The sequence below is a fragment of the Vibrio sp. MA40-2 genome, assembly GCF_047302445.1.
Taxonomy (GTDB): domain Bacteria; phylum Pseudomonadota; class Gammaproteobacteria; order Enterobacterales; family Vibrionaceae; genus Vibrio.
Genome location: NZ_CP178628.1, coordinates 2537022 through 2594692 on the forward strand (window position 1 = coordinate 2537022; position 57671 = coordinate 2594692).

Sequence of the window (57671 nt, forward strand, 5' to 3'; positions counted from 1 at the left end):
TGTAAGTCATTAACTAGCTAAACCTATGCTTTTAGCCAACCTTTTTCTACGGAATCATCAATCATTTGTAGTGCTTTTTGCCAAAGTACCGTTGAACCGTTTTCAATTCGACCATTAATATTGATAACTTGTTGCCTTTCAATTCCGTGTTCTAACCAACTTTGTCCTTGGTTGTGATAATTCATTAGCATCGGAATAATTCGGTCTAATGCTTTGGCGAATTTTGCATCGGCAGATTCAGCGCTTTCAAATTCAAGCCAAATACCTTTCAGCTGTTCAGCTTGATCTGCAGGCAGCATAGAAAATAAGCGTTCAGCCGCTTTAAGTTCATTTTCTTGTTGATCTTTAGATGCAACAAGATCGTAGACAAACGTATCGCCCGCATCTATCTCTACCACATCATGTAGAAGCAACATCTTGACCACTTTGCCAATATCCACCGGCTCGTTAGCGTGCTCTTGTAATATAATTGCCATCAATGCAACATGCCAACTGTGCTCTGCACTATTTTCAAATCGTTTATCTGCACTTTTGACTCTAGTTCGCCTTAGCACAGATTTTAATTTATCTAGTTCAATGATCAATTCAAGCTGTTGGCTTAATCTATCGTTTGTCATTTTTATCTCGCCAGTGGGGATTAATTAATGCAGTAAGGTAGTGATCTTGCCATTGTCCGTTAATCAATAAATAGTCCTTGGCGAAGCCCACTTTTTGGAAGCCTTGCGACTTTAAAACCGCGGCACTTTTTATATTGTCGGGCATATAGCTTGCGGAGATTCGATGTATATTTTGTTCCTTAAACATCCATTGACAAGTGACATTGAGTGCTTGTCGCATATAACCATAACCCTGAGCATTTTTATCCAGTGAGTAGCCAACACTACAAGAATGTAACGGGAAACGAGTTAAGCTACTAAATGAAATCGTACCTATCATTTCACCTGTCTGTTGTTTGAGGATGATACAATAAAAGCCAAGCTCTAAAAGATGCAGCTCCGTTAGTTTAATCAGTTTCTTTTCCCACCCTTCTGCAGTGAAAAAGGCCGCTTCTCTGGTCGGTTCCCATGGTTTTAAATGCTGTTTATTTTTATTGAAATAATCACTGATTAATTTGGCATCCTCTTTTGTTGCCAAACGTATTTGTAAATCACCGACTCGTTTGTCAAGGCGTTGAAATTTGAATTGCTTCCACATTATTGTTTCTTAATTCCGTATTCTCGTAATTTATTTGCAATCGAAGTGTGCGAGACTCCTAAGCGTTTGGCAAGTTTGCGACTGGATGGAAATGATTGATATAATCGATCTAAAATTTGCGATTCATAATCTCGCATTATTTCATCTAACGACCCGTCTAAATTAACACCAATATGACCAGATATCGTTGATTCGACTTTAGGCAGTTGGAAATCATCAATACATAATGACGACCCATTCAATTGAGTAATTGCTCGTAAAACCGTATTGTCTAACTCTCTAATGTTACCCGGCCATTGGTAATTAGAAAGAGCTTCGATCACTTCTTCATCAATATCAGGTTTGACAATACCAAGCTCTAGCGAATATCGTGTAATAAACAAATCCAGCAATACGGATACGTCACTTGATCTTTCCCTTAAAGCCGGAATAGAAAGCGTCAAAACGTTTAGACGATAATATAAGTCTTCCCTAAACTTACCCTTTTCAGTTAATTCAGCTAGGTTTTGTTTGGTTGAAGCAATAACTCGAACATCGACATGAATTTCGTGCTCTTCACCAACGCGACGATAGGTGCCATCTTGTAAAAATCGTAATAATTTGATTTGTAAATGCGGGCTCATTTCGCCAATTTCATCAAGAAAAACAATGCCGCCATCTGCTTGCTCAAATATGCCTTTGTGCGCTATCTCGTGATTGAAGGCTCCAGCAGCATGACCAAACAATTCTGTTTCAGCCACATCATCCGGCATAGAAGCACAACTTAAGACCAAAAATGGTTTTGTTGAGCGCTCAGAACGAGCGTGACATGCACGAGCGATCATTTCTTTGCCTGTACCGGTTTCGCCTTCTATTAATAAAGGCTGATCGAGCATTGACAGTTTCTTGGCTTGCGATATTAATATTTTATGACGATTAGAAATACCAACAAAGTGATCAAATCCAATCGAATTTGACTCAGGTAAAAAATGAGGAGGCAATTTCTCTTGTAAGGCCGACTTTAAACTTACTACCGCGCTTGCCAGTACCGAATCATTGCTATCTTCACCACTGATATACACTGGAGTAATATCTAAAATGTAATCTAACCCGGCAATAACAGCTGGCTCTCGAGTACGATTTATTGCCCCTTCGATCCAGTTTAAAAAGCTAAAACTGGGAATATATTCCGTAATTTGTTGGCCTACTAGTTCATCAGCGCTTTTGTTTAACAACTCACACGCAGCGTGGTTTACCATGTCGATACTGCCTTTAAGGCTAATCGATAATACAGGATCAGGCAGGTTGGCAAGCAATGAAACCAATTCGGTGTTATGTCGTTCGCTTGGCATAAAACGTACTTTTCGTACGTCAGTCACGCCATTAATACGTCTGATCTGAGCCATCAATTCACTGAAAGCTTCAAATTCTATCTCTCGGCAACTTAGATAAATAATACCAACGACATCAATTTCTATACCTCGCAAATCGATATTCCGCGAAACTAAAAGCTCAAGTAGTTCTTGAGTTAATCCCAGCCTATCTTCACACAATACTTCAAGGCGCACAGAAAACTCCATCAGGGTGTCAGGAAAAGTTGACACCAGTTTGTATTAACACCTTTACGCAGTCAAGTTGATAAATACAAACTCAGTTTATTATCTGAACGTTTAAAATAGACACTTATAAAGTCTTTTTGAGTTTATTAAGCAACAGCTTTCTGATTTCACCAAGACGTACTTTATTCTCTTGATTCCAAGGGATAGGCCGCAAAAGCGCCATCGCCCGAATACCTAATCGTGCAGTTAAGATCCCAACACCAAACCCTTGAGCGACTCGGGTAGACACTTTTCCAGCTAAATCCATAGACAATAAATCAATACTGGCATCAGTCGCCACTTCACTTGCACCTGCTGCCGCCATGTTGGTTAGCACTAATTTAAACAACTGTATGCGCGACCAATAACCCAGTTCAACACCATAGATTTCGGCGAGTTGATCAATAAGCTTAAAATTACGCCAAGCGACTAACAGTATATCGGCCAGAGCTAATGGACTCACTGCGACTAAAACCGCCGCTTCTGTCGACAATTTAGCGACGATTTTTTTAGCTTGTTCATCTTGCTGGGCAACCACCATTCCTTCATACATATGCAAAACTTCCGCATCATTGTGTGTCTCATTGATCGCTTTTTCCCAACGAACAAAGTTTGGGTTTTCATCACTGACACCGGCTTGTTCGGCTAATTTTTGACAAAACGATTTTCCTTGGCCAAAACCTGAACTATGTAATAAAGATTCACTCTGTTCATGAATGGAAAAATGTTGTCGTAAACGGCGTAATTTTAATAACTCTCGGCCTATTGCGGTAATACCTAACCCAGCTAAACCAGCAACAAATACCGTCCACCCTATCACTAGCCAATCTGATGACTGTATTGCAGAGTAAACAGAATCTATGGTTTGCCACGCTATTAATCCCGAAAACGCAATAACTGTTGTTGATATTAACCAGCGTTTTTTAGCTTTAGGACGAATAACATCCTCCAACTGACTTTCAACTGAATCGGAAAGTTGGTCTTGCTCAGCAGTGGTTGGAATAAATGCGACTTGTTGCTCAAATGTTGCTTTGGCTGTTAGCTCAATCTCTTCTGTCTCAGTTTGGTCTAGAGTGTTTTTCTCTCTATTTTGTTTATCTAAGGCGTCGTCTCTCAAATCATGGCTAAATACTTGTTTAGTTTTATATTCTGTCATTTGAGTTTATCTCCAATTAGATATTGCAACGCTTTATCTATTCTTACATGTTTTAAAGCCGTTTCGGGACCAGATTCCATCGGCCTAAAACTGGTAAATTCAAAGTTATTTTTTTGCCAATAATCAGCTTTAGGCAGTTTTTTCGGCACCTCTCCCGGATAGAGTGTTATTAGCTCGCCACTGAGTGTTGTGCCTTGTAATGCGGGAATACTGTCGTCTCCACTAGCAATAAAGCCGGCGGTAGTCGCTTTAATAGAAGAGAGCGTCATACATTCCATTGTTATGTTTTCAAAAGCAGCATGCTGCCATGAAGGATGGATCATTTGTTGCAGAAGAGAAAGCAAGGAAGCATGCTGATCGGGCGTGACATGATCAGCTTTGGTGCTTGCAAATAACACTTTATCGATGCGTGGAGAAAACATTCTTTTCAATAAAGAGCTACGGCCATAACGGAAACTTTTCATAATTTGTTCTAAAGCGCTTTTCATATCGTTGAACGATTCATAGCCAGCATTCAATGGTTGTAAACAGTCTACTAGCACTATTTGTCTATCGAATGTTGAGAAATAATCACGATAAAAACGCTTAACAACTTTGCTTTGGTATTCTTTATATCGCGCTCTGAGCATGCCATACAACGAATTACTTGCTACTTGTTTTAGCTCTTGTTCACTTGCTTTAAAAAGCAAAGGAAAAAATTGTAGAACCGGTGCATCTTTTAGTTCTCCCGGTAACACAAAACGTCCCGGTTGCACCCAATGCAATCCATTGGCTTTGCAGTCGTATAAATATTGGGTATAGGCTGCTGAAATTCGTTCTATTTGCTTTTCATTTGCATCCGAAAGTGGATCAAGATCTTGCAATGTTGAAAGCCATTCTTGAGCCAATGAAGCTCTTATACCGGTCAACGAGTCAAATTGCGTCTGGCACCATTGTTCAAATGTCATATTTAGCAACGGGAGGTCTAACAACCATTCTCCCGGATAATCAATAATATCTAAATAGAGCGTAGAGGAATCTGTCAGTAACCGTTTTGCGCCTTTGCTAGGCTTATATCTCAATGCTAATCTAATTTCGCTGACATCGGTGGTAGGTTCTGGCCATTCAGGCAGATCAGATTGTAATGACTCAATAGCATTATCGTAAGCGAAACGTGGCACCAGCATATTATTTTGTGGCACCCTTTTGGCACCGATAAGCTTTTTGTCTCGTGCTGCGGTGAACAATGGCAAATTATCGTCGGTAGAAATATGCAGCAATTGGTTAGTCAATGAAGTGATAAAAGCCGTTTTACCTGCCCTCGAAAGCCCTGTCACTGCTAAACGTAAATGGCTATCCATGCCACGACGAACAAGATCATTCACTTCTTGACGAATTTTCTTCATTGATTCAATTACCTCTTATAATAAAAACAGAAAAGTAAAAAATAGATAAGTAACGACAGTATACAAAACTAATTGATGTTTTAACGATATTGACGTTTAACAATAAAGATTTTGCGATAGGCCTGTACGATAGAGCTTTTAAAATAAAGCTTTACGCCAGAATAATAGACAGAGTATAGGAAGGAAGAGAAAACCAAAATAGCCATTCAATCTTAAGTGGCGATTTTGGTTTTCGTAACAAAAACTAATCGTCTTCTATCAGTTTGTAAATCACAAACAACGACAATTCAAGTAGCAATGTTGTTACGACACTTATCATCACCCATTGCTGACTAAACACACCAATGCCATGTAAAATTAAATCTCTTGCAACAAAGAAGCCAACAATAATGGCAATAACTATCTGTAAAAATTGGACAAAACGAGGCATTTATATTCCTTCCTTGCTATTTATTTTCGGCTACTATTGTCTGTAAGCCACGATGAATAAGCTGTTATTGTTAAACGGGTATATCTAAAATTGAGTTTAGATATAAAAATTAAAAACAACTCTATTTATTAAATACCATACCTTTGATAAATCAAGAAAAAACGTAAGTTTCCTCACGTTTTTTCAGATATAAGAACGTTATTTAGACGCTTCCGCGATTTTTACCTTCCATGTATCTGGGCCAATTTGATGAGCATTGGCGCCACGAGAATCAACAGCAACAGTTACTGGCATATCTTCTACATCAAACTCATAAATAGCTTCCATACCTAGCTCTTCAAAAGCCACCACTCTTGCTTTCTTAATTGCTTTCGCCACCAAATAAGCCGCGCCTCCCACAGCCATTAAATAAACAGCTTCATGTTGTTTAATCGATTCAATGGTTGCGGGCCCACGTTCTGCTTTACCGATCATGCCCATTAAACCCGTTTCTTCCAACATCATGTCGGTAAACTTGTCCATTCGTGTCGATGTTGTTGGACCAGCAGGGCCGACCGCTTCATCACCAACAGCATCAACTGGGCCTACGTAGTAAATAAACTTGCCTTTAAAATCGACACCATCAGGTAAACCTTCACCACTTTCTAGCAGACTTTGAATGCGCTTATGCGCCGCATCACGTCCGGTTAGAATTTTTCCGGTTAATAATACTGTCTCTCCGGTTTTCCATTGTTTAACTTGTTCTTTGGTCACTTCATTTAGGTTTACACGACGAGTGTTTTCACCAGCTTCCCACGTAATTTGAGGCCAATCTTCCAATTTAGGTGGTGTCAATTCCGCAGGACCGGTTCCATCAAGTGTAAAGTGTGTGTGGCGAGTTGCCGCACAATTTGGGATCAAACAAACAGGTTTAGACGCCGCGTGAGTAGGCGCTGTTTTAATTTTCACGTCGACAACGGTAGTTAAACCACCAAGACCTTGCGCGCCAATTCCCAGTTTGTTTACGCGGTCGAAGATATCTAATCTTAGTTCTTCTTCTGCATTAGATGGACCACGTTCTATCAATTCTTGAATGTCGATATGTTCCATTAATGACTCTTTCGCCAATACTGCTGCTTTTTCAGCCGTACCACCAATGCCTATTCCTAACATACCTGGAGGACACCAACCTGCCCCCATTGTCGGTAAGGTTTTTTCTACCCATTCGGCAATATCGTCGGATGGATTTAACATCACCATTTTAGTTTTGTTTTCAGAACCGCCGCCTTTGGCCGCTATTTGTACATCAACTTTATCGCCTGGAACCATATTAATGTGCACCACAGCAGGTGTGTTGTCTTGGGTATTGATCCGCTTGCCTGCTGGGTCAGAAAGAATAGAGGCTCGCAGTGGATTATCTGGATTGGTATAAGCTTGACGAACGCCTTCATCCACCATTTCTTGTACCGTCATATCGCTGTCCCACTGAACCTTCATTCCAATGTTAACAAAACATGTGACGATACCTGTATCTTGACAAATTGGACGTCGCCCTTCAGCAGACATTCGTGAATTAATAAGGATCTGTGCCATCGCATCTTTGGCTGCTTGGCTCTCTTCTTTCTCGTAGGCTTTTTCAAGGGCTTGTACGAAATCCAGTGGATGATAATAAGAGATATATTGAAGTGCATCAGCAACACTGCTGATTAAATCTTGTTTACGAATGACTGTCATTGCTTGCCTCTTTTATTTCGTTATGTATTCAGAAGATGAGTCACCATCAAGTGAATATTATTTAATTTTTAAATTATGATACTCTTGCTAACAAGTTAGCGCCATTCAGTGATTAAAGCCTTTGTCACAAATTAAACAAATGAACAACGATAAAAAACACGATATCAAAACAATGCCACTCGACTATCATCGTCAACTGGCCAACGCATTTTTTGCTCCCATTGCTAATAAGCCATGGTCAATGCTACTTCGATCAGCTTCCGCTGCTCATCCAGATAGCCGCTACGATATTCTAGTCGCTCAGCCAATCGCGACTTTAGTGACCATTGATAACCAGACTACCATTAAAGTTGGTCAATCTGTAAAACGTTCGGCTGACGATCCGTTTACGCTTATTCAGCAGCAAGTCAACTCGTTATTACCTACTGTTTCCAATAATAACTTAAATTTACCCTTTATTGGCGGGGCGCTTGGTTACTTTGGTTACGATTTAGGGCGACGAGTGGAGTCACTGCCTAACCTAGCAGAAAAAGATATTGACGCTCCAGATATGGCGGTGGGTATCTACGATTGGGCTATTATCGTTGACCACCAAGAACAAACAGCTTGTATGGTCGGTGACAACCTAGATTGCCATTTACGCTGGCTTCAAAGTCAGCAACAGACGCAAGAGACTTTTGAGCTTACATCAAGTTGGCACTCCAACATGTCAAAACAAAGCTATACAGCCAAGTTCGATAAAGTAATGGGCTATTTACTGTCTGGTGACTGCTACCAAATTAACTTAGCCCAACGTTATCATGCAAAATACAAAGGCTCACTTTGGCAAGCCTATCAGCAGTTAGAACATCATAATCAAGCGCCTTTTTCTGCATTTATCCAATTGGAAAATGCCACCGTGCTAAGTGTTTCTCCTGAACGATTTTTACAAATACAAGATAAAAATATAGAAACTAAACCGATTAAAGGCACCAGACCAAGATCAAACAATAAAATTCAAGATATGGCCAATGCCTCTAGTCTTGCGACAGCGGAAAAAGATCAAGCGGAAAATTTGATGATTGTTGACCTACTACGCAATGATATTGGGAGAGTAGCTGAACCCGGGTCGGTTGATGTACCAGCACTGTTTCAAATAGAAAGTTTTCCCGCTGTTCATCACCTAGTCAGTACCGTTACGGCAAAACTAGACTGTAACTATAATGCCATGGATTGTCTGCGCGCATGTTTTCCTGGTGGTTCAATTACAGGCGCTCCCAAGGTTAGAGCGATGGAAATCATCGAAGAGCTAGAACCACATCGACGTAGTATTTATTGCGGTAGCATCGGTTATATCAGTCGTTGTGGAAAAATGGATACCAGTATTACTATTCGAACCTTGATTGCACAAAACGATTCGATTTATGCATGGGCTGGAGGTGGACTGGTGGCGGACAGTAATGCTGAAAGTGAATATCAAGAAACCATAGATAAGCTTAGCAAAATACTCCCTGTACTGGAGAACCTCTAACCGGTCGGTTTATAGGACAGATCGCGGTATCAAACATAATAGGCTGATCAAACCAATAGTGTATAGAAATAGCTATTAAGCTAATGGAAAAGGAAATATAGGCATGGATCGTTCAACACTCTTAACCCACTTTAATTTGTATCTGCCAGTCGATTACCATGCCGAATCACTACAACGACTGAAAAACATGCAGACAGAGGCATTACGGCCTGCGGCGGTGTTAATCGGTTGTGTTGAACGAGCCAACGGTTTAAATATTATTTTAACTAAGCGAGCCCGTCATTTACGCCATCATCCGGGACAGATTAGCTTTCCAGGCGGTAAACTTGAGAAAACCGATACGTCACTGGTGCATACTGCTATTCGAGAGTCGGAAGAAGAAATTGGTCTACAATCCGATTGGATCGATATTATTGGTTCATTACCCCCCCTTATGACCTTTAGCAAGTTTATGGTAACGCCAATTATCGCTTTGATAGATCATCGTTACCAAACCAAAATCGATCAAAATGAAGTGGAAATTGTTTTTGAAGTGCCTGCTAGCCATCTATTCGATATTGGACAATTGTATAGCCAGATTTTTCAATTCAAATCTTATTCGCATCGTGTATTTGCCATTCCTTACAAGCAACATTTTATATGGGGTGTCACCGCACAAATTATTCAAGCGCTTCAATTGCAGTTAGCAAGCTCCTCAATTGAGCTTAAAAGCAACATTTAGCGCATAGCAGACCTATTTACACAGCAGCTTTTTACCTTTACTCGCGTATTTTGTACTCAGTTGTTGTTTATTTTCATTTTTTCTTGGTTTATTTGTCATTTATGCTTGAAGCTATTCATGTGACAGGTAATATCTCACCTTGAATAAAAATATGACACTTATTAGCTGCGATGCTGATTTAGATATTATCCATCCTATTATTCGCATCTAATTCTTTATGGAGAATAAAATAAAAATGACTTACGCGCCTGTAAAAGACGTCTTAGGCGGAAAATTGACTGTTGACAGTGAAGTGACTGTTCGTGGTTGGATCCGTACACGTCGAGATTCAAAAGCTGGTATCTCTTTTCTTGCCATCTATGACGGCTCTTGTTTCGACCCGATTCAGGCCGTGGTCCCTAATAATTTAGATAATTATTCTAATGAAGTGTTAAAACTGACCGCTGGCTGTTCTGTTGAAGTAACAGGTACTATCGTAGAATCCCCTGCAAAAGGACAAGATTTCGAGCTAGCGGCAACAGCTGTCAAGGTTGTTGGTTGGGTTGAAGATGCCGACACTTACCCAATGGCTAAAACTCGCCATTCCATTGAATATTTACGTGAAGTTGCTCACTTGAGACCACGTACTAATGTGATCGGCGCGGTTGCTCGTGTTCGTAACTGTCTATCACAAGCTATCCACCGTTTTTACCATGAAAATGGTTATTACTGGATGTCTGCCCCACTGATTACGTCATCAGACGCAGAAGGCGCAGGTGAAATGTTCCGTGTATCCACTCTTGATATGACCAACCTACCTCGCACCGACAAAGGCGATATTGACTATAACGAAGACTTTTTTGGTAAAGAGACCTTCTTAACCGTATCTGGTCAACTCAATGCCGAAGCGTATGCCTGTGCCTTGAGTAAAGTGTACACATTTGGTCCAACTTTCCGTGCAGAAAACTCGAATACTAGCCGACACTTAGCAGAATTCTGGATGGTAGAACCTGAAGTTGCTTTCGCCGATTTAGATGATGTAGCAAAACTGGCTGAAGATATGCTTAAGTATGTGTTTAACGCCGTACTTAATGAACGCAGAGATGATCTTGAGTTTTTTGCTCAGCGTATTAATAAGCAAGCTATTTCACGCCTAGAACAGTTTGTTGATACCGATTTTGCGCAAGTTGATTATACTGATGCAATTCAAATATTGTTAGATTCAGGTAAGACCTTCGAATTCCCTGTTGAATGGGGTATCGATATGTCTTCTGAGCATGAGCGATTCCTAGCAGAAGAGCACTTTAAAGCACCAGTCATTGTGAAAAACTACCCTAAAGACATCAAAGCATTTTATATGCGTATGAATGACGACGGCAAAACCGTTGCCGCAATGGATGTTCTTGCACCAGGCATTGGTGAAATTATTGGTGGTTCTCAACGTGAAGAGCGTCTAGACGTTCTCGATGATCGAATGAGAGAAATGAATATCGACCCTGAACACATGAGTTGGTATCGCGACCTTAGACGTTATGGCACTGTGCCACACGCTGGATTCGGTTTAGGATTTGAGCGTCTTGTTAGTTATGTAACAGGCATGTCTAACGTCAGAGATGTTATCCCATTCCCACGTACTCCAAGAAGTGCAAGCTTCTAATTCGACGTAATTTAACGCTATCCATACGTTAGTTAACAAAATAAGCTACTCATTTTATGAGTGGCTTTTTTATCACTAAATTCCTCGTCATTATTGAGAATGACATCCGGTAAGAAAAACAATACATCCTATTTCATTTAGCCTAAAAATGACTAGAATTCTGACTTACATCATTAATTCTCAGCAAATTAACTTTATTTGTGTTTTTCTGCTTTTTTACGGTTGTCAGTTTTCTTACATACAGGTATAAAGAAACCAGTCCACTACACATTCACACGGAAGAAGAAGATTATGTTTGAGAAAGTAAATGCCGCACCTGCTGACCCGATTCTTGGTCTCACTGAACTATTTAAAAAAGATACTAATCCAGAGAAAATAAACTTGGGCGCTGGTATTTATAAAGATGAACAAGGCACTACCCCTGTTCTTGCTACCGTAAAAAAAGCAGAAGCAGCATTACTAGAATCTGAAAAAACAAAATCTTATCTTACCATTGAAGGCACCGCCGAATACGGATTAGCAGTTCAAAAACTGCTGTTTGGTGCCGATGCTGAAATTGTTAGCTCACAAAGAGCTAAAACAGCACAAGCACCTGGAGGAACAGGTGCGTTGCGTGTTGCTGGTGAATTTATTAAACGCCAACTCGGTTCACCAAAAATTTGGATAAGCAACCCAACATGGGCTAACCATAATGGTGTATTTACTGGTGCAGGTTTAGAAACTGTACAGTACAGCTATTACAATGCCGAATTAAAAGAGAAAGATTTCGCGGGAATGGTTGCCGATCTATCAAAAGCCTCAGAAGGCGATATTGTGTTATTGCACGGTTGTTGTCATAACCCAACAGGAATCGATCCTACACTTGAAGAGTGGCAAGAATTAGCGAAACTTTGTGCAGATAAAAAACTTATCCCATTATTCGATTTCGCATACCAAGGTTTTGCCAAAGGTGTGGAAGAAGATGCGGCAGGTCTACGAGCATTTACTCAATACAATAAAGAAATGTTGGTTGCGAGTTCATTCTCTAAAAACTTTGGTCTGTATAATGAACGTGTTGGTGCATTTACTCTTGTGGCAGAATCTAATGAAATCGCAACGACGGCATTCTCACAAGTAAAAGCCATTATTCGCTCAATCTACTCTAACCCACCAGCACATGGTGCGGCAGTGGTTACGACTATCTTGAACAATGCTGAACTTAGAGCAGAATGGGAACAAGAAGTAGCGGAAATGCGAGACCGTATTCAAGAAATGAGAACATTATTTGTTGATACATTAAAAGCAGAAGGCGTAACTAAAGACTTTAGTTTCATTGCACGTCAAAACGGCATGTTTTCATTTTCTGGTCTGAATAAAGATCAAGTAGAACGCCTTAAAGAAGAGTTCTCTATTTATATAGTTGGTTCAGGTCGCGTAAGTGTCGCGGGCATGACTAAAGCGAATATGGGACCACTTTGTAAAGGTATTGCCGCGGTTTTATAGCCAACGCGCTTAAATCAAATTTGAACAACCCAAAGGTCGGCATTCGCCGACCTTTTTAGTGAACTATATATTTTAATAACCTATCTTTTTTATAACTTATCTATTTTTAGAAGCCATCCATTTTATAATTAAGCTATGTTAATTAACCAATCCATTCTCGACTGCATATTTGGCCATTTCGGCGGTAGAATGAATATTCAGCTTATGCTTGATATTTTGTCGGTGAGTTTCTACTGTGCGATAACTTATGCTCAATAACGTAGCAATTTTTTTACTGCTACTGCCCTGCGCAACTAACTTTAAAACCGCTTCTTCGCGTCGACTTAACGGATTTGCTTTTGGCGCTGATGGAATAACTTGTTCCGCAAACAAGGTTTGAGTCGTCGATTCACAAAAATAGGTTGAACCTAAATTCACAGTTTTAATCGCTTGAACCATTTTAATCGCTGAAATTTCTTTTAGCATGTAACCCACCGCACCCGCTTGCATTACATTCATAATGTATTCGCGGTTATCATGCATCGTCAGCATCAATACTTTCACTTTTGGGTGTTCTTCTTTTATCAACTGAGTTGCTTCTATACCATTCATTACTGGCATACTGACATCCATCAAAACCACATCAGGCTCAAATTGTTTGACTAACTCTATCGCTTTCAAACCATTGGATGCCGTAGCCACGACTTTAATTTCTGGTTCAAGTTCTAGTCTAGCCATAAATCCTTCAAGCACGACTTGATGGTCATCTACAATTATTATTCTTATCGCTGTTTCCATACCATTAACCCATCCAAATTAAGCAATACTGTAATTTCCGTACCAAACTGCGGCTCACTCGATAACTCAAATTCACCACCAATAAACTCAACTCTTTCACGCATATTGCGTAAACCAATGCCATTTTTTACCGAAACATCTGATTCATTAAACCCTTTACCATCATCACGGATAATCAGCTGCAGCATGTCGCCTAACTGGCTCAGAATAACGGTGATTTTAGACGCTTGTGCATGTTTTTCTATATTGGTTAACGATTCTTGCGTCACTCGGTACAAGGTAGTGGCAATTTCTGAATGCAATTTGCCTTGTTGAGTGTCAAATAAGGTTTCTATTTCAATTTCTGTATGTAATTTAAAATCTTTCAATAACGTCGTTAATGCCGCTTCCAAGCCAATATCATCCAATGCACTCGGCCTCAAGTTATGAGAAATTCTTCTCACCTCATTGATAGCCATTGATAAGGAACGTTGAGACTTTACGATATGCTGATTAAGGTCGTCACTCATTGCAATAGAATCTAGCTTATTATCGAGCAGTTCTAAATGGCACTTACTTGATACTAACAGTTGATTTATTCCATCATGCAACTCTCGTGCTAGATGTTTTTTTTCATCTTCTTGGAACATTACCGTTTTATGCGCCAACTCTTTCAAGTTACGGTCAGCTAATCGATGTTCATGTAAATTAATTGCTAGCGTTAGCACAATAATCACAGCGACCGTAACGGCTAAAATAGATACTACAGAGAAAAACGTGGTTTCAATATTGCTGTTCACCGTCTGCTGCATTTCAATAACTTTAGTACTAATGTCTTCTATATATAGCCCTGTGCCAACTGTCCATTGCCATTTTTCCAACCAAGTGACGTAACTGAGCTTCTGTACCACTTCGTTAGTCGAAGGTTTTTGCCATAAATAGTGATGAAAGCCTCCACCAGATTGCGCCTTAAATAGCAGCGCTTCAATAAGAAAATCACCGTTACTATCTTGCAAATCAATAAGGTTCTGACCAACTAGAGATGGCAAGATAGGATGAACCAGATTTGTCCCATTTTTGTCATAAACAAAGAAGTAACCGTCACTGCCGTAACTTAATTGATTTAATATTTTTTTGACTTGATTTTTAGCTTCATTCTCCGTGACATGGGTACTTTGATAGATAGGGTCAATAGCACTAATCGCCATATCAATGCTATCTTTCAATGCGGATTCACTGGCTCGAATCAAGTTTTCACGAAATATTTCGACTTCTTTATTACCAAGAGCTTTGGCTTGAAAAATAGAGATCCAGCTAATACTCGCCGAAACCATTATCAATGGAATGAGGGTTAATAGGATTAACTTTACTTTGAGATGCATTGTATTCCTTGAATAAAAAAGCCGCTCATCAGTAGGAGCGGCTTTATCATATCAAGTTATGTTAACAAATTGTAATTACATGCTTTTAAGCTCGTATTTGATCACATTCCGTAAAAGCTTGGGAAAATCAAAATACTGATTAAAACGGCCATTTGTATCAAGATAAAAGGTAAAACACCGCGATAAATATCGGACGTTGTGACACCTTTAGGTGCTACCCCTTTCAAATAAAACAAACTAAAGCCGAAAGGAGGCGTTAAGAAGGAGGTTTGAAGGTTCATCGCAATTAAAATGGCAAACCATACCATATTAATACCCATTAACTCGGCTATAGGTGAAATGATCGGTACAATAATGAAGCAAATTTCAACAAAATCAATAAAGAAACCTAAGACTAAAATAACCAACATAACAATGATTAGGAAGCCCCATTTTTCACCTGGTAATTCCAGCATCCACTCTTCAACCAGAAGATCGCCACCAGTATAACTAAATGCCATTGAGAAAGCGGTAGCGCCAAGAAGTATCGCGAATACCATAGCCGTGACTTTAACGGTTTCTTTAGAGGCATCGTAAACCATTCTGAAACTGAATTGTTTATACAATAGTGACAACACGATTGCACCCATACCACCCAACGCAGCAGATTCTGTCGGGGTCGCAATCCCTGCAAAAATCGACCCAAGAACAACCACGATTAATGCCAATGGTGGAATGATTGCTTTCAATGCGGTAAACACTTCTTGCTTACGAGATACATTAGAATCTCGTTCAAGAGGCTGAGCCGCTTCTGGATTCAGTTTAGCGTATATCAAAATATATATTACATACGCGGCAACTAAAACAAAACCAGGACCAATTGCGGCATGGAATAAATCACCAACTGGCACCCCTAAAACATCACCTAATAAAATCAATACAATAGAAGGCGGAATGATCTGCCCTAGCGTACCTGACGCACAGATGGTGCCACAAGCTAGGCCTTTGTCGTAATTATATTTAAGCATGACGGGCAAAGAGATTAGTCCCATTGCGACAACAGATGCTCCAACGACACCTGTTGAAGCCGCAAGCAACGCACCAACTAAAACGGTAGAGATTGCGATGCCACCTTTGACACCACCAAATAACCGTCCCATCGACTCTAAAAGTTGCTCAGCTAATTTGGTTTTTTGCAACACTAAGCCCATAAAGACAAACAGTGGTACAGCCATTAACACCGTATTCTGCATAATCGATTGGATGCGATAGGGCATGAAAGCAAACATGTCGAACCCTTCAGCCCAAACACCAAATAGCAGAGCAATGCCACCAAAGGTGAAAGCAACTGGAAAACCAAGTAATAACGCCAGTAAGGCAACTACAAACATGACGATACCGATCATGACTCACTCCCTTGAGATTGTTGAACCATTCTGTTAGGACGAATTATATTATTGAGAGAGCGTAACAATAACCCGACTCCGCTAACCGCCATAAAGACAAAACACAATGGGATCATGGCTTTTATTATCCAGCGATATGGAAGCCCGCCGGGATCGCCCGAAGTTTCACCTAATGCATAACTCTCTTTCGCAAAATCAATTCCATACCAAGCCACCAATAAACAAAAAGGCAGTAATAAAAAAATTGTACCGAGTAGGTCGATAATTGATTGCGCTCTTACTGATAATCTTTCGTAAATAATATCAACTCGAACATGTCCCGCCGCACGAATAGCATAAGGAACACCAAGTAAAAATACCGCCGAAAATAAGTGCCATTCTAATTCTTGGAAAGCGATAGATACATCATTGAATGCATAGCGCATAACAACGTCATAAACGACATTAATAACAAGTAGAATAAATAATACACTGGCTATGACGCCTAATAGATCACCTATACGATTGAACATCTGTTCCATCTTGATCAGACTTCTCATTCCGTACTCCGTGGAATATATAATTAAAAAATATAACGCTGCCTAGTGGCAGCGCTGGTTATTATTATGGATTTCTACTCTATCTACTAGACCAAGCGGTTAGTTTTCTTGTTCTTTTTTGCCAATTTCTAATTATTTGGTCGCTGCTTGGCTATTTAGATAGGCTCGATGAGAAATATCAGTCCAAGAACGCACTTGTTTTAGGTAACTCGCTTGAGATTCTTGAATCTCTTTTGTTAATGGATCGGTCGCGGCATGCTCAGCTAAAAGTTTATCGTTCGCTGCGCGCATCGCTTTCATTACTTCTGGTGGGAAGTCTTTAACCTGAACATCAGGATATTCTGTTTTAATCGATACCCAGTTTTTTCCACTTTCATGCGTTGCTTGCGTATACATGTCATAAGCCGCGGTACGCATCGAAATTCTAAGAATTTCACGAAGGTCGTCTGGCAATTTCTCCCAAACACGTTTGTTAACTAAAAACTGCAATTCAGAACCTGGCTCATGCCATCCAGTATAATAATAAGGTGCAATTTTATGGAATCCCATACGCAAATCTAACGATGGACCGACCCACTCTAATGCATCAATCGTTTTACGCTCTAAAGAGGTATAAAGTTCTCCCGGTGCAATATTAGTTGGTTTTGCGCCCAATTCAGCCAATACTTCACCAGCAAACCCTGGAATACGCATTTTTAGCCCTTTAAGATCATCTAGGGTGTTAATCTCTTTTTGGAACCAGCCGCCCATTTGAATATCAGTGTTTCCGCCAGGGAAAGACAGTAGATTATGTGGCGAATACACTTTATCCATGAGTTCCATACCACCACCATGATAAAACCATGCGTACTGTTCAGATGGCGTCATACCAAATGGCATAGACGTGAAATAGAGTGTATTCGGTACTTTTCCCTTCCAATAGTATGAGCCTGAATGCCCCATGTCGTATTGGCCAGATTTCACCATATCAAACACACCTAATGGTGCCTTGTGTTTATTGGCGGAATCTATTCGAATAACTAAGCGCCCGTTAGACATTTTCTCTGCCATCTCTGCCATGTTTTTAGTTGCATCACCAAAAACAGGAAAGTTTGGCCCCCATGTTTCAGCAAGTTTTAGTCTATATACTTTATCTGCTGCTGTTGCACTCGTTGCGACCAAAACAGAGCAAGCTGCGGCTACTACCGCTGTGCCCGCGAATACTCGTTTCACTGATTTCAAAATTAGGCTCATATCTACGTCCTTTGTGGTTTTATTCTTGCTCATTTTCAATAAGCAGAGTCGGTAACAATGAACAATTTATGAATGCTATAAAATGAGAAAGAACACGCAGTAGAATAATGTTTTCTGACACCCAAAGACTTTGGTAGTACGTATTTATACGTATTCTATAAGCCATAATTAAAATTAAATATTTGATTATATTGATATTAAATATAAGGGAAAAATAAATACGAATAATTTTACTTACGTAAATACCAATAGATAATTTCATTTATTTGTTACAAATATGTGATATCACGCAGTAATGTATGACAAGAAGTCGAGTCTCAGTGAGGAGTTAAAAAGAATAATGTAAAAGCTTGGTAATAAAACTGATAAAAGCCCTTTTAGGGCTTTTGTCAGTTTTAATTTAGTTGTAGCAAGCTAAAGTCTATAGTTAGATCAGATTGCTTTATATTGCACTTTATTACCAGAAAGTTGAATTTTCTCTACTAAATTTTCTTCTAGTAATTTTTTCAGTGCACCTGCTGCCCAGGAAGCGGCTTTTGCTTCTTCTTGACCCGCTTCTAATCCAATGCTCTTGGAGTTAATTCCTTGTGACTGTTTTACAACAATATCTAAAACTTGTTGTTGCTTGGGCGTTAAGCTTACCGACTTCGCTCTGTCAGAAACGGTAGAATTCACTTCCGCTAGTGTAGGTTCAACCACTACAGTGGCTGAATTTAATGTCCCTTTGATTGTATTAGCCGTAGTAATAACGGTGGTTTTTAGTTGTTTTTGCAGTTTCATCTGCACTTTGCGTTTGTGAGCAAGTCTCATTTATATATTTCCCAAATTCACTACCCAAGCAAGTTTAAGTCGTTAGTATTCAATTTAAATAGGCATATTAACATCAAGCTATCAAAGCGCCGCTCAGCCACTCAAATAAGCAAAATAACAACGCGCTAGCGACCTAAATTTTAGTAGTGGTAAATAAATTATCTTAGCGATAAAAAAATAAAGGCGCATTTATACCAAAAACAGCACGCTATTTATAGTATTAGCCATGAGCTAGGTTATTAAACCAACAAATATGAATAACTTTAGTTATAACGTTGGGCGTTTCCTGAACTTACTTTCATTGAAATAGCACATTTCTATTGTGGGTAAGTATTACTCACGCCCGTGTTATTTAAAGCAGATTAGTAGAGCGGCATTTCGTCAGCAACAAATGGATTGGTTTTACGCTCTTTGCCGAAAGTAGACATAGGCCCGTGTCCTGGTACGAATTCAACATCGTTGCCAAGTGGCCACAGTTTATTTTTAATCGAAGAGATAAGTGTTGCGTGATCGCCTTGAGGAAAATCACTTCTTCCTACGCCTCCTGCGAACAATACATCACCAACAAAGGAAATTTTTGCATTCTTATTGTAAAGAACAACATGGCCAGGTGTATGGCCGGGCGTGTGATATACATCCAACGACAGGTTACCGAAAGAAATGGTATCTCCTTCCTCTAACCACTGCTGTGGTTCAAACGCTTCGGTAAGGGGAAAACCAAACATTTGACTTTGCCCCTCAAGTCCCTGTAACCAAAAATTGTCTGCTTTATGTGGACCAATAATATCAACAGATAGTGCCTCGGCGAGCTCTTGAGCACCACCAACATGGTCAAGATGTCCGTGAGTTAAAACTAAATTGACTACATCAACTTGTAATTCGTTGATCAGCATAATGAGTTGCTTAACATCCCCGCCAGGATCGATAACAATACCTTTCATGGTTTCATCGCACCAAACAATGGAACAGTTCTGTGCGTAAGAAGTGACAGGGACGATTTGATATTTAAGACTCATAATTTTGCTCATATGTAATTAAACCAATAGCAAAACTATGACATTGCAGAGTTGATATTACAAGCGAGTTACCAAGTTCGAACGGGTCCCGTATCGATATGAACAAAATTACTATTTGGATAGTATCCGACTCCACCCATGGCAAGGTCTCGAGCAGCATCACGAACGTCAATCAAAGGCACCCCTTCTAAGCGAAAATCCATTGCTTTACCTAGCATATGGAAACTTTTTTTCGCAACACCACTATTATTTGATTTTGACCTCAATGCTTCATTGGTTGCAGGCGAACGATAACCAGAGATGATTTGAATTTCAGCATCAGTTTTCAACACACTTTGTATATTATGTAATTGAAGTATTAACTGCTCATCCATTTGATAAATTTCATTTTTTCTAAAATCACGGCAAATGTGATTTATCTTACTAAATTCACTTGTCGCTATCGTCTTATTGGCAGAAATGATTGTATTCAACACTTCACCAGTATGAAGGTTTTTAAACTTCATCTTACTGTTATTATGTAAGACTTGATTGAGTTTGGTTTGCTTATCACTGATTTGCTTGTCACTAATAAGACTGGCAAAGGCGCTAGAGGGAATACAAACGGCAAAAGCTGCTGTACCGCTAACACGTTTTAAAAATTCACGGCGATCATTTTTTGTAAAAGACATATAAATACTAGTTACTAAGTTAACGGTTAATAAATTATTTTCGGCAAACTAGCCTATAAATCGAACAGCGTCAAACAAACGGATCACACTTAACACGAAACACACACCAATTAATTTGATTTATGACTAGTTTTATTAACGTTTTTATCAACCTAAGCCAACTGTCAATTTTGTGTTAAAACTAACCGTGACGGCGTTTTATCATAACCGTAAATGTCTTTTCTATACTGAACAACGTCATCTTTTATCCATGCTGTTTGATACACTAAATGGACAGGAATTTGCTGACGTAACGCAACTTTAGCACTAACTGGTGGACCGACAGACTGTTTTGGCGGTTCAATACCTTGAACCTGCATTAAGGTATTAGCAAATTTATCTGCATATTGCACTCGAATACAACCGGCACTGAAGGCTCTATAGGTTTTATTAAATAAATATTTAGCGGGAGTATCATGTAAGTAAATAGCGCGCGCATTAGGCGTATTAAACTTCAATTCACCCAGTGCATTTTGTTTGCCTGGACCTTGCGTCATATTATAGGCAAAATTATCCGCTTCAATAGTTTGCCAGTCTATCGTGCTTGGGTCTATTTCCTCTCGAGTACGCCAGCTCTTAATCACTTTCATATTCATACGTTCAAGATAATTCTCATCCTTTTTTATTTTAGGAATAATATCTTCGCGAACTAATTTTCTAGGAACATTCCAAGATGGATTAAATATTAATGTATCCATTTTTATCGATAATAGTGGCGTTTTTCTTTTCTTGTTGCCCACAATAACTTTTGAAGTAAAACGTGCCTCACCATTATGCCAATAAGACAGTTGAAAATTAGGCAAATTAACAATAATAATGTTTTGCCTATCTTTCGGCATTAAGCGTGATCTTTCGGTATTTAACGCTAATGAATGTAACCGTTGTTGCGGTGAAACGTTTATCCAATACAACGTTTCCTTGCCGATAACACCGTCAGGTTTTAAACCATGCATTGTTTGAAACTGTTTAACCAGTTGATACAGTTCATCATCAAATATCAATGATGCCTCTGTGTTGGAAGTGTGCGTCAACCCAACCACATCTAATCTTGCTAATAATTGCGCTTTATTAAGTAATATATCGCCTTTATGCGCGACAGCATCTTGTTGGTACTTGTCAACACCTGTATCTATGGCATGACTAAGTATGGTTACTGCATGTTTTAGCGAATCTCGATGTTCAGGCGTGGCATGTAATGAAGCAATAAAGTCACGCAGCCTATTTTGATTAATGGTGTTAATGAGTGAGTTGACAAGAGCAGGCTCTAACTGAGTTGTTGGCAATTGAATATTGTTGCCGTAGTACCACTCAGCTCCCTGCGATGAAACTAACGAAACATAGTGCATGTAGTTTAATAAGGTATCTGTCGCCGTTACGTCATATTTGTACCATAAACCAGCACGTCTATACTGTTGTAAAGTAGTCAACCGCGATGAAAACAGCTCACTCAGGCCAGAGTAATGCATGATAATTAGCATAGACTCAAACTGCTGGCTAAGTGTGGGATCGTGCCATATCAATTGAAACTCTTCCGCCGCATAGACTTGATGTACGATTTCTGGATAAGTGATCTCTAAGGAAAATTGACTTCCAAAATCGAGACTTCTAAGATCGGGTAGATCTTCTAGTGCGGTGGCTGATGCTGAAAACCATAAAACCCAAAACGATACGAACAGACGACATTTCATACTACAACCGTTTAATTATCTTTATAATTAAACTCAATATAGCATGTAGAATGCCTAGGCATAATAAACTGTGTAGCAAACTGGATAACAAATTCAATTATTTGCATTTCTGATACTGGTTAATTACCCAACTCTCGCCAAATGGTTATCCCACAAAACTGATGTTTTATGTAGATGACTGTGACCACTGCCGTTTACATCTACTACCCTACCAGAGCCAGAACTAACAAAGAAACCTTGCTTGTATTTGACTACACCTGAAGCCTCGGGAAGTACGTCAATCTCGAGTAATTGATTGTCTGATAACGACCAAATACCATAACAATTCCCCCGTGGAGAAGTGGCTAACAGCAAATCATCAACCACTTCTATACTGGCTATATAGTGATTAAAGCGAGCCCATTGCTCATCTTCAGCTTGTAGATGATAGAATGCTTGCCCTCTTTTGTGCACAGCAATTAATGGCGGAGTATCATCGGTATCTCCTCTGTATTGCTGACCAGAAATCACCATACTCGAACTAGGCGTACATAAATGCCGAATACTAAGCTTTTTATCACTAAGATTTACTTGTTCTGATAACTGGCCTTTTGAATTAAAATAACACAGAGCAGGTAACATCGATTCAAGGTTGAGCGGCGTTCTACCATTGGTATGAACCCCACCAACAGCAACGACGATATCATCATTATCTAAGACTCGAATTTCATGTGGACCAATACCAAACCCAGTTAATTCTTCAACTTTTTTATAAGAATTTGTCGCATCATATACACCAATAATACCGGCACTGGTTTTTGACTCACCTTCGGTAACAAACAACCAATTTCCATCATTGGAATAAGCACCATGTCCGTAAAAATGACGCTTAGGTTGAGCTGAAATAAAGGATAAGCGTTCGCCAGTTACGTAATCTATTACTTGAAAAAACACGCCTGGTCTACGAGCAAATACCACCGCTTCAGTTTTCAATTGATTTGGAGACACAGCTATACCATGTCCCCTTGCAGGAAGAGTGATCGAATGAACAGGAGCGCCGTTTTCAGAAGCAACAACCGCAGTATATTGACCACTGGAATCGACAGCGCAACCGATAAAAGCGCCTGTCCCAGTAACCTTGCGGCTGGTAGTGACAGCACTGCTTATAAGCGGCAATGCTTGTGACATAGGCGAAATACTAGCCAATAATGCCGCTTTGATTAAATTTCGCCTAGTTGAATCAATCGCCATCAGTTGAATTGAACCCCACGACAACACCTAGGTTAACCGCTAGTTCTTCTGAAACTAAGTATTTAAGATATTCAAACTTGTTATAAACACTGAGTATTTCACGGTAGCCATCTTTAGATTGTAACGAACGAAATAAACTAGATTCTTCAGGCCAGTTTTCAGCAAGCAGATTAATTTGATTTTCAATTCGTGCGGCTAAGTCCGCATGTCCTTGATTAATCAATGCTGCGTGCATACCATTGCCATTGGCAAAATAGATCGATTTAAACGATTCTACATTGCTTTGTAAGTTATCCAACGATGAATGAGAACGCCAAGATTCAGAAAAATACGGTCTAGGCTGGCCTATTTTTGCTAGAGGACGACTCAACTTCTTCATACTAAAATCTAGCTGATTTGATAACAAACTAACGTACTCTTGTGTCCACTCTTGCTCATCAAGTTCAACCCATGGGTTCACATTCCATGCTTGAGCGATGAATGTGGCATTGTTATCCAGATTTTCACTAATTACGCTTGCCAAGTGACACGTTGTTACGCTGTCACTTGATAGTGGTGATTTAGGCTCAAAATACAGCCATTCAATTGCACCTAAACCTTGTACGGTAACACTACTATTCGCAATGTCATCGACACTAATTGGTTTATTTTCGTTAACCAAATTTTGCATTTTTCTACCAGTGGTATTCTTTTTGTCTGGCCAAAACTGAATCGACCAATTCTTTTCTAAGGCTTCGATTGGACCTCGATCAAAACCTTGAAGACGATTCCAGTTAAGCATTGCAGAATGCCAGCTATTTCTCACCTCTTGTATTGACTGGTTATTCGGAGTTTCACAATAGTGATCAATGCTACCACTCAATTGCTTAGTCGATTGAGCAAATACTGCGCTTGAATCTTTAAATTCGAGATAAACACTACGGCTATTATTTGTTGTAGAAAGAACATCTGTATCAGAGGTTCCCGCATGAACGCCGCCTATAAAAGTACTTAAAACTACAGGTAGTATAAAACGCATCTTAGCGAGTCCTTATAAAGAGTTTAAAAACGCAAGTAGAGCTTCGCGATCATTTTTGTCCATCGCAATAACTTTATCTCGTGCATTCTGTGCTTCACCGCCATGCCATAAAATGGCTTCCATCACATTTCTCGCTCTGCCATCATGGAGTAAATAAGTATGACCATTCACTTCTTGGGTGTAACCTAAACCCCAAAGCGGCGTGGTTCTCCACTCTCTGCCATTGGCTAAATACTCTGGACGATTATCGGCCAATCCATCACCCATGTCATGTAACAGCATATCAGTATAAGGATGAATTAATTGATTCGACAAGGCTGGTCTATCTTGTACTACCGCAGTAGTTAAGTTGTTTTGATGACAGGTTGAACAATCGCTGCTTTCAAATAGCTTTTGACCTTTTTTAACCTTAGGATCAGAAACGTTTCTGCGAATTGGTACCGCTAAATGTTGTGAATAAAATTCAACAAACTTTAAGATATTATCGCTCACTTCCGGTGAACCACCATTAGCTAACTGCTCACATGCTGGTTGATTTTCTGTGCAGTTGTGATTTGGAAACAGCTTTGAGGTTAAACCTAAATCACCATTAAAAGCTGACGCATTTTGCTGCATTAAGGTTGGTTGTCCTGCTTTCCAACCAAATCGACCCATTGAATAATCTTGCTTAAGTACATCCCAAACTCTATTTGCTTTCCCTGTTATAGAATCGGTGCTAGCGGCTTGTTTCGCAGCTATATCTTGGATAACTTTTTCTGGAATCGCTTCTAATAGCCCTAGTCCTATCATTGGAGGAGCAACACGAGCAGAGAATTGAGTGTCAGGATGCATATCCCCATAATTTAGGTCGGTAATTTTTAGGGTTGGTTTACGCAGCGTTACATGCTCACCATCAGCAAAGTTAACCACAACATCCTGATAAGTAATATTGATTTGACCTTCTGGCTCAGCGCCAGGAATAGATAAGTCTTGAAGTTGGCCACCATAGGTTGGCTCTGGAACCACGCCATCTTTTGCGTACATTTCTTTTTGTGTATCTGTAACAGCAGGTATGCTTAGGCGAACCAACATCGAAACGGCGTTATCATCTTCACTTTCTGGTGCGTGACCTCGGCCATCTTTTATATGACAACTCTGGCAAGCGTTGGTATTAAAGATAGGCCCTAAGCCATCTCGAGCATCAGTTGAGGCTGGCGCAGGGATCCAAGGGTTGCGAAAGAAACTGTTGCCCACGCTAAAATCAAGCTTTTTACTCAATGACAAATTGCTAGCCGGTTGTGAAAAAGCATTCGGACCTAATTTATTGGTACTTGTTTTGCCACCGGAGCGTATTGTATTAGGATCACTTGCCGAGGCGGAACAAATGAAAGACGCTAATAGCATCGCTGCAGATGTAGATAACTTCATTATATTTCCAGAGATAAATGGGCTCTAATGAGCCCTTAATATTAATTATTGTTGTTTTTATGCTTACTTAGAATTCGTGATCAGCAGTATCTGGGCTTAAACTGTCGATACCAACAAGACTTGCTGCTTTTTCGATAGCTTCAGTTTGTACAACCAAGGCTTTAATTGAATCATTCACTAATTCATTACCTTTACTGTTGTTAGCCGCAATAAGTTGATCAAAGTAGACACCATCAACTTCAGCTGAATTCACCAATTCCCCTACTTGTGCACGTGCTTTATCAAAATCAGATTGAATTTGTTTTGCTGATTGCACATCAACTTGCTTAACTAAATCATGAATACTTGGCCCTGCAAGTAACTCACCATTTTGTTGTACATAAGTACCAGTGTAAACGTTGTAGATACCTTGTTCGTTATAATAGTGGGAATTATGAGTATTATCAGAAAAACAATCATGCTCATCTTCAGTTGAGTGCGCTTCTAATGCAACCTTCATTCGTTCACCAGCCAACTCACCTAGAGAAAGAGACCCCATACCGAATAGCATTTTACGTAGGCCATCTTTAGACGAGTTAGATAACAATTCGGCACGGTAGTTGTTAGTTTGGTTTGGTTCCCACTGGTCTACCATCCAAGCTAAATCGGTTTTCAATAATTCAGCCGTCGCTTTAAGGTATTCAGCTCTTCGCTCACAGTTACCATTCGTACACGCTTCACCAATAACATAATCGGTATAAGGTCTAGCACCTGCGCCCGCACCGGTGCCATTTAAATCTTGTCCCCACAATAGAAATTCAATAGCGTGATAACCAGAAGCAACGTTTGCTTCAGAACCACCAATTTCATTTAAGTTAGCAATAAGTTCAGGAGTAATTTTTGCCGTGTCAATTTTTTCAGCACCAACTTGTACAGACGTATTAGCAACAATATTTGCAGTAGCGCCTTGGTTACCTAGTTCATATTGATAGTCAGAAGCAACATAATCGATTAAACCTTCATCTAACGGCCAAGCATTCAATTGACCTTCCCAGTCATCAACAATGGCATTACCAAAACGGAAAACTTCTGTTTGCTGATATGGAACACGAGATTCATACCATGCATTTTTTACTTGTTGGAATGTTTCTTCTGAAGGTGATTTAAGAAAAGCTGAGATTGAAGAATCCAATTGTTCCGCTGTGGTTAATGCATCTGAAAATACAGCGTGAGCTAGATCAGTATAGTGTTCCACTACTTGTTTTTCGGTTACAGTTGCAGCATTACTTACACCACTGATAAGTAACATCGATGTAGCTAGCGCAATTTTCGATTTGTTGAGCATATTCTGTCCTTGTTTAATATTATGAACTTTATATTATTAGTTTTATATTTTTGATTATCTATCGTTACGAATGATAAGGGTTATCATTACCATTCGTGTTCGGTATAATACTAAATTGGAAAGTTATTGCAACAAGCAGAAAAAACTAGGTGTAGAAGAAAAGCAATATGCTGTCAGGTATAGCGGTAAAAACGAAAAAACCACCCGCTTTAACGAGTGGTTCTATAGATGAATGGTGCCGGTGAAATTCTTATAGCTCTAAATTATGTTTACCATGAGAAACTTTAGCTTTAAGGTAATTTTCGTTACCACTCTTTACATGTGCAGAAGTGTTAATGACATCTTCAAGTTCAATACCTAACTCTTTTATTTCCTTTATTTTTTTAGGGTTATTGGTAATGAGCTTAATTTTTTTCAACCCTAAAGCAAATAACATTTCAGCGGCTTCGGTAAAATCTCGCAAGTCATCACCAAAACCTAAATGGTTATTCGCTTCGTAAGTATTCATGCCTTCACTCTGCAATAAATAAGCATCAATTTTATTGTACAAGCCTATCCCTCGACCTTCTTGTCGTAAATAAAGGATAATACCGCCCTGCTCACCCATTTTATTTATAGTTTCTTCTAATTGTTCACCGCAATCACATCGCGATGAATGAAAAACATCACCAGTCAAGCACTCTGAATGCATTCTGACCAGTGGAGTTTCACCCAATTGATCCGCATTCTTAAACACAAGCGCGACGTGTTCTTTATCGCTTTTAAGACCATGAAATGACAGAATTTCTGCATCAATATTACTTTTTAAACCTACTTTTAAGGCAACTCTGGCGCGAACTTCAGCCATATTTATACTCACTTAACACACTCATGCAGCTTGATTAGCACCACGAGCTTGGGATTATTTGGATTAATTACAACATGGGGGTGAATAATTTTATTTCAACGAACCCTTTGTTAGCAACAACTTTACCATCATAGCTTTAGGTCATAGCGCTATATTTTGGTTATCACTCTATATTTTGAGTAATAACTATAGCTTTAGGTCATAACAATAGCTTTAGGTTATCACTATTAGTCTTAAACCAACGATTAACAAAGGTCAGTTTTTAACAGATTGTTATACTATAACAACTATCTAGCTATTCAAGCGATATTCACTCTGGATCGACCAATATAGCTAAACCATCGGGATGTTTGTAAGCACTTGAGATTAATTCGGCAGCACATCATTTTTAGTTCAATCAACGGAAGGACTGGTTTTGACCATTTTAAACGCTAAAAACAAGCCCATTACTATCAATACAATAGGCAACAGCCACAAAACTAATGTTCGGTACGATAACACTGGATCATAAAGAACAAAATCACCAAACCTGTAAGTCATAAACTGGATAATTTCTTCATCGCTCTTACCTTGCTTTACCATCTGATACACTTTTAAACGCAGATCTTTGGCAACCGGTGCATTAGATTCGACCAAGTTTTGGTTCTGACACTGAGGACAACGTAGACTTTTGGCCAGCTGCACTGCATCTTGCCGTTGCTGTTCCGATTCAAATTCGAATAGCTCCGCTTGAATAGCCACTTCTTTATTATCATCATAAAAAATAACCGTGTTGTTACTATCTTGCGCATACGCTGGCAATACAATGGATACTGAAACAATAAAAAAGGTAAATAGAGCGGTTAACTTATTCATATTTCCTACTAAAAATATAAGTGGCCATGCTGAAAAACAAACGTGAATACGCTAAGTTTTACCATTACTTTATTAAGTAAGGATAAAATTGTTGCTGCCATATGGTTGAATCAATAGTGCCGCTGAAACGTGCCTGAATTTTACCTTGCGGATCAATTAAAAACGTTTCAGGGGCGCCTAGTACGCCAAGATCTAATGCAAGTAGACCATTTGGATCAAAAATAATTTCTCGGTACGGGTTCCCTTCTGATTCAATAACCTTGATTGCATCAGCACTATTATCCCTATAATTTAAGCCAATTATATCAATACCTGCTGTGGATAATTCAAGCAGAAAAGGATGTTCTACTTTGCAAGCAGCACACCAAGACGCCCAAACATTTAAAATTTTATAGTGCTCACCAAGCAATATGGTTTCATCTAACCCATTATTATTCAGTAGCGACTGTAAATTAAAATGAGGAACGGGCTTGTTAAGCAGCGGCGTAGTCGATTGCTGATTAGAGTTTACTAAGCCAAAATAAAACAGCATAAATATACCGATCAATAGACCACACAAACTGGCTAGCTTAACAAATTGTATGTTAACTATTTTCATGCTTTTGCTCGTCAAGATTCTTTGTACGTTTAGATAAATAGAATTTAGATTGACCGCTATTTATCAATACAGCCAATGCCCCACCCATGACCATTAGCAACCCTCCAAACCAGATCCATTGTATATAAGCTTTATACTGAATACGTACTGCAAAAGAACCATCGTGAAGCTTTTCTCCCAAGGTAATATACAGATCGCCATGCCAATAAGTGGCAATAGCCGGTTCGGTCATACTCATTACTCGCACCTGGTAATGTCTCCTTTCAGCAGCCACCCTGTCTTGTTCATCTATGACTATATAAACTTGTTCAGCTGTATAGTTCGGGCCAACAAATAACTGTTGTTTTTCAACATTAAGGTGAAAACGTTCAAATACTATCTGGTCACCAACCCCAAGTTTGGCACTGGTTTCAACTGAGTGATAAGCGTTCATACTGGCACCGATACAAAGCAAAATCATACCAGTGTGGGCCAAAATCATTGGCAATAGAGCGAACCGCTGCTTATTCAACTTGGTAACGAATACCCGGTCTAACAAACTAAAACCGACCAATAGGCTCAAAATCCAAGTAGTCAAAACCATTGGTTGTAAGGCCTGATACTGAGCACGATATAAAATAACGCCTAAAAAAATGGCCGCTAACATCAACCGAAAAATAGATTTTAGCTGCAATTTTGCGCGAACTAACATAGCGCTACTCGTCATTAAAACTAACGCTAAAAACGTTAAAGGAGCAAACAGTGTATTAAAATATGGTGCACCTACTGATATTTTACCAAGGCCGAAAATTTGAAAAATCATCGGATAAAAAGTACCAAGTAACACGGTGATCATAGCAATAGTAAATAAACCGTTACCAAGTAAAAATACAAAACTTCGACTTCTGTAACGCGTAATAACCACTGAGCGAATATCATTGCTTCGTATAATTTGGCTACCAAATCCCAACAGCACTAACACGACCAATATACCAATTAAAACTAAGCCCCGAGTAGGATCAACTGCGAAGGCATGCACTGAAGTGATGACACCTGAACGAACGACAAAAGTGCCTAATATACTTAAAGAGAAAGTAATAAATGACAGCCCATAGGTCCATTTAAGTAGCCGTTTTTCCTGTTGACTAATTAATAAACTGTGTATTAATGCTGTTGCTGTCAACCAAGGAAGCAATGATGCGTTTTCAACTGGATCCCAAAACCACCATCCTCCCCAACCTAATTCATAATAAGCCCACCACGCACCGAGTAATATTCCGCCGGTTAAAAAAGTCCAAGCAAAAAGACTAAACTGGCGACTAACCGCTAACCATGCACTTGGGATCTCTTTTTGCCACAATGCCGCCAGCGCAAACGCAAAACTAGAAGCAAAACCAATATAACCAATATACAAAAGTGGAGGATGAAATATGAGTGCAACATCTTGCAACATCGGGTTTAAATCTCTTCCCTCTTGAGGAAAAATACCACTTAATTCGAATGGATTCGAAGCTAGAAGCGTAAAGAAAGCAAAAATAGAAACTAAAGATGATGAAACTAATAGCACTTTGGACAAATAAGCCGCAGGTAAGGTTTTATGCTTAAGTGCTATCGCAGAATTCCAAATTGATAGTGTGAGCACCCAGAATAATAATGAACCTTCATGCCCACCCCATACTGCCGCGCCCTTAAAAAATACCGGCAGTTGAGTATTTGAATGCGCCGCCACATAAACTAACGAGAAATCATCCAAGATAAACGCAGTTGCCAACGCTAGGATAGAGAACAAAGAAAAAAGCAAACACACATGAACCAACGTTATCACGCTGCCAATAGCGGTTTGTTTGTCCCATAACCATGTCGCTAAAACTGAAATTACGCAGAAGAGTGAACTAATAGCAACAATAATAAGAGAGAACTGACCAATATCTGAATACATAAAATTATAATTAGGCTCAACCCTAACGGTTAAAATCTCGTACGATTAACGTTGAGCCTATATTTCCTATACAACGGTCATTTGACCAGCATAAAGAACAAACGTGCGTAACATCAGTACGCCCACCAAGCTAAGTATAGTGACAACAAAAATAAAGCTGTGTTTATGACGTATGGCTGCGGGCATAAAGAAGTTAAGTGCCAAGGGCGTTAACATTCCAAATACAATCACCCCCCACCAGAACCAGCTAGCCCAAAAACCACTACCGATCGCATTATATGCCGCAAGCTCCCCTTGCCCACCACCAAAAATAAGCCCAGTAAAAAAGCACAGCATAACAAACAGCTCGAACATCACGACAGGACGTTCAAAACTGTGTACCCATTTAGCGGTTATACTTGTTGGTGATTGCTTGAAGAACACAATCCCGCCCAGCATACATGCCGCGGCTCCCGACGATAAACTTGAAAACAGGAACAAAATAGGCAATACAGGATTATTAAGCATAGGATAAGTTTTTAGCGCAGAAAGTAAAAAGCCAGTGTACGCGGCGAGCATAATCGCCATAAAACCTAAGAAAAGCTCCCAAAAGTTTTCCAATTTAGCCAATTTCACTATAATACCATCAACAAACGAAAGGGAGTTGGGCGTATATTTTCTAATGGTTTGTCTGAATATAATCGCTATCCAAACGAAAAGAACCATTAGATAAACTTGGAATAGAATAACTCCCATGGACATCACTGAACTGGTATTAAAGTGGATCATTATTTTCCAAAACATTAACGGTTTTGTTAAGTGGAAAATTAAAATAGTCAAACCTGAAATGATACCAAATGGTGCAATCCATGCTGTGGCTTTCAATATACCATCTTGCGCAGGGTCACCCTCTATAACTTTACGCTTTAAGTAAATTGAAATCATTACCGCACCAGCGGACATACCTGCTAAAAATAGATAGATAGCGATAATCCAGTCCCAGACCAAAGTATCGAAATTAAATGCAGTTTCCATTGCTAAATCTCCCCTTTCTGGTGTGGAATTTTATACAACTTAGGTTTAGTACCCAGTTCAAGTTTATCTCTGTAAATAATATTGCTATTCAGCACAGCATTAATATCTGATGTTGGATCGTTTAAGTCACCAAAAATAAGTGCGTTAGTCGGACAAGACTCAACACAGGCAGGAAGTTTACCTCGCGCTAAATTGGTATCACGACAGAAATTACATTTATCAGCCGATTTGTGTACCGGATGGAAAAATCGAACTTGATAAGGGCACGCGGCTAAACAATAACCACAGCCAACACATTTATCATGATGAACGTCAACAATACCCGTCTCTTCATCTTTATAAGCGGCTCCTGTTGGGCAAACCATAACACAAGGTGCATTATCACAATGCTGACAAGATTTACGCGTGAAACGGTAATCAACATCAGGGTATTCGCCTTGTGGTTCACTTCTAATTATTTCTAACCTAGCAACGCCTTCAGGAACACTATTCACTTCTCGACATGCATCCATACATGCTGTACAGCCGATACATGCCGTTTCATCATGAACCATGCCATAACGCTTCTTACCATCTACCATAGTGTTAGCAAGTGTTTTTTTACTCAAAGCACTGGTACTGGCAATACTAGTAGTAAAGATGACGGCACCAGCCCCCGTCAAAAAGTTTCGTCTAGAACAACTCATGTCATCTTCTCCTACTCATTGTCTTTCTGCTTTGGCATCGCTTGTTTAACGTTGTTAAAGTCTGAGTGACAATCAACACACAGCTGAACCTTCTGCTTATGGTCAAAACCAAGCACTTTAGCTTTATTTGCGTGAACATTATGACAATTGGTGCAAGTCAGATTTTTTGCATGCACATCGTGTGTCCAATAGTGCTCTCGTAGCTCATCGGGCTTGTGACAGTCGGTACACTCTTTATTTGCCACCAGTATTTCGGCTTGAGTAAGCACCCGTTTGTTATTACCAACTTGAGATTGCGCTTCAAAATACTTAGTTACTTTAGGGGCACCATTACGGTGTCTCGAACTGATCTTGTTATGACAGTCAGCACATTTAAGTTGTTTGCCTAAGACGTCTACCGCATTGTATCCGTGAGAACCATGTAACGAATCATAAGATTTCTTATGGCATTTAAGACATTGTTTATCTTTACGAGAAATAACCAGTTTTTTCCGTTCTGATTCTACTTTGGTGTTATCACTTACGGTTTCAGCATAGACATTTATAGAAAAACCATAGAGACATAATATAAGAAGTGATTTCAACATTATGGCTATGGTCAATTTAATATTGGCCATTTTATCCTTTCCTCAGTTCAGAGTTTTCCTATATCAATCGGTAAATATATATAAATTAAATTGATATAAAAATCTTCTAAATAAGTAATAAATACATTTGGATATATTTTACAAAAAATCCAAACGATAATAATTCTTATTTTGGAGCAGCCACAACGCTATGAAATATTATAAATAAATTTAGAGAAATTACTGGTTTTTACTACAAAATAGTGACCTATTTCACCTTATATTTAAAACAAAACATTGATTATAGTATTTATAACCTATTGAATAAAAACGACTATTAAATAAATCAACTACCACTTTAGGGGTATAAGAAAGAAATCGTGCTCCCGATCACCTACATAAATTGATCTAAAACAATTAAATAATAACGCTTTATATCTAATTTAAATATAACGTCTAACATAGCTTTGTACCTCCCATTCTTATTTTGGATACCAGTCCACAACGCTAGGTAACAAAAAAGTAATACAACGGACAATATAATTAAATAATCATACAAACATGGAGATAGCACCATGAATAAGCACTGGATATCAAAATCAGTAGCAATATTAGTGGCCAGCTTATTAAGCGTCACTAATGTTGTCGCTGAAGATAAAAAAATAGGCGATCCTCGCAATGAGAGCTTTGAAAGTGCGCATAGTCAACAATACGAAACTTGGAAAAAAACATCCGAGAGCAGTAATATTGAAGATGCGTTAGCGAGTGATCCAAATATGGTAATTATGTGGGCTGGTTACGGTTTTGCAAAAGACTATAACAAAGCACGCGGTCACTTTTATGCCATAGATGACATACGTGAAACTCTTCGTACAGGAGCACCAACAGACGAAAAAACAGGTCCAATGCCAATGGCATGCTGGAGTTGTAAATCGCCTGACGTTGCACGCGTTATCGAAGAAAAGGGAGAAGATGGATACTTCCAAGGTAAGTGGGCTCGTTTAGGCCATGAAATAGTCAATCCTATTGGCTGTTCAGATTGCCACAACACAAAAAGCGAAGCATTCAAAAACGGTGATCCCGATCTAATGATTACTCGCCCTTATGTTGAGCGAGCTTTCGAAACCATTGGTATGCCTTTTTCTGAGCAGTCTGGCCTAGAAAAGCAAGCAACAGTTTGTGCGCAATGTCATGTTGAGTACTACTTTACTGGCCCGAATAAAACCGTCAAATTCCCATGGGACAATGGTACAACTGTTGATGATATGGAACAGTATTACGATTCTATCAACTTCAAAGACTGGACGCATAAAGTCTCTAAAGCGCCTATGTTAAAAGCACAGCACCCAGGTTTTGAAACTTGGAGAATGGGCATTCACGGTAAAAACGGTGTCGTGTGTGCCGATTGTCATATGCCTAAAGTCGAGCAAGATGATGGTACCGTCTATACAGATCATAAAGTTGGCAATCCATTGGATGCTTTCGACAACACATGTGCGCAGTGCCACACCCAAGAGAAAGAGTACTTTGTAGAAGTAGTTTCAACTCGTAAAGCTCAAGTAACTAACATGAAGCTTATCGCTGAGAAACAAATTGTTGCCGCTCATTTCGAAGCCGGTGAAGCATGGAAAGCAGGAGCAACTGAAGAAGAGATGCAATCCATTCTGATGGATATTCGTCATGCTCAGTGGCGTTGGGATTATGCTATTGCTTCTCATGGTGTGCATATGCACGCTCCTGAAGTCGCATTAGAAATTCTTGGAACCGCAGTTGATAGAGCCGCTGATGCACGAACTAAAATCATCCGTCTACTGGCTAAAAAAGGAATTAATGATCCTATCACTATCCCTGATATCTCAACCAAAGCTGCTGCACAAAAAGCACTAGGTATGGATATGGATAAAATGAATGCAGAGAAAGAGGAATTCCTTAAAACGCTTGTTCCTGAATGGGAACAAAGAGCTGCTGAACGCCAAGCTAATTATAATTATTAGTCAATAGGTTATAGTTATTAGCTAATAGATTTGTAGCAATAATCAGACTAGCCAGTGACCCAAGTTAATTATTATTCGGTTAGTCTAGATTCCAAATGCCAGCTTATGCTGGCATTTTTTTATCACTAATAAAGTAAACATTGAACACTTAGGATAGCCTTCACTCGTAACAAGGCTAATTGTCGGCTAATAAAAGCGACACTAGATGTAATCGCAACCTTAACTCAAACTTGAATCAATAACATACATAAAGCGCTAGAAATAGCTGTTCTTACATGATTACAATTACGTAGGATATTATTTTCGGCTAAGTTCTCGGGTTTTATTAATAGAGTTTATAATCGCGACTCTATCGATACCTTGTCGTTCAGAATCTAACACTTTCTGCCATATTTCTATCGCTTTGTCATATCTGAAACTAATAAAATGGTCATTGGCAATTAACATCAAAGCGGTATCATTAAGCTGATCTTTTGTTAAAGCTTGGTCAAGTAAGTATTGTACTTGCTTGGTTATTCTCTGCGAACTTAGATAGTATAATGCCGTTGCTTTCGCTGCATATACAGTAGAAGAAGGTGAATCGGTTAAGCGGATAACGTAATCAAAACAGGTATTAGCATTGTCAAACTCACCATTGGCGAAATAGCCCTGCCCTAATTGAAACCATAAATCTTGGTTATTTCTGTCCTCTCTTAATTTATCTTGTATTTCTACAAGAATGTCATCAATCGTCATTGGCTGTTCGAGCTTGGTCATTTCCGATACTTGTCTATCCGGCGAAACAATGAAAAACCATACAAGCAAACTTGATGCAGATAAACAAATAGAAAGTACAATAGGAGTGATAAAACTAGTTGATTTTTGCCATTTTAAATGACCAATAAAGACCGCTAAAGTCAATGCTACACATAAAATAAAAACAGACATATAAAAACAATTCTAACGCTACCAATAATCCAACGACAGTACCATTCTAAGCAAAAAAAAACCGGGCTGATAGCCCGGTTTTTCTACATTTAGATACAAATTATTATTCTGATGGCTGTTCCGAATCGTCTACTTCTGTATCAGAATCTTGAGCAGATAAATCGCTATCCACTTGATTCGCCTCTGCGACATCTTCGCTTTCGACTTGCTCAATATCAGCTTCTTCAATCTCATCGATTCTTTGCAAACCAACCACATTTTCATCTTCAGCGGTCTTAATTAGCGTAACACCAAGGGTATTACGGCCAACCTGACTGATTTCAGAAACGCGTGTACGTACCAGTGTACCAGCGTCGGTGATCATCATAAACTCATCACGTTCTTCAACTTGTACAGCGCCAACAACTTGACCATTACGCTCAGATACTTTAATCGAAACAACACCCTGAGTTGCCCTACCTTTAGTTGGGTACTCGTCTAGCGGCGTTTGTTTGCCGTATCCATTTTGGGTAACGGTAAGAATGTTACCTTGATTAGCAGGAACAATAAGTGACACAACTTGGTCAGCCTCAGCCAGTTTCATACCTCGTACGCCAGCTGCAGTTCGACCCATCGCTCGAACTAATTCTTCTTTGAAGCGAACAACTTTACCTGACTTAGAAAACAGCATAATGTCACTATTGCCATCGGTAATATCAACACCAATTAAAGAATCATCATCTCTTAAGTTAACTGCGATCAAACCATTAGAACGCACATTAGCAAAACTCGCTAATGATGTTTTCTTAACCGTACCATCACCAGTAGCCATGAAGATAAATTTATCATCGGAATATTCCGTTACTGGAAGAATAGCAGTGATGCGTTCATTCTCTTCAAGTGGAAGAATATTAACAATAGGCTTACCACGAGCATTACGACTCGCTTGAGGAAGTTGGAATACCTTAAGGCGATACGCCTTACCTCTAGTTGAGAAGCAAAGAATATTGTCATGTGTATTAGCGACAAGTAAACGTTCAATGAAATCTTCATCTTTCATTTTGGTCGCGCTCTTACCTTTACCACCACGACGTTGCGCTTCATAATCATTTAAGATTTGATATTTAACGTAACCTTCATGCGATAAAGTGACAACCACATCTTCTTGCGCAATCAGCTCTTCCATATCCATATCATGCACAGCAGCAATGATTTCAGTTCGACGTTCATCACCAAAATTGTCACGGACAATTTCTAGTTCTTCACGAATCACTTCCATCAAACGTTCAGTACTGGACAGAATAAGCATCAGTTCTGCAATTTCTTCTAACAGCGCTTTATATTCATCAAGAATTTTCTCGTGCTCTAACCCAGTCAAACGATGCAGACGAAGTTCTAGAATAGCTTGAGCTTGTTGTTCTGTTAGATAGTATTGGCCATCGCGAATACCATATTGGTCTTCTAACCATTCTGGACGAGCGGCATCAGTGCCGGCACGTTCAAGCATCTCTGCAACGTTACCAAGATCCCAACCGCGAGCAATCAAACCAGCTTTTGCTTCTGCCGGCGTGGCTGCACGACGAATCAATTCAATAATTTCATCTATATTCGCTAACGCTAACGCAAGACTTTCTAGAATATGTGCACGTTCACGAGCTTTACGCAGTTCAAAAATAGTACGACGAGTAACCACTTCACGACGGTGATTAACAAAGCATTTCAACATCTCTTTCAAGTTGAAAAGCTTAGGCTGGCCATTATCAAGCGCAACCATATTAATACCAAAGGTAGTTTGAAGTTGCGTAAGCGAATAAAGGTTGTTTAACACAACTTCACCCACCGCATCACGCTTACATTCAATAACAATACGCATGCCATCTTTATCAGACTCATCACGTAATGCACTAATACCTTCAACTTTTTTATCTTTTACAAGCTCTGCAATTTTTTCAATAACACGAGCTTTGTTCACTTGATAAGGAATTTCAGTAACAATGATAGTTTCTCTACCATTTTTATCTGCTTCTATATGCGCTTTAGAACGCATGTAAACCTTACCACGACCAGTTTTATAAGCATCAACAATCCCTTTACGACCACTGATTAACGCGGCGGTAGGGAAGTCAGGACCTGGAATAAATTCCATCAACTCATCGATAGTGATGTCTTCGTTATCAATAAAGGCAAGGCAGCCTTCTATTACCTCAGTTAAGTTATGAGGTGGGATATTGGTTGCCATACCAACAGCAATACCAGAAGAACCATTAACCAATAAAGCAGGTACTTTGGTTGGCAGCACTGCTGGAATAAATTCCGTGCCATCATAGTTAGGTACGTAATCAACTGTTTCTTTGTCTAGATCAGCAAGTAGTTCGTGTGCAATTTTCGACATACGAACTTCGGTATAACGCATTGCAGCGGCTGAGTCGCCATCTATCGAACCAAAGTTACCTTGGCCATCGACCAACATGTAACGCAAAGAAAACGGTTGTGCCATACGTACAATCGTATCGTAAACAGCACTATCGCCGTGCGGATGGTATTTACCAATAACATCGCCCACTACGCGGGCAGATTTTTTATATGCTTTGTTCCAATCATTACCCAGTACATTCATCGCAAACAAAACGCGACGGTGAACAGGTTTTAGACCATCACGTACATCTGGAAGTGCACGTCCTACGATAACTGACATCGCGTAGTCTAAGTATGAACCTCGTAGTTCATCTTCAATGTTTATGGGCGTGATTTCTTTAGCTAAATCGCTCATAGAGCCATTATCCCTCTGTATTTTGATCGTATATTGAATACGTGCAAGGTCGGAAAATATAACACAAAAAGATGCTATATCGCACCTCTTTCACTCACCTTTTACTTCGTTATTGTATTTATTTGGGATTAATCCAAATAAATATTACAGAATACTGCCTAATCAATTGATAATCGGTGAATTAATCAACTTAGATTGGTTATTATTTACCCTGGTAAGTTCCACTCACAAATTCGTTGTGGATACTAAAGGCTCCAGGATATGGCTCCTAAGTCCCCCTTGCCTTGTGAAAGACGGTGCCTTGTGAAAGACGATGCCTTGTTAAAACTATACCTTACTAAAGTCTGGCAGTACCATTGATATGGCAACGGATAAAATTAGCAAGATCGTCCAGTTTCGATTTCAGAATGAATCATTAGCGTTTATAATCATCGGATCATCTTTTTAAAAGTAAGAACCAAACAATGTCACCTGTAGTAAATGTTGATTTAGCTGAAATTAAAAAATTCGAAGATATGGCTTCAAGATGGTGGGATTTAGATGGAGAATTTAAACCTCTACATCAAATTAACCCACTCAGACTCAATTACGTGCTAGAGAAAGCGAATGGCTTGTTCGATAAAACAGTATTAGATGTGGGTTGCGGCGGCGGTATTCTGTCTGAAAGTATGGCGAAACAAGGTGCTAATGTAACCGGCTTAGATATGGGCAAAGAGCCTCTAGAAGTTGCTAGGCTACATGCACTAGAAACGCAAACAACACTCAATTATATTCAAAGTACGATAGAAGATCATGCGGAACAGAATCCACACAGTTATGACGTCATCACGTGTATGGAAATGCTGGAACACGTGCCAGATCCACTTTCTATAATCAAGTCGTGTGAGAAATTGGTCAAGCCTGGCGGACATGTATTTTTTTCAACCTTGAACCGCAATGTAAAATCATACGTATTTGCTATTGTTGGTGCCGAACATCTGTTGAAGCTCGTGCCTAAAGGTACGCATCATCATGACAAATTTATCAAACCATCAGAACTACTCAATATGCTGGATAAAACAACCTTGGTTGAACTAGGGATCACAGGATTGCATTATAACCTACTGACAGATAGCTACCGTCTAGGTACAAAGGTTGATGTAAACTACATTGTCCACACATGCCGCCAAGCATAAAAACTAACTATCCTATTAAGTACATTATCAAACCGCTTTGAAACCGTTTACCAACTATAGTATTACTGAATATAGTATTACTGAATTGAAACAAGTTATTGAGTTAACTATATTGGTGTAACATAGCATTCAAATGCGGTTTGTTTTTCAATCAAAACGATATCGATAAAAATAAGCTAGAACAAAAATCACTGACTAAGAATAGCGACACAAAATTAAAGTTCGCCAAGCATTCGCTCACTTTTAATACCACTATTTTATAAATTTTGAACAAAGATCCTCATCTTGAAAACTTGACAAAGATCAAGAGAAATATTTTTATTTTCTTTTTAAAATTACATTCATTGGAGCGACTAATTTTGACTACTAATTCTCACCTAAAGTCCTCGGTAAGCAATCACTAACCCTTTTATATTTTCACCAAGTTATCCACAAACTAACCCACATAATCAATCTTGAAATTTTAAGCAAAACGCACTATCTTGTAATCCGTTCTACACTACACCCCTATATGTTGTGTTTATTTTATTTTCATCTAGGGGGTTTTGATCACAGAAGCCCTTAGCGTTTTCAAAAAATCAAAAAAAATCGGGCTTTCGTCAGTCTTATTAGGGATATCAACCAGAATGAACCAACAACTTACCGTTGCTAAGCGTAATGGCCGTAAAGAAAACATTGATCTAGAGAAGATCCATAGAGTGATCACATGGGCTGCTGAAGGGTTGCAAAATGTTTCCGTCTCCCAAGTGGAAATCAAATCTCATATTCAATTTTATGATGGAATCAGTACTAGTGATATTCATGAAACCATTATTAAATCGGCTGCTGATCTTATCTCAGAAGAGACACCAGATTATCAATACTTAGCAGCACGTCTCGCTGTATTCCATTTACGTAAAAAAGCGTATGGTCAATACGAGCCACCTGCACTATACGACCACGTTAAAAAACTGGTTGATGCAGGTAAGTATGATAAACACCTAATAAAAGACTATACGACCGAAGAGTTTGCAAAAATGGATGCGTTTATTGAACATAAACGTGATCTTGATTTTTCCTATGCGGCAGTGAAGCAATTAGAAGGTAAATACTTCGTACAAAATCGCGTCACAAAAGAAATTTACGAAAGTGCTCAGTTCCTCTATATACTGGTTGCTGCCTGTCTGTTTGCAAAGTATCCACAAGAGACACGTTTAGATTACATCAAACGTTTTTACGACGCGGTGTCGACATTCAAAATTTCTTTACCAACCCCTATAATGTCAGGCGTGCGTACCCCTACCCGTCAATTCAGCTCTTGTGTTTTGATCGAGTGTGATGACAGCTTAAACTCAATTAATGCCACCTCTAGTTCAATTGTTCGTTATGTCTCTCAACGTGCAGGTATTGGTATCAATGCCGGTAGAATTAGAGCATTAGGTTCTGAGATTAGAGGTGGTGAAGCATTCCATACTGGTTGTATCCCATTCTACAAATATTTCCAAACCGCAGTTAAGTGCTGCTCACAAGGCGGAGTACGTGGCGGCGCGGCAACCGTTTTCTATCCAATTTGGCATGGTGAAGTTCAATCGCTTCTAGTGTTGAAAAATAATCGTGGTGTAGAAGAAAACCGTGTGCGTCATATGGATTATGGTGTGCAAATAAATAAAACCATGTATTCAAGACTGGTTAAAGGACAAAATATTAGCCTATTTTCTCCTTCTGACGTACCGGGTCTCTATGATGCTTTCTTTGAAGATCAACAGAAATTCGAACAGCTTTATACTCAATATGAAGCCGATCAAAGTATTAAACGAGAAACCGTTAAAGCAGTGGATTTATTCTCCCTGCTAATGCAAGAAAGAGCATCAACAGGTCGTATTTACGTACAAAATGTTGACCACTGTAATACACATAGTCCATTTGACCCAAGTGTTGCACCCATTCGTCAATCGAATCTTTGTTTAGAAATTGCATTACCAACAAAACCGTTGAACAACGTCGAAGATGACCAAGGTGAAATCGCGCTTTGTACCCTTTCCGCTTTCAACTTAGGTGCTATAAAATCACTCGATGATTTCGAAGAGCTTTCGGAATTGGTTGTTCGTGCACTCGATGCACTACTTGACTACCAAGATTATCCATTACCAGCTGCGTATAAATCGACTATGAACCGACGCACTCTGGGTGTGGGTGTTATAAACTATGCTTACTATTTGGCTAAGAATGGCGTCCGTTATTCTGACGGCAGTGCCAATGGACTAACTCATAGAACGTTTGAGGCGATTCAATACTATCTATTAAAAGCGTCCGTTAACTTGGCTAAAGAGCAAGGCGCTTGCCCATCATTTAATGAAACACGTTACGCTCAAGGCATTTTGCCTATTGATACCTATAAAAAGGACGTCGATACTATCTGTGATGAGCAATTACATTATGATTGGGAAGCACTACGTGAAGAAATCAAAACTCACGGTTTAAGAAATTCAACCCTGACTGCTCTAATGCCATCAGAAACTTCTTCGCAGATTTCAAATGCGACTAATGGTATTGAACCTCCGCGTGGATTCGTTTCAGTGAAGGCATCTAAAGATGGTATTTTGAAGCAAGTTGTTCCCGATTACATCGCACTAAAAGAAAATTACCAACTGTTATGGTCTATTCCTAACAATGATGGTTATCTACACTTAGTCGGTATTATGCAAAAATTTGTAGACCAAGCGATTTCAGCTAATACCAACTACGACCCAGCAATACATGAAAGCGGCAAAGTACCCATGAAACTTCTGCTTAAAGACCTACTAACCGCTTACAAATACGGCGTAAAAACACTGTATTATCATAATACACGTGATGGTGCATCAGATGCACAAGGTAAGGATGTTGCCGTTGCTGAAGAAGATTGTGAAGGCGGCGGTTGTAAGATATAGCGGTTACCTTGGAATATTATGGGCTGAGGCTGTTGAAAGCCTCAGTAATTGCGCACAACCATTAAAATAGTAAACAAAAGGAACACAAGCGACTATGGCTTACAGTACTTTTACGCAAACCAAAAATAATCAATTAAAAGAACCGATGTTTTTAGGGCAACCTGTTAACGTCGCGCGTTATGATCAACAAAAATTCGACATTTTTGAAAAGCTGATTGAAAAACAACTGAGTTTTTTTTGGCGTCCAGAAGAAGTGGATGTGTCTAGTGACCGCATTGACTACAATAAATTACCAGAGCACGAAAAACATATATTCATTAGTAATTTAAAATATCAAACATTACTGGATTCTATTCAAGGTCGCAGCCCTAATGTAGCATTACTTCCATTAGTCTCGTTACCTGAAGTGGAAACATGGATTGAGACTTGGTCATTTTCTGAAACTATTCATTCTCGTTCTTATACGCATATTATTCGTAATATCGTTAACGACCCAGGCGTTGTATTTGATGACATAGTTGAAAACGAATACATACGCAATCGTGCAAAAGATATCTCTCGTTACTATGATGACCTTATTGCCTTAACTAATGATTATCACCGCTATGGTGTCGGTAATCATACTATTAATGGTGAAAACGTTGTTGTTGACCTGCATGCGCTTAAAAAACAGCTTTATCTGTGCCTAATGTCCGTCAATGCGTTAGAAGCCATTCGCTTTTACGTGAGTTTTGCCTGTTCATTTGCTTTTGCCGAGCGTGAGCTAATGGAAGGCAATGCTAAAATAATCAAATTAATCGCAAGAGATGAAGCACTGCATCTTACTGGCACCCAATACATGATAAATCTTCTGCGTAATGGGCAAGATGATTTCGAATTCATGCAGATAGCAGAAGAGTGCAAGCAAGAGTGTTTCGATCTATTCAAAGCAGCGGCAGAGCAAGAAAAAGAATGGGCCGAATACCTATTCAAAGATGGTTCAATGATTGGGTTAAATAAAGATATTCTTTCTCAATATGTTGAATACATTACCAATACTCGTATGCAAGCCGTCGGACTAGGTATCGCTTACCCAGAAGCAACATCCAATCCAATTCCATGGATAAATGCTTGGCTTTCATCTGATAACGTACAAGTTGCACCTCAAGAAGCTGAAATCAGCTCTTATCTTGTTGGGCAAATAGATAATGAAGTCGATGCAAACGACTTTGAAGACTTCGAACTATAAACTCATTACCTAAACATCGTTTGGTTCCCTTAATGAAAAAGGGAATCAAACAGTCAAGACTAAAAACACTGAGACACTTAACACTTCATGTTTAAACTGACAATTAATACCCTGACTCCTATCCATATTAAACCAGGTCTTACCATTTTACAGGCAATGGAGTTGGCAGGTCTACAGCCCGAATATCACTGCAGAGATGGACACTGTGGCGCATGTCGTTGTGAATTGATCGAAGGAGAAGTTGAAGAAAGCCATTTTAAAATGGCCTACACCAACAAGAATGAAATTTTGCCTTGTATTAGTAAGGCAAAATCCGATCTCGTGTTAGCAAAAGTAAATCATCAGATAAAAGCTAAATTGGCTTGATTGCCAGTTACGTCATTATTTTTTTCAACTCTGCAATTGGTTTCGACACTACAGCTGCTTTCAATACAAAAGCTGAGTTGGTTAATTACCTGATACACATCTAACTGTTCATTTTGTTCTAGTAAACGTTCTGCATCGACAACGCTAATCCCTTTGTCTGCGATATGTCGCCCGTCATCATCAAAAAGTGATACTCGATAACCACTACTTGCAGAGGATCCTTGATCACTTTGTAGATCCACCCACAGAGAAATTACATCCAATTTGTTCGAACTAAAGGTCTCTCCTAATAATATTCTATCACCAGCAACTTTATACCAAACTTCAATTTTAGATTGACTCAACATCGGCAAAACCCCCTAGCACTTGCGAAATTCGTTCTTAATTTAACGAATACTTTAAGTTTACGACAAATCAATTCTTATGCTAGCACCAATATTGAGATAATGTACTCCAACAGATTAAAACTATTTAAATCAATAATTTATCACTTAGATTTTCTAGTTATAAGCGACTAAAGACCTACTGAAATAGGTTAAAGAACAAAACAACAGCATCAAAAATTAGGCTAAATTACTGGTTATATATACTCGAAAATTATAGATGCGACGACGGAACATAAACCTCTCGAATACGCTCTACAGATCCATATTGACCAAAAACAGGCTTCTTTTCTTCATGACGTCGAAGCATATCAAGTAGTAGCGTCGAGATGATTTTTGCTTGATCTTCTCGAGCATATTGTCGACGAAGTTCGAACAACTGCCCCCATTCACCAAACTCAGTAGACAATGCTATAGCGAACTTGTTGTCCTCTATCGAACCAACTGATAGTCCAATATCAACCACGGTTTTTTCACGAATTGATGCCGCTAGTGCCAATGCAGAGGCTATTGGATCCTGATCAGCATTCTCAAGCGACTCAACTTTATTCAAAACCCAAGCCTGTTTAAAGCGCGTGCAAGTCCTCTCATTCAACTGAAGAGAACTCGACAAATACCCACCAGTCGCACACTCAGCAACAGAAATTTGCTTGTTAGCATCAATCAACAAACTGCCCAAATTGTCCATCATAGGTTCATCTACACTCACCACATTGTCACCTAAATGAGAATAAATGATTTTTAATAGATCGATCCGAGTCTTTGGCTGATCGGTTGGACCAAAAAGCTTCACTTCAATGAAAGGTAAATAAGATCGATAGCCCAGCTCAAACCCTTCGGGCATAACAATATTGTCTAGATTCATTGCAATGCCAGATTCCCCTAAGCCAAATGTATACAAGCGACTAACCTCAAAAGGTCTATTCTCAGGAAACAAACGTTGGAGTGAAGGTATAATTTGCTCATTAACCATCACTTTAAATTCACTAGGTACACCTGGGGTAAAGAAAAAACGTGCATTATTTATCTGCATGGTGAACCCGCATGCGGTACCCACTGGATTATTTATAATTTGTGAGGTTTGGGGAAGCATCGCTTGTTTGAGGTTACTATCATGCATTTTACGCCCCATGCGTGTAAACATCTTTTCCATTGCCTCCAACCATTCAGGAAAAAGCTCCAGCTCAGTATCCGCGGCAATAGCAGCGGCTTCAGAAGTTAGATCATCACTCGTTGGCCCCAGTCCACCATTCACAATAACCACATCGTGATTCAAGCTAAGCGCAACAAGTTCATTCACGAGCGGTTTCTTTTGATCTCCTACTGTCGTTCTCTTAGAAAGACTCAGTCCTTCTTCATAGCAACGACGAGATAACCACGCTGCATTAGTATCAACTATGTCACCGTGAAGTACTTCTTCTCCAGTACTAAGCATTGCAATATTAATCATCTATCATCCTATTTTTGTTACCCGGCGGTTTAACTTACTCACTATTGTACAAACATTTGCTATCATCATAACTACATTTAGTACATTAAAGAAAAAATTAAGATTTAACCGTACTTCGGTTCAAAAAATGGACTCTGGTCAAGCTTTATACTAGGAATACTTCTACACTTAATATAATAAATTAATTCATACAGTTAGCCTATTGGGCTTATACGGGGGAACGTTTATGATGACCACGTTTATTGCAAATTTTGTAGGAAAAGCCACACCCGCTACCATCAAAGAATTCGCTGCTATCACACATGAAAATGATGGCAAATGGTTAATCAGTAAAGTGAACTTTATAGAAGATCAAGTTGCTGCTGTGATCAAAATAGAATTACCGCAAGAAAACGAGCAAATAGTTAAAGACGCCATTATGGATAACCCAGATCTATTAGTTAAATTTGTCGATAGTGATTCAACATCAAATGGAAAAGAAGAAGTCTTTGAACTGCGTGTAGATGCAAATGATAGAGCCGGCATTGTCAACGAAATAACAAGTATGCTTGATGGCCAAGCTATTCACATTTTAGATATGGATTGTCATAGGGTATTTATTGCTGGAGGTGGCGGGGTAAGTTCTAGCTTATTTACCGCGAATCTAGCCATTCGCTTACCGGAAGAGCTCAATATCGATGATATAGTCAAAGAATTAGAATCACTAAGTGAAGATACAAGAGTTATATTAAAAAGTTAATCGCCTAGCCAATGGCTCTAGTATCATGACAACTTGTCTAGTGAATCATTAAGTAAATAAGAATTTATAGTTCAATCTATAATCGATAATTACAACAGTGATAAGGCTCAAACTACGAAGCGTCTATATTGTCTTTGTAGTTTGACAAGCAAGTTAATTTAGCCAGGCGTAACGAGCTAACCCTGAATCAAAAACGAAAAGTCATTACGTATGAGTAAGAATATCCAAAATTTCATTGGCTTTTGTGTGCACTAAATGGTTATCTGAATAGCTCTCAACGTTCAACTTTAATACCTGTTGTTTGGTGGACATACGCAGATTTAAACGCCATGCCGTGTCGTAATCCTCAAACTCTAAGCCTATCCCATCCGTCAATTCTTTATAACTGTACTTATTTTTAAAGTAGTCAAGTAGATAACAAGCCGAGCGTTTAGGGTTTTTTACCGGAATTTTTATTTCTCCTGAAATAGGGAATGCTTTTTTTCTTTCAGCAACTAGTTGCGATAATTTTGTATCACGTAACGACATTAATTCTATAAGTAACAACCAAGGAATCATACCTGAACCGCAGTATGTGAAATCTTTAAAATAGTGATAAGCACTACTCTCTCCACCGTATATTGCGTTTACCTCACGCATTTTTTGCTTGAAGTACTCTCGACCAATTTTAGTTGCTACCGGTACTCCGCCATTGGCCACTATTGTTTGCAGCGTATTCCAATATAAAACATGATCGTGTACTATTTTTGCACCTGGATTTTTCTTTAACAATGCTTCGGCAATAAAGCCAACCATATAATAGGCTGGTACATGATGTCCGGTATCATCAATGATAAAGCAACGATTAAAATCACTGTCCCAAGCAATCCCAAGATCTGCACCAGACTCAATGACAAGCTTAGCGGTATCGAGTCTAAAATCATGAATAGATACGCCAGACGCAATTTCCATCGGCTCATTCTCATTGGCATGATTGATCTTAATGAAATTAATAGGAACGTTGGTTTGAGTAAAGACTGATTCTAATTCATCAATTACCATACTTGCCGCACCGTAGCCGGAATTGACAACTAACGTCATAGGTTTAAAACATTGACTATCTATATTTTCGAGCAGTCGCGAAATATAATCCTCTCGAGAATAACCACGTTGAAGTAGACCTTTAATTATTGATGCATGGGGATCAGTTTCTAACGAAGCTAGCATTTTCTTAATGGCAAGTAGCCCATTACTCGTGTTAATAGGCTGACAATGTTTACCAATTAAGTTAATTACATGGCAATTTACTGAATTAGCCGCCGCATTAACCATTATGCCACCATCTGACGCACGTTGCTTAAGCGCATAAAAAAGTTCTTCTTTGCCAACTCGTCCTACATCGATTACATCAGTACCAAATCCGAGTAAATTATGGACTATTATTTCCTTTAAATAACTCGATGCCACACTGCCGTCACAGCCTACAATGACACTTTGTGGCTTTAAATGCGTGGCATAAGCTCTAGCAATACGTGCCACAGCTTCAGGAGTAAGTGAATCACTTGTACTCCCGCGAATATCATTATTAGTAAAGCACTCAAAAATTGTCATATTATTAGTACACTTTAATATCTCGCTATTAATTTCATTTTAATTTCGTGATTTTCTAACGTGTAATCTTGTGTTTAAAGCTAAATAAATACCTTCAATAATGATTTCTCCATGGCATATACCGATGAAAACTTTTGATTATGCTTTTAATTTTCTCGCCCATGCTCTAACAGCATTGCCGATAACAGAATATACCTGATTGAAAATAACGTCACTCTTCTGGTATGGATCATCGATACTACTCATTCCTATCCAGTGGCCAAGTAACCAAGACTTTGCGCGAGCTTCAGGAAAAAATTGACATAACTGCTCGAGTTGCTCTCGATCCATCGTGAGAATAAGGTCATGTTGATCAATCAAAAATTGATCAACTTGTTTAGCTCGATGCTCACTCATATCAACGCCGTACTTCAACGCCATTTCTACTGCAACCTTATCAGCAGGAACACCCTGTAAACCATTTTTATCCGTTGCAATACCCGCTGAGGTTACTTCAATATTCGGTAATAACTTATTCAACGCAGCTTCTGCAAAAGGTGACCGGCATATATTGCCAGTACATAAAACAAGTATACTCTTGAACACAAAAATCCTTGGATATTTACAACGATAAAATCATTAGTACACAGCGATAAATAACTAATTATAGACTATTGAAATAAATTGGCCTGTTGGTGGACAATATATTTCAAATATAATTGAGGCTATGCGAAAAATTAAAAGCTTCCCGCTATACCAATTACATAACCTACATCAGTATTGTCTTCATCGGTTAAGCCTAATTCAGCGTATGCACTAACAGCGTCGGTAAAATAGAAAGAAGTATTAATATAGATATCGTTTACCGTACCATTATCATTCGAATCATTATCAATTACCGCCCAACCTACAGCGTATTCAAAACGGCCTTCAGGTCGATAAACACCGGTTAAGCCCATTGCATTAATATCACTATCTTCACCAGAAACCGTTTCAGTGGTTGCATAAGAATATGTCCCCGCAATACCTATTTCACCAAGAACATAACGCACTTCAGCAATATAAGCATTGGCATTTAGCGAGTCATGTTCGCCCATTGCAACAAATAAAGTGGCTTCCAAATCGCCTAAACGCACACCTACATTGCCATCTAACTCAAAATCATCTTCTGTGCTTGCACTTTCATTTTTATACGCTGAATAAGCCGCTCCTGCATAAAAAGAATTACCACCATCATATCTGTACTTTATAACCTGTTCACCAGATGAGTCTAAATTCTCAATAAAAGCATTAAAGCCAAACTCGTAATCCTCACCAATTCCTGCGTCATCTAAAATTGTTGGCTGAATACCCGCAGAAATAACATGTGCGTCTAATATATCAACATAAAAATAAACATCACCTCTGGTTACACTGTCATCTTCATTATTTGCGTCAATATCAAAGTGACCACCCATGCTAAAATCTTCACTCATTTCAAAGCCAAGATTAAATCCAAAGTTAGCCTCATCTACTCTCCATTGAGCATCTTTTATTTCTGTTGAATAGTCTTTCGTCTCGGCCATTGTTTTAAAATACTGAACATCAACCTCACCACTAATATCAATGGTCACGCCATCTTGTGCATACATTTCTGCCGCATTAACTTGAGTGGCAGCCGCAAATACAGCTATGGCTAATAGTGACTTTTTCATTATTAATTCTCCCTTTATTATTCATTCCTTGTGCAATATTGCGTCAATATACAGGTTAAAAATGTCAATCGACTATGCTGAATATTGCGAAAATAGTATTTTTGGTACTATATATTTTTTATTAACAACGATATCTTTTATTAACAACGCTGTTTACTGAATAGGCTTGCTAACAACCGTACTCTTAATAACACGAGTACAGCCCGCCAAGACCAAGACCAATAAAAAAGTCGCCGCATTTGCAGGTGCTTGTAGATTAAAATCGACTGTAATATGTATCAACATGCCAATAATAGCCATAAAACACCCCAACGCTGTTCCTTTTAATATTCTGCTGTTTCTTGTTCTCATTGCATTAAAACTAAACCACAAACCAATAAGTACCATGCAACCTAAAACCAACACAGCTGGAATACCAACTTCAGCTGCAAATTGAATATAATCGTTATGGGCAAAATCATAATAACCAATATTATATTGGCTATAACTTGGAAATGTAGAATAAAAGCTACCTAAGCCTGTTCCCGTTAACGGATAATCTTTAATAATATCCATACTCCACAAAACGGCTTGGTCACGAGTTTCAGTACTCATTGCTGTATTTTCTAGACGTTCCTTTACTTTGTCTAAACCGAATATCGTTCCTACAGCTAAAGTATCTATGATCAAAAAGGAAATCACTAACGCCGTTAACGCTCGCGGTTTATTTTTATAGAAAAACAGTGCGACGAGACCACCAATAATGGTTATCGAAAAAAACACGGTATTACCCATTCTTGAACGAGTCATTACTAAAGCGATCACCATAACCACCAGACACAAACGAATAATCATTTTAGGTGACAATATAGCTTCAAACCAACGACGAAAACGTACCTGCCAAGAACCAGATTCGCTTTGATGCATTTGAGACACGATTAAACCGATACCCAATGACAAAGTCATAATCAAATAGTTGGCCAAGTGATTATGGTACACAAATGATCCAGTTGCCCTACTTCCTTGCGGTAGACCAAAAACCCAACTCTGTGTACTTGCGGTTAGTATCATCAACGCAGCATAAAATGCTTGAAGGGTTCCACTAAACACCACAGCCAGAATCACTTGTTTTATTCTTTTGATGCTGTTTATTAAAATGATCGCGTTAAAAGTAAACAAGGTATAAGCAACACCTTTTAATAATCCAGAAACCGTAGCAAACCAATCTAATGAAATAGTTTTAGACTCTAAATTTAAAAAACTATAGATGCGAAATGCACTGGGTGAAATAACATTAAGTAGCGGGTCAGGTAAAGGAATAATCTGAATGGCAATCCAAACCTGAAACAGAATAAGTGGTAGCAGTAACCATAAAAATCGTTTTAGTCGCTGCCAAGGGAAATGAGTTCTAACAGAAAAAATTAATGCTAATGTCTGGAGCGCAATCCACACTTCAAAAATCGACCACGCCCAAACACGGTTACTTGCTAATGGAATCGGCAGCCAAATAACAAGCAACAAAAAACTATAGAAACAAACTATTTCTATTTTTGTCATTATAAATCCATTATATAAATTCGCTTGATGATCTTTATTGCTAACAAACGTTCTAAATTAGCAATAAAGAAAACTAGCTAGGAGAAACACCGTTACCTCGATTAGCAAAAGTATTCAGAGTAGGTGTTGGCGCCGCAACTGCTGGAGTAGGAATACCCGCCGCTGTTTGAGCTTCAATAGCGATAGTAACAGCAGCAATATCAACACTAGGAACACTAACAGCAGCCAGAGTGATAACTTCAGCGGACACGCCCATATCTGCAGCAGTTCTAGCGATTTCTGCTGCTTGTTCAGGAGCGAGAGTCATAGCAGAAAGAAGTATTATTTCTTGTTGTTCAGGCATTGCGGTTAGAACACTCGCCACAATATCCTCGATGGATAAATCGGGAAAGAGTTCCAGTAAGCCAGCAACAACGAAATCCACAGAAGGAAGTTCAGGAAGAAGATCAAGAAGAACGACAATTAATTTCGGTTCAGGTATCAATGGAAATGTTTCAACCAACCCATTAACTAAACCCGATAAACTGTCTGTTTGATTGTCGTTATAATACGACTCTATTTGCGCTTGTTCAGTGTCACTAATAACATAGTCAGCTACTGACGTTGTTGATTCAGTAAGTTGCGTATTAATGCCAGTTTGTATTTCTGCATCGGTATTAGCATAAGTTGGTAGTGACACCAACGAAAAACTCGCCGCAAGAGCAAATGCGATTGGACTTAAGTTCATATAATATCCCTTTTAAAAACTTTATATCGCAGATAACCGTATTAATCCTTAATAGCGGTAAAATTCAGTTAGTTTCTATAGCATATTAAATACTATGAACTGCTTAGAAAACAAGCAAGAAGTTATTTGATCAAGTTCACACTATTATCTTTATTGAGACTGATCATACTTGCAATGCCACTTCCTAGTGCAACACCAGCGGTATTGATGGATAAATCGACTAATGAGTAATCACGACTAGGAATAAAGTACTGCATAATTTCGTCACTAATCACTAGGCAAAGTACCGCAATAGATTGCCAGCCAACTAGGTTAAATAACCATTTTTTTTGGCTTGCTTTAGTTGACCACAATGCTAAGAACCCCACTATCGTAGCAACAATAAAATGCAGATATTGATCGCCGCCAAGCCAATTCTCAAAAGATCTAATATCATCAGCAAACAAACCTGTACTCTTTGCCATAGATGCCAATCCTGCGAAGAATATACACCCATAGAATATGACCAAACGATAATAAACAGAAAAAATAAGCGTCTCCTTAACTCGATCAATGTCTGTCACAATTTGTCAATAATACATTCAAATCAATAGCACAAAATTCTTATACTATTTAGTTGGTTTTTCATTGCAAGCGGGAATTGAATGTCGACTAATCATCAAAATATTACAGGCTTTGTCTCGGTAACTAGCATTAGCAATAAATGTATCAAAATTCCCAAAGGCAAACCCATATTTTTCTGGGTCTAATAAATATCTGGTAGCCTTGATTTTATCTTGATTACTAATACTTCCCCAAAAAGCAAAGTAGAAATCTAAACCCGCTCTCATAGTCACTTCTTCATAACGACCATATTTTTCTGCATTATATAGTTGATCAAATACATCTTCTACTGGGTGTTTTAAACTACTCAATAGATAGGTTTTTTGTGCATGAACATCTGGAAATATTGGTCGCAAAGCAATCGCTTTATTACTCAACATTAAACCTTCACGTAAGAATGAATCATAGATATCTAAGTTCTGATTTGCGTAGCTATTGAGTAATTCAGTATAAGCCGCCATAGACAGATGATTGGGGTCATATTGATTCCAAATCATCATTTGATCGGTTAACAAATTTACTCGAGTAAGCATATCGTACTTTTTATCCAATACACTTTGATCAACGCCTTGAGAATGGGTTTGATTAACGTAATGCTCATACTGCTTAAATTCATTTTCTAAGCCAATTTTATACAATGAGCCCATAGCAAAATGTGAAGCATAAAAAATTAATGTCACCGAAATCAGTGACATTAATAGTAAAGCAAAACTAGAGCGATTCATTATTAAGTAACCGAGAAATTTCTAGCACCTTTTTTTCTACAATGGCTTGATCGCCTGCTGATTCAATATTTAAACGTACCACCGGCTCGGTATTTGACGAACGTAAATTAAAACGCCATGCAATGTCATTTTTTTCAAACGTCATACTTATACCGTCAATGTGATCTATACTGCTAGCGTTAGCAGTATAAAAATCAGTCACTCTTTTTATCGCGGCTTTAGGGTTCTCCAATTTAAAATTAATTTCTCCTGATGATGGAAAGGCTTCAATCATATCATTGACTAAAAAGGATAATTTTTGTTGCTTCACAGAGAGCAATTCGGCTACTAATAACCATGGAATCATCCCAGAATCACAGTAAGCAAATTGTTTAAAGTAATGATGTGCGCTCATCTCTCCGCCATACACTGCATCAACTTCACGCATCTTATCCTTAATTAGCGCATGACCAGATGGACACATTACTGGAACACCATCATTGTCAGCTATAATTTTTTCAGTATTCCAATAGGTACGAGGATCGAAAATAATTTTTTGCTTAGGCTGTTTTTGTAAAAACGCTTCTGCTAACAAGCCGACAATATAGTAACCTTCGATAAATCGACCTTTTTCATCAAACAAAAAACAGCGGTCAAAATCACCATCCCACGCTATTCCCATATCAGCATTATGCTCTAATACTGCCTCTGAAGTTGCAGCCCTATTCTCTGGTAAAAGAGGGTTTGGAATACCATGCGGGAAATTACCATCTGGTTGATGATGGATTTTAATAAATTCAATGGGTACATTTAATTGTTCAAGTTGCTTTAGTATTTCATCAAAAGCAGGACCAGCAGCACCGTTACCTGCATTTATAACCAATTTTAGCGGCTTAATTTTTGCTGGGTCAATATAACTAACAATATGCTGCGCATACGCTTTCTTGTGGTCCATCTGCGTTAAATGGCCTTTTTTTTCTTGTGCAAAGTCGCCTTTTTCCGCCAAGGCTTTTATTTCACCTAACCCATTCGAATAACCAATCGGTGCGGAGCCTTTACCAACTGGTTTCATCCCATTGTAATTAATAGGATTATGGCTAGCGGTAACTTCTATGCCACCATCAACATCCATATCAGAAGTAGCAAAATAGATCTCTTCTGTACCAGTTAAGCCAAGATCAATAACGTCAACACCCGCATCCAGTAACCCTTGGGCCAAAGACGCTTTAAGCGATTCAGAAGACAACCTTACATCACCACCAACAACCACTTTTTTGGCTTTAAGAATTTCACCATAAGCTCGACCGATACGATAAGCAACATCTTCGTCCAACTGTTCACCAAGCTTGCCACGAATATCGTATGCCTTAAAACAGGTAATCTCTTTATAATTATTTTGCATAGCCATGTTATTTTTTTATTTCCTTAGCTTTATTATCCAACATAGTACTCGACTCGAGTAGAGCGACTTCAGAATCAACATAGCCTTTGCGATCAATCCGGACAATATCATCTTCGGCCAGATAGCTTCCTGAACGTACTTCAATGATTTCTAACGGTACTTTTCCTGGATTTTCAATTGCGTGTTCTAAACCGATAGGAATATAAGTTGACTGGTTTTCACTGAGTAAAAACTCTTCATCACCACGAATAACGTTTGCAGTTCCTGAAACTACAACCCAATGCTCAGCTCTATGGTAGTGTTTTTGAATAGCCATTCGTTCACCAGGTTTAACTAAAAGGTGCTTAACATGAAATCGGTCACCTTCCGCTATCGCATCATGAGAGCCCCAAGGACGATAAATTTGTCGGTGGTGTTGAGCTTCGGTACGCCCTTCTTTTTTCACTCGGTTAACAATATTTTTCACGTCCTGAACTTTATTTTTATTAGCGACTAATATTGCATCTTTGGTTTCGATAACTATTAAGTCATCAACCCCAACCGCTGCTACCAATTTACTTTGAGAATAAAAATAACTGTTATTGCTGTCTTCAACCATCACGTCGCCACGTTGGGTATTCCCTTGGCTATCTTTATCGCATACATCCCAAATAGAAGACCAACTTCCAACATCACTCCATGCGGCATCCATTGGCACAACAACCGCACTCTTTGTTGGTTCCATTACCGCATAATCTATTGACTCGTCAGGACAATTCGCAAAAACTTGCTCGTTTAATCGAATAAAATCAAGGTCAGTGTAACTACCGATATAAGCTTCTTTGCAAGCGGCAAGAATATCTGGGCGGTATTTTTGTAGCTCTTCTAAATAAACAGAAGCCTTAAATAAGAACATGCCACTGTTCCAATAATAATCACCACTAGCCAAATACTTTTCAGCTTTTTCCAGATCAGGTTTTTCAACAAAAGCATCCACCTCGTAGCTGGTGCTCCCTTTGGCTTCGCCTTTGCGAATATAACCGTAACCCGTCTCCGCAGCAGTCGGTACAATGCCAAACGTCACTAGGCTACCTTGCTCTGCTTGAACGACTGCACTATTTACAGATTGAATGAAAGCAGGTTCATCTTTGATTAAATGGTCGGCAGCTAAAACAAGCAACAACGGATCATCGCCGTCTTTCATTGCTTGCAATGCAGCAAGAGCAACTGCTGGCGCGGTATTTCTCCCGACAGGTTCTAAAATAATGCCACTATGCTTTGAATCTAATTCTCTTAGTTGCTCTGCAACAATAAATCGATGCTCATTATTACAAATAAACAACGGAGCCAGATGTTCGATATCCGATAGTCTAGTCACCGTGTCTTGAAGCATCGTGTTATCAGAAACCAAAGAAAGGAATTGCTTTGGGTATTCAGTACGTGAAAGTGGCCATAAACGACTTCCACTTCCGCCTGCCATTATTACTGGAAGAATCATATTTTTCCCTTAAAGATTTAAGCCTATATCGCTAAAATTTATATTAAATATGTCGAGAATATTAATTAGTTAAACCATTTATTTCGCCACTAAGTAATTTAATTAGTAACTACCCACTCTGAACTAAGTGGTACTCAAAATTGATAATTATAAACTAAACCAGCTACAACCGTCTATTGTAAGCCTTTCTATTTACTAGTTATTTTTTGTAAAATCTGTGGGTAAAAACTAGTTTGTAGCACGGTAAAGCTCT

The 57671-nt window shown here is 38.9% G+C and carries 51 protein-coding genes (1 of these 51 only partly in view); 10 read left to right on the top strand and 41 right to left on the bottom strand.

Translation table 11 applies throughout. The annotated features are described in order from the left end of the window. Positions 1 to 23: 23 nt before the first annotated feature. The 7 genes from ACLKML_RS18990 to ACLKML_RS19020 all read right to left on the bottom strand — a co-directional run bounded on the left by ACLKML_RS18990 (position 24) and on the right by ACLKML_RS19020 (position 7455). Positions 24 to 617, bottom strand: a complete 594-nt coding sequence (locus tag ACLKML_RS18990; RefSeq protein WP_413284530.1) for an HD domain-containing protein — start codon at positions 615 to 617, stop codon at positions 24 to 26. Next, positions 604 to 1194 carry a GNAT family N-acetyltransferase gene (locus ACLKML_RS18995; RefSeq protein ID WP_413284531.1) on the bottom strand — a complete coding sequence of 197 codons (591 nt, stop codon included), beginning with the start codon at positions 1192 to 1194 and terminating at the stop codon, positions 604 to 606. The genes ACLKML_RS18990 and ACLKML_RS18995 overlap by 14 nt, the downstream gene beginning before the upstream one ends. Next, complete coding sequence (tyrR, locus tag ACLKML_RS19000; RefSeq protein WP_413284532.1) at positions 1194 to 2741, bottom strand: transcriptional regulator TyrR; 1548 nt, start codon at positions 2739 to 2741, stop codon at positions 1194 to 1196. Before tyrR ends, ACLKML_RS18995 begins: the two co-directional genes overlap by 1 nt. A 115-nt stretch (positions 2742 to 2856) precedes the next feature. Next, on the bottom strand, positions 2857 to 3927 hold the full coding sequence (locus tag ACLKML_RS19005; RefSeq protein WP_413284533.1) for a YcjF family protein: 1071 nt from the start codon (positions 3925 to 3927) through the stop codon (positions 2857 to 2859). Further along, positions 3924 to 5312: a YcjX family protein gene (locus ACLKML_RS19010; protein ID WP_413284534.1), complete on the bottom strand. Its 1389-nt coding sequence runs from the start codon at positions 5310 to 5312 to the stop codon at positions 3924 to 3926. Before ACLKML_RS19010 ends, ACLKML_RS19005 begins: the two co-directional genes overlap by 4 nt. Positions 5313 to 5556: 244 nt before the next feature. Beyond that, the gene (locus ACLKML_RS19015; RefSeq protein ID WP_413284535.1) at positions 5557 to 5742 is read right to left on the bottom strand and encodes a hypothetical protein; all 186 of its coding nucleotides are present in this window, start codon (positions 5740 to 5742) and stop codon (positions 5557 to 5559) included. A 198-nt stretch (positions 5743 to 5940) separates the two neighbouring features. After that, positions 5941 to 7455, bottom strand: a complete 1515-nt coding sequence (locus ACLKML_RS19020; protein ID WP_317715115.1) for a fumarate hydratase — start codon at positions 7453 to 7455, stop codon at positions 5941 to 5943. Positions 7456 to 7594: 139 nt separating this feature from the next. On the opposite strand from ACLKML_RS19020, the gene pabB reads away from it, so the two are divergent. From pabB to ACLKML_RS19040, 4 genes are all read left to right on the top strand, one after another. Next, positions 7595 to 8965 (top strand): aminodeoxychorismate synthase component 1, encoded by a 1371-nt coding sequence (gene pabB, locus ACLKML_RS19025; RefSeq protein WP_413284536.1) that lies wholly within the window; start codon positions 7595 to 7597, stop codon positions 8963 to 8965. Positions 8966 to 9068: 103 nt separating this feature from the next. Further along, entirely contained in the window at positions 9069 to 9686 is a 618-nt protein-coding gene (locus tag ACLKML_RS19030; protein WP_413284537.1) for a CoA pyrophosphatase, read from the top strand. A 235-nt stretch (positions 9687 to 9921) separates the two neighbouring features. Beyond that, positions 9922 to 11322 (top strand): asparagine--tRNA ligase, encoded by a 1401-nt coding sequence (gene asnS / locus ACLKML_RS19035; protein WP_413284538.1) that lies wholly within the window; start codon positions 9922 to 9924, stop codon positions 11320 to 11322. Positions 11323 to 11613: 291 nt separating this feature from the next. Beyond that, on the top strand, positions 11614 to 12804 hold the full coding sequence (locus ACLKML_RS19040; RefSeq protein ID WP_317715118.1) for an amino acid aminotransferase: 1191 nt from the start codon (positions 11614 to 11616) through the stop codon (positions 12802 to 12804). 138 nt (positions 12805 to 12942) lie between these two features. Here ACLKML_RS19040 and ACLKML_RS19045 read toward each other — a convergent pair whose 3' ends face one another. The 20 genes from ACLKML_RS19045 to nrfB all read right to left on the bottom strand — a co-directional run bounded on the left by ACLKML_RS19045 (position 12943) and on the right by nrfB (position 33837). Beyond that, entirely contained in the window at positions 12943 to 13581 is a 639-nt protein-coding gene (locus ACLKML_RS19045; RefSeq protein ID WP_413284539.1) for a response regulator, read from the bottom strand. Beyond that, positions 13566 to 14942: a cache domain-containing protein gene (locus ACLKML_RS19050; protein WP_413284540.1), complete on the bottom strand. Its 1377-nt coding sequence runs from the start codon at positions 14940 to 14942 to the stop codon at positions 13566 to 13568. The genes ACLKML_RS19045 and ACLKML_RS19050 overlap by 16 nt, the downstream gene beginning before the upstream one ends. 101 nt (positions 14943 to 15043) lie before the next feature. After that, positions 15044 to 16327, bottom strand: coding sequence for a TRAP transporter large permease (locus ACLKML_RS19055; protein ID WP_413284541.1), 1284 nt, complete (start codon positions 16325 to 16327; stop codon positions 15044 to 15046). Next, on the bottom strand, positions 16324 to 16866 hold the full coding sequence (locus tag ACLKML_RS19060) for a TRAP transporter small permease subunit (protein WP_413284542.1): 543 nt from the start codon (positions 16864 to 16866) through the stop codon (positions 16324 to 16326). The genes ACLKML_RS19055 and ACLKML_RS19060 overlap by 4 nt, the downstream gene beginning before the upstream one ends. 132 nt (positions 16867 to 16998) lie before the next feature. Next, complete coding sequence (locus ACLKML_RS19065) at positions 16999 to 18099, bottom strand: TRAP transporter substrate-binding protein (RefSeq protein ID WP_413284543.1); 1101 nt, start codon at positions 18097 to 18099, stop codon at positions 16999 to 17001. Positions 18100 to 18531: 432 nt separating this feature from the next. Next, on the bottom strand, positions 18532 to 18909 hold the full coding sequence (locus ACLKML_RS19070; RefSeq protein ID WP_413284544.1) for a MarR family transcriptional regulator: 378 nt from the start codon (positions 18907 to 18909) through the stop codon (positions 18532 to 18534). A 362-nt stretch (positions 18910 to 19271) separates the two neighbouring features. Next, complete coding sequence (locus tag ACLKML_RS19075) at positions 19272 to 19925, bottom strand: MBL fold metallo-hydrolase (RefSeq protein WP_413284545.1); 654 nt, start codon at positions 19923 to 19925, stop codon at positions 19272 to 19274. A 68-nt stretch (positions 19926 to 19993) separates the two neighbouring features. Beyond that, positions 19994 to 20596, bottom strand: coding sequence for a YcbK family protein (locus ACLKML_RS19080; RefSeq protein ID WP_413284546.1), 603 nt, complete (start codon positions 20594 to 20596; stop codon positions 19994 to 19996). Between the two features lie 164 nt (positions 20597 to 20760). Beyond that, positions 20761 to 22323 (bottom strand): L,D-transpeptidase family protein, encoded by a 1563-nt coding sequence (locus ACLKML_RS19085; RefSeq protein WP_413284547.1) that lies wholly within the window; start codon positions 22321 to 22323, stop codon positions 20761 to 20763. Positions 22324 to 22446: 123 nt separating this feature from the next. Further along, complete coding sequence (locus ACLKML_RS19090; RefSeq protein ID WP_413284548.1) at positions 22447 to 23553, bottom strand: DUF1513 domain-containing protein; 1107 nt, start codon at positions 23551 to 23553, stop codon at positions 22447 to 22449. Further along, positions 23543 to 24571: an imelysin family protein gene (locus ACLKML_RS19095; RefSeq protein WP_413284549.1), complete on the bottom strand. Its 1029-nt coding sequence runs from the start codon at positions 24569 to 24571 to the stop codon at positions 23543 to 23545. Before ACLKML_RS19095 ends, ACLKML_RS19090 begins: the two co-directional genes overlap by 11 nt. Positions 24572 to 24583: 12 nt before the next feature. Then, a complete protein-coding gene (locus ACLKML_RS19100) occupies positions 24584 to 25954 on the bottom strand; it encodes a di-heme oxidoredictase family protein (RefSeq protein ID WP_413285932.1) in 1371 nt (456 codons plus the stop codon). 91 nt (positions 25955 to 26045) lie between these two features. Beyond that, positions 26046 to 27302 carry an imelysin family protein gene (locus ACLKML_RS19105; RefSeq protein ID WP_413284550.1) on the bottom strand — a complete coding sequence of 419 codons (1257 nt, stop codon included), beginning with the start codon at positions 27300 to 27302 and terminating at the stop codon, positions 26046 to 26048. Positions 27303 to 27552: 250 nt separating this feature from the next. Further along, entirely contained in the window at positions 27553 to 28149 is a 597-nt protein-coding gene (locus tag ACLKML_RS19110) for a GTP cyclohydrolase II (RefSeq protein ID WP_413284551.1), read from the bottom strand. Between the two features lie 393 nt (positions 28150 to 28542). Further along, positions 28543 to 29004 carry a heme lyase NrfEFG subunit NrfF gene (nrfF, locus tag ACLKML_RS19115; RefSeq protein WP_413284552.1) on the bottom strand — a complete coding sequence of 154 codons (462 nt, stop codon included), beginning with the start codon at positions 29002 to 29004 and terminating at the stop codon, positions 28543 to 28545. Between the two features lie 64 nt (positions 29005 to 29068). After that, on the bottom strand, positions 29069 to 29602 hold the full coding sequence (locus ACLKML_RS19120) for a DsbE family thiol:disulfide interchange protein (protein WP_413284553.1): 534 nt from the start codon (positions 29600 to 29602) through the stop codon (positions 29069 to 29071). After that, positions 29589 to 31520, bottom strand: coding sequence for a heme lyase CcmF/NrfE family subunit (locus ACLKML_RS19125; RefSeq protein WP_413284554.1), 1932 nt, complete (start codon positions 31518 to 31520; stop codon positions 29589 to 29591). The genes ACLKML_RS19120 and ACLKML_RS19125 overlap by 14 nt, the downstream gene beginning before the upstream one ends. 66 nt (positions 31521 to 31586) lie before the next feature. After that, positions 31587 to 32534: a cytochrome c nitrite reductase subunit NrfD gene (gene nrfD, locus ACLKML_RS19130; RefSeq protein WP_413284555.1), complete on the bottom strand. Its 948-nt coding sequence runs from the start codon at positions 32532 to 32534 to the stop codon at positions 31587 to 31589. Between the two features lie 2 nt (positions 32535 to 32536). After that, positions 32537 to 33220 (bottom strand): cytochrome c nitrite reductase Fe-S protein, encoded by a 684-nt coding sequence (nrfC, locus tag ACLKML_RS19135; protein ID WP_413284556.1) that lies wholly within the window; start codon positions 33218 to 33220, stop codon positions 32537 to 32539. 11 nt (positions 33221 to 33231) lie between these two features. Then, complete coding sequence (gene nrfB, locus ACLKML_RS19140; protein ID WP_413284557.1) at positions 33232 to 33837, bottom strand: cytochrome c nitrite reductase pentaheme subunit; 606 nt, start codon at positions 33835 to 33837, stop codon at positions 33232 to 33234. A gap of 524 nt (positions 33838 to 34361) precedes the next feature. Here nrfB and nrfA point away from each other — a divergent pair. Next, positions 34362 to 35780 carry an ammonia-forming nitrite reductase cytochrome c552 subunit gene (gene nrfA / locus ACLKML_RS19145; protein WP_413284558.1) on the top strand — a complete coding sequence of 473 codons (1419 nt, stop codon included), beginning with the start codon at positions 34362 to 34364 and terminating at the stop codon, positions 35778 to 35780. 297 nt (positions 35781 to 36077) lie between these two features. Here the strand turns inward: nrfA and ACLKML_RS19150 are convergent, their stop codons facing one another. Further along, a complete protein-coding gene (locus ACLKML_RS19150) occupies positions 36078 to 36707 on the bottom strand; it encodes a hypothetical protein (protein ID WP_413284559.1) in 630 nt (209 codons plus the stop codon). Between the two features lie 103 nt (positions 36708 to 36810). After that, positions 36811 to 39456, bottom strand: coding sequence for a DNA topoisomerase (ATP-hydrolyzing) subunit A (gene gyrA / locus ACLKML_RS19155; protein ID WP_413284560.1), 2646 nt, complete (start codon positions 39454 to 39456; stop codon positions 36811 to 36813). Between the two features lie 464 nt (positions 39457 to 39920). Between gyrA and ubiG the strand changes: the two genes are divergently transcribed. From ubiG to ACLKML_RS19175, 4 genes are all read left to right on the top strand, one after another. Next, positions 39921 to 40631: a bifunctional 2-polyprenyl-6-hydroxyphenol methylase/3-demethylubiquinol 3-O-methyltransferase UbiG gene (gene ubiG / locus ACLKML_RS19160; RefSeq protein WP_413284561.1), complete on the top strand. Its 711-nt coding sequence runs from the start codon at positions 39921 to 39923 to the stop codon at positions 40629 to 40631. 626 nt (positions 40632 to 41257) lie between these two features. After that, positions 41258 to 43540, top strand: a complete 2283-nt coding sequence (nrdA, locus tag ACLKML_RS19165) for a class 1a ribonucleoside-diphosphate reductase subunit alpha (protein ID WP_413284562.1) — start codon at positions 41258 to 41260, stop codon at positions 43538 to 43540. A 94-nt stretch (positions 43541 to 43634) separates the two neighbouring features. Beyond that, complete coding sequence (nrdB, locus tag ACLKML_RS19170; protein ID WP_413284563.1) at positions 43635 to 44768, top strand: class Ia ribonucleoside-diphosphate reductase subunit beta; 1134 nt, start codon at positions 43635 to 43637, stop codon at positions 44766 to 44768. An 87-nt stretch (positions 44769 to 44855) separates the two neighbouring features. Next, positions 44856 to 45134 carry a 2Fe-2S iron-sulfur cluster-binding protein gene (locus tag ACLKML_RS19175; RefSeq protein WP_413284564.1) on the top strand — a complete coding sequence of 93 codons (279 nt, stop codon included), beginning with the start codon at positions 44856 to 44858 and terminating at the stop codon, positions 45132 to 45134. Here ACLKML_RS19175 and ACLKML_RS19180 read toward each other — a convergent pair. Continuing rightward, positions 45110 to 45481 carry a hypothetical protein gene (locus ACLKML_RS19180; RefSeq protein ID WP_413284565.1) on the bottom strand — a complete coding sequence of 124 codons (372 nt, stop codon included), beginning with the start codon at positions 45479 to 45481 and terminating at the stop codon, positions 45110 to 45112. The genes ACLKML_RS19175 and ACLKML_RS19180 overlap by 25 nt on opposite strands. Positions 45482 to 45731: 250 nt before the next feature. Continuing rightward, positions 45732 to 46967, bottom strand: a complete 1236-nt coding sequence (locus ACLKML_RS19185) for a CinA family nicotinamide mononucleotide deamidase-related protein (RefSeq protein WP_413284566.1) — start codon at positions 46965 to 46967, stop codon at positions 45732 to 45734. Between the two features lie 226 nt (positions 46968 to 47193). Between ACLKML_RS19185 and ACLKML_RS19190 the strand changes: the two genes are divergently transcribed. Next, the gene (locus ACLKML_RS19190; protein WP_413284567.1) at positions 47194 to 47706 is read left to right on the top strand and encodes a glycine cleavage system protein R; all 513 of its coding nucleotides are present in this window, start codon (positions 47194 to 47196) and stop codon (positions 47704 to 47706) included. A gap of 204 nt (positions 47707 to 47910) precedes the next feature. Here the strand turns inward: ACLKML_RS19190 and ACLKML_RS19195 are convergent, their stop codons facing one another. The 10 genes from ACLKML_RS19195 to ACLKML_RS19240 form a co-directional block, all read right to left on the bottom strand. After that, positions 47911 to 49296 carry a phosphomannomutase CpsG gene (locus tag ACLKML_RS19195; RefSeq protein WP_413284568.1) on the bottom strand — a complete coding sequence of 462 codons (1386 nt, stop codon included), beginning with the start codon at positions 49294 to 49296 and terminating at the stop codon, positions 47911 to 47913. A 138-nt stretch (positions 49297 to 49434) separates the two neighbouring features. After that, entirely contained in the window at positions 49435 to 49881 is a 447-nt protein-coding gene (locus tag ACLKML_RS19200; RefSeq protein ID WP_413284569.1) for a low molecular weight phosphatase family protein, read from the bottom strand. A 131-nt stretch (positions 49882 to 50012) separates the two neighbouring features. Beyond that, complete coding sequence (locus ACLKML_RS19205; protein ID WP_413284570.1) at positions 50013 to 50969, bottom strand: hypothetical protein; 957 nt, start codon at positions 50967 to 50969, stop codon at positions 50013 to 50015. 153 nt (positions 50970 to 51122) lie between these two features. After that, a complete protein-coding gene (locus ACLKML_RS19210; RefSeq protein WP_413284571.1) occupies positions 51123 to 52505 on the bottom strand; it encodes an O-antigen ligase family protein in 1383 nt (460 codons plus the stop codon). Positions 52506 to 52578: 73 nt separating this feature from the next. Next, positions 52579 to 53232 carry a hypothetical protein gene (locus tag ACLKML_RS19215; RefSeq protein ID WP_413284572.1) on the bottom strand — a complete coding sequence of 218 codons (654 nt, stop codon included), beginning with the start codon at positions 53230 to 53232 and terminating at the stop codon, positions 52579 to 52581. A 122-nt stretch (positions 53233 to 53354) separates the two neighbouring features. After that, complete coding sequence (locus tag ACLKML_RS19220; RefSeq protein ID WP_413284573.1) at positions 53355 to 53696, bottom strand: VanZ family protein; 342 nt, start codon at positions 53694 to 53696, stop codon at positions 53355 to 53357. A 144-nt stretch (positions 53697 to 53840) separates the two neighbouring features. Further along, positions 53841 to 54560 (bottom strand): hypothetical protein, encoded by a 720-nt coding sequence (locus tag ACLKML_RS19225; RefSeq protein ID WP_413284574.1) that lies wholly within the window; start codon positions 54558 to 54560, stop codon positions 53841 to 53843. Then, on the bottom strand, positions 54547 to 55947 hold the full coding sequence (locus ACLKML_RS19230; protein ID WP_413284575.1) for a phosphomannomutase CpsG: 1401 nt from the start codon (positions 55945 to 55947) through the stop codon (positions 54547 to 54549). Before ACLKML_RS19230 ends, ACLKML_RS19225 begins: the two co-directional genes overlap by 14 nt. Position 55948: 1 nt before the next feature. Then, positions 55949 to 57418, bottom strand: coding sequence for a mannose-1-phosphate guanylyltransferase/mannose-6-phosphate isomerase (locus ACLKML_RS19235; RefSeq protein WP_413284576.1), 1470 nt, complete (start codon positions 57416 to 57418; stop codon positions 55949 to 55951). Positions 57419 to 57606: 188 nt separating this feature from the next. Next, positions 57607 to 57671, bottom strand: the final stretch of a protein-coding gene (locus ACLKML_RS19240; RefSeq protein ID WP_413284577.1) for a hypothetical protein. It continues 2443 nt past the right edge of the window; the window shows 65 of its 2508 coding nt (coding positions 2444-2508); its start codon lies off the right edge, out of view — the gene reads right to left on this strand; it ends in the stop codon at positions 57607 to 57609.

Excerpts from the sequence above, each read along its gene's own strand:
- ACLKML_RS19215 (WP_413284572.1), bottom strand. The coding sequence starts at position 53,232 with ATGAACTTAAGTCCAATCGCATTTGCTCTTGCGGCGAGTTTTTCGTTG.
- ACLKML_RS19030 (WP_413284537.1), top strand. The coding sequence starts at position 9,069 with ATGGATCGTTCAACACTCTTAACCCACTTTAATTTGTATCTGCCAGTC.
- ACLKML_RS19230 (WP_413284575.1), bottom strand. The coding sequence starts at position 55,947 with ATGGCTATGCAAAATAATTATAAAGAGATTACCTGTTTTAAGGCATAC.
- ACLKML_RS19175 (WP_413284564.1), top strand. The coding sequence starts at position 44,856 with ATGTTTAAACTGACAATTAATACCCTGACTCCTATCCATATTAAACCA.
- nrfC (WP_413284556.1), bottom strand. The coding sequence starts at position 33,220 with ATGAGTTGTTCTAGACGAAACTTTTTGACGGGGGCTGGTGCCGTCATC.
- ACLKML_RS19080 (WP_413284546.1), bottom strand. The coding sequence starts at position 20,596 with ATGTCTTTTACAAAAAATGATCGCCGTGAATTTTTAAAACGTGTTAGC.
- ubiG (WP_413284561.1), top strand. The coding sequence starts at position 39,921 with ATGTCACCTGTAGTAAATGTTGATTTAGCTGAAATTAAAAAATTCGAA.
- nrfA (WP_413284558.1), top strand. The coding sequence starts at position 34,362 with ATGAATAAGCACTGGATATCAAAATCAGTAGCAATATTAGTGGCCAGC.
- ACLKML_RS19100 (WP_413285932.1), bottom strand. The coding sequence starts at position 25,954 with ATGCTATTAGCGTCTTTCATTTGTTCCGCCTCGGCAAGTGATCCTAAT.
- ACLKML_RS19050 (WP_413284540.1), bottom strand. The coding sequence starts at position 14,942 with ATGCATCTCAAAGTAAAGTTAATCCTATTAACCCTCATTCCATTGATA.
- nrfD (WP_413284555.1), bottom strand. The coding sequence starts at position 32,534 with ATGGAAACTGCATTTAATTTCGATACTTTGGTCTGGGACTGGATTATC.
- ACLKML_RS19010 (WP_413284534.1), bottom strand. The coding sequence starts at position 5,312 with ATGAAGAAAATTCGTCAAGAAGTGAATGATCTTGTTCGTCGTGGCATG.
- nrfF (WP_413284552.1), bottom strand. The coding sequence starts at position 29,004 with ATGAATAAGTTAACCGCTCTATTTACCTTTTTTATTGTTTCAGTATCC.
- asnS (WP_413284538.1), top strand. The coding sequence starts at position 9,922 with ATGACTTACGCGCCTGTAAAAGACGTCTTAGGCGGAAAATTGACTGTT.
- ACLKML_RS19070 (WP_413284544.1), bottom strand. The coding sequence starts at position 18,909 with ATGAGACTTGCTCACAAACGCAAAGTGCAGATGAAACTGCAAAAACAA.
- ACLKML_RS19125 (WP_413284554.1), bottom strand. The coding sequence starts at position 31,520 with ATGTATTCAGATATTGGTCAGTTCTCTCTTATTATTGTTGCTATTAGT.
- ACLKML_RS19235 (WP_413284576.1), bottom strand. The coding sequence starts at position 57,418 with ATGATTCTTCCAGTAATAATGGCAGGCGGAAGTGGAAGTCGTTTATGG.
- ACLKML_RS19150 (WP_413284559.1), bottom strand. The coding sequence starts at position 36,707 with ATGTCTGTTTTTATTTTATGTGTAGCATTGACTTTAGCGGTCTTTATT.
- ACLKML_RS19195 (WP_413284568.1), bottom strand. The coding sequence starts at position 49,296 with ATGACAATTTTTGAGTGCTTTACTAATAATGATATTCGCGGGAGTACA.
- ACLKML_RS19075 (WP_413284545.1), bottom strand. The coding sequence starts at position 19,925 with ATGAGTCTTAAATATCAAATCGTCCCTGTCACTTCTTACGCACAGAAC.
- ACLKML_RS18990 (WP_413284530.1), bottom strand. The coding sequence starts at position 617 with ATGACAAACGATAGATTAAGCCAACAGCTTGAATTGATCATTGAACTA.
- ACLKML_RS19020 (WP_317715115.1), bottom strand. The coding sequence starts at position 7,455 with ATGACAGTCATTCGTAAACAAGATTTAATCAGCAGTGTTGCTGATGCA.
- gyrA (WP_413284560.1), bottom strand. The coding sequence starts at position 39,456 with ATGAGCGATTTAGCTAAAGAAATCACGCCCATAAACATTGAAGATGAA.
- ACLKML_RS19095 (WP_413284549.1), bottom strand. The coding sequence starts at position 24,571 with ATGCGTTTTATACTACCTGTAGTTTTAAGTACTTTTATAGGCGGCGTT.
- ACLKML_RS19040 (WP_317715118.1), top strand. The coding sequence starts at position 11,614 with ATGTTTGAGAAAGTAAATGCCGCACCTGCTGACCCGATTCTTGGTCTC.
- ACLKML_RS19065 (WP_413284543.1), bottom strand. The coding sequence starts at position 18,099 with ATGAGCCTAATTTTGAAATCAGTGAAACGAGTATTCGCGGGCACAGCG.
- ACLKML_RS19105 (WP_413284550.1), bottom strand. The coding sequence starts at position 27,302 with ATGCTCAACAAATCGAAAATTGCGCTAGCTACATCGATGTTACTTATC.
- ACLKML_RS19060 (WP_413284542.1), bottom strand. The coding sequence starts at position 16,866 with ATGAGAAGTCTGATCAAGATGGAACAGATGTTCAATCGTATAGGTGAT.
- nrdA (WP_413284562.1), top strand. The coding sequence starts at position 41,258 with ATGAACCAACAACTTACCGTTGCTAAGCGTAATGGCCGTAAAGAAAAC.
- ACLKML_RS19210 (WP_413284571.1), bottom strand. The coding sequence starts at position 52,505 with ATGACAAAAATAGAAATAGTTTGTTTCTATAGTTTTTTGTTGCTTGTT.
- ACLKML_RS19220 (WP_413284573.1), bottom strand. The coding sequence starts at position 53,696 with ATGGCAAAGAGTACAGGTTTGTTTGCTGATGATATTAGATCTTTTGAG.
- ACLKML_RS19055 (WP_413284541.1), bottom strand. The coding sequence starts at position 16,327 with ATGATCGGTATCGTCATGTTTGTAGTTGCCTTACTGGCGTTATTACTT.
- ACLKML_RS19045 (WP_413284539.1), bottom strand. The coding sequence starts at position 13,581 with ATGGAAACAGCGATAAGAATAATAATTGTAGATGACCATCAAGTCGTG.
- pabB (WP_413284536.1), top strand. The coding sequence starts at position 7,595 with ATGAACAACGATAAAAAACACGATATCAAAACAATGCCACTCGACTAT.
- ACLKML_RS19110 (WP_413284551.1), bottom strand. The coding sequence starts at position 28,149 with ATGGCTGAAGTTCGCGCCAGAGTTGCCTTAAAAGTAGGTTTAAAAAGT.
- ACLKML_RS19205 (WP_413284570.1), bottom strand. The coding sequence starts at position 50,969 with ATGAAAAAGTCACTATTAGCCATAGCTGTATTTGCGGCTGCCACTCAA.
- ACLKML_RS19225 (WP_413284574.1), bottom strand. The coding sequence starts at position 54,560 with ATGAATCGCTCTAGTTTTGCTTTACTATTAATGTCACTGATTTCGGTG.
- ACLKML_RS19190 (WP_413284567.1), top strand. The coding sequence starts at position 47,194 with ATGATGACCACGTTTATTGCAAATTTTGTAGGAAAAGCCACACCCGCT.
- ACLKML_RS18995 (WP_413284531.1), bottom strand. The coding sequence starts at position 1,194 with ATGTGGAAGCAATTCAAATTTCAACGCCTTGACAAACGAGTCGGTGAT.
- nrfB (WP_413284557.1), bottom strand. The coding sequence starts at position 33,837 with ATGGCCAATATTAAATTGACCATAGCCATAATGTTGAAATCACTTCTT.
- ACLKML_RS19005 (WP_413284533.1), bottom strand. The coding sequence starts at position 3,927 with ATGACAGAATATAAAACTAAACAAGTATTTAGCCATGATTTGAGAGAC.
- ACLKML_RS19085 (WP_413284547.1), bottom strand. The coding sequence starts at position 22,323 with ATGAAATGTCGTCTGTTCGTATCGTTTTGGGTTTTATGGTTTTCAGCA.
- ACLKML_RS19015 (WP_413284535.1), bottom strand. The coding sequence starts at position 5,742 with ATGCCTCGTTTTGTCCAATTTTTACAGATAGTTATTGCCATTATTGTT.
- ACLKML_RS19180 (WP_413284565.1), bottom strand. The coding sequence starts at position 45,481 with ATGTTGAGTCAATCTAAAATTGAAGTTTGGTATAAAGTTGCTGGTGAT.
- nrdB (WP_413284563.1), top strand. The coding sequence starts at position 43,635 with ATGGCTTACAGTACTTTTACGCAAACCAAAAATAATCAATTAAAAGAA.
- ACLKML_RS19120 (WP_413284553.1), bottom strand. The coding sequence starts at position 29,602 with ATGAAAATAGTTAACATACAATTTGTTAAGCTAGCCAGTTTGTGTGGT.
- ACLKML_RS19090 (WP_413284548.1), bottom strand. The coding sequence starts at position 23,553 with ATGGCGATTGATTCAACTAGGCGAAATTTAATCAAAGCGGCATTATTG.
- ACLKML_RS19185 (WP_413284566.1), bottom strand. The coding sequence starts at position 46,967 with ATGATTAATATTGCAATGCTTAGTACTGGAGAAGAAGTACTTCACGGT.